General features: G+C 75.8%; 52 protein-coding genes, 1 tRNA gene and 1 pseudogene (1 of these 54 only partly in view). 24 read left to right on the top strand and 30 right to left on the bottom strand.

Annotated features, from left to right (window positions below; genetic code table 11):
* Nucleotides 1-224 carry the start of a DUF4349 domain-containing protein gene (locus tag AB0469_RS33880; RefSeq protein ID WP_366455320.1) on the bottom strand. It extends 778 nt beyond the left edge of the window, so the window shows 224 of its 1002 coding nt (coding positions 1-224); the start codon lies at nt 222-224; the stop codon falls past the left edge of the window.
* A gap of 140 nt (nt 225-364) precedes the next feature.
* Between AB0469_RS33880 and hemG the strand changes: the two genes are divergently transcribed.
* Nucleotides 365-1852, top strand: a complete 1488-nt coding sequence (hemG, locus tag AB0469_RS33875; protein WP_366455319.1) for a protoporphyrinogen oxidase — start codon at nt 365-367, stop codon at nt 1850-1852.
* A gap of 23 nt (nt 1853-1875) precedes the next feature.
* Nucleotides 1876-2589 (top strand): hydrogen peroxide-dependent heme synthase, encoded by a 714-nt coding sequence (gene hemQ, locus AB0469_RS33870; RefSeq protein ID WP_365158741.1) that lies wholly within the window; start codon nt 1876-1878, stop codon nt 2587-2589.
* A 116-nt stretch (nt 2590-2705) separates the two neighbouring features.
* Here the strand turns inward: hemQ and AB0469_RS33865 are convergent, their stop codons facing one another.
* The 5 genes from AB0469_RS33865 to AB0469_RS33845 all read right to left on the bottom strand — a co-directional run bounded on the left by AB0469_RS33865 (nt 2706) and on the right by AB0469_RS33845 (nt 8342).
* Nucleotides 2706-4463 (bottom strand): alpha/beta hydrolase, encoded by a 1758-nt coding sequence (locus AB0469_RS33865; protein ID WP_366455318.1) that lies wholly within the window; start codon nt 4461-4463, stop codon nt 2706-2708.
* 127 nt (nt 4464-4590) lie between these two features.
* The gene (locus AB0469_RS33860) at nt 4591-4800 is read right to left on the bottom strand and encodes a hypothetical protein (RefSeq protein WP_366455317.1); all 210 of its coding nucleotides are present in this window, start codon (nt 4798-4800) and stop codon (nt 4591-4593) included.
* A gap of 212 nt (nt 4801-5012) precedes the next feature.
* Entirely contained in the window at nt 5013-6092 is a 1080-nt protein-coding gene (locus AB0469_RS33855; RefSeq protein ID WP_366455316.1) for a TIGR04222 domain-containing membrane protein, read from the bottom strand.
* Entirely contained in the window at nt 6089-7381 is a 1293-nt protein-coding gene (locus AB0469_RS33850; protein WP_366455315.1) for a DUF692 domain-containing protein, read from the bottom strand. The genes AB0469_RS33855 and AB0469_RS33850 overlap by 4 nt, the downstream gene beginning before the upstream one ends.
* A 211-nt stretch (nt 7382-7592) precedes the next feature.
* Nucleotides 7593-8342: an aminoacyl-tRNA hydrolase gene (locus AB0469_RS33845; protein ID WP_366455314.1), complete on the bottom strand. Its 750-nt coding sequence runs from the start codon at nt 8340-8342 to the stop codon at nt 7593-7595.
* Nucleotides 8343-8413: 71 nt separating this feature from the next.
* Here AB0469_RS33845 and AB0469_RS33840 point away from each other — a divergent pair, with 71 nt between their 5' ends.
* From AB0469_RS33840 to AB0469_RS33825, 4 genes are read left to right on the top strand one after another with little or no spacing between them, the layout of a single operon-like run.
* Nucleotides 8414-9088: an AIM24 family protein gene (locus tag AB0469_RS33840; protein WP_366455313.1), complete on the top strand. Its 675-nt coding sequence runs from the start codon at nt 8414-8416 to the stop codon at nt 9086-9088.
* Entirely contained in the window at nt 9085-9945 is an 861-nt protein-coding gene (locus tag AB0469_RS33835; protein ID WP_366455336.1) for an ATP-binding cassette domain-containing protein, read from the top strand. Before AB0469_RS33840 ends, AB0469_RS33835 begins: the two co-directional genes overlap by 4 nt.
* On the top strand, nt 9942-10598 hold the full coding sequence (locus AB0469_RS33830) for an ABC transporter (RefSeq protein WP_366455312.1): 657 nt from the start codon (nt 9942-9944) through the stop codon (nt 10596-10598). Before AB0469_RS33835 ends, AB0469_RS33830 begins: the two co-directional genes overlap by 4 nt.
* A 14-nt stretch (nt 10599-10612) precedes the next feature.
* A complete protein-coding gene (locus AB0469_RS33825) occupies nt 10613-10810 on the top strand; it encodes a hypothetical protein (RefSeq protein WP_366455311.1) in 198 nt (65 codons plus the stop codon).
* Between the two features lie 45 nt (nt 10811-10855).
* On the opposite strand, the gene AB0469_RS33820 is transcribed toward AB0469_RS33825, so the two are convergent.
* The 5 genes from AB0469_RS33820 to zapE form a co-directional block, all read right to left on the bottom strand.
* A complete protein-coding gene (locus tag AB0469_RS33820; RefSeq protein ID WP_366455310.1) occupies nt 10856-11755 on the bottom strand; it encodes a polysaccharide deacetylase family protein in 900 nt (299 codons plus the stop codon).
* 17 nt (nt 11756-11772) lie between these two features.
* The gene (locus AB0469_RS33815; protein WP_366455334.1) at nt 11773-12615 is read right to left on the bottom strand and encodes a PPK2 family polyphosphate kinase; all 843 of its coding nucleotides are present in this window, start codon (nt 12613-12615) and stop codon (nt 11773-11775) included.
* 49 nt (nt 12616-12664) lie between these two features.
* Entirely contained in the window at nt 12665-12790 is a 126-nt protein-coding gene (locus AB0469_RS33810) for a hypothetical protein (RefSeq protein ID WP_366455309.1), read from the bottom strand.
* A gap of 191 nt (nt 12791-12981) precedes the next feature.
* Complete coding sequence (locus tag AB0469_RS33805; RefSeq protein WP_042812939.1) at nt 12982-13407, bottom strand: OsmC family protein; 426 nt, start codon at nt 13405-13407, stop codon at nt 12982-12984.
* A gap of 62 nt (nt 13408-13469) precedes the next feature.
* Entirely contained in the window at nt 13470-14576 is a 1107-nt protein-coding gene (gene zapE / locus AB0469_RS33800; protein WP_366455308.1) for a cell division protein ZapE, read from the bottom strand.
* A 36-nt stretch (nt 14577-14612) separates the two neighbouring features.
* On the opposite strand from zapE, the gene AB0469_RS33795 reads away from it, so the two are divergent.
* The 6 genes from AB0469_RS33795 to AB0469_RS33770 all read left to right on the top strand — a co-directional run bounded on the left by AB0469_RS33795 (nt 14613) and on the right by AB0469_RS33770 (nt 21728).
* Nucleotides 14613-15395, top strand: coding sequence for a pyrimidine reductase family protein (locus AB0469_RS33795; RefSeq protein WP_366455307.1), 783 nt, complete (start codon nt 14613-14615; stop codon nt 15393-15395).
* 148 nt (nt 15396-15543) lie between these two features.
* On the top strand, nt 15544-16011 hold the full coding sequence (locus AB0469_RS33790) for an indole-3-glycerol phosphate synthase (protein WP_366455306.1): 468 nt from the start codon (nt 15544-15546) through the stop codon (nt 16009-16011).
* A gap of 88 nt (nt 16012-16099) precedes the next feature.
* A complete protein-coding gene (gene murC / locus AB0469_RS33785; RefSeq protein WP_366455305.1) occupies nt 16100-17494 on the top strand; it encodes a UDP-N-acetylmuramate--L-alanine ligase in 1395 nt (464 codons plus the stop codon).
* 15 nt (nt 17495-17509) lie between these two features.
* Nucleotides 17510-17917, top strand: coding sequence for a peptide-methionine (R)-S-oxide reductase MsrB (msrB, locus tag AB0469_RS33780; RefSeq protein ID WP_366455304.1), 408 nt, complete (start codon nt 17510-17512; stop codon nt 17915-17917).
* 209 nt (nt 17918-18126) lie between these two features.
* Nucleotides 18127-20193: a hypothetical protein gene (locus tag AB0469_RS33775; RefSeq protein WP_366455303.1), complete on the top strand. Its 2067-nt coding sequence runs from the start codon at nt 18127-18129 to the stop codon at nt 20191-20193.
* On the top strand, nt 20190-21728 hold the full coding sequence (locus AB0469_RS33770; protein ID WP_366455302.1) for an ABC transporter substrate-binding protein: 1539 nt from the start codon (nt 20190-20192) through the stop codon (nt 21726-21728). Before AB0469_RS33775 ends, AB0469_RS33770 begins: the two co-directional genes overlap by 4 nt.
* Here AB0469_RS33770 and AB0469_RS33765 read toward each other — a convergent pair.
* The 7 genes from AB0469_RS33765 to AB0469_RS33735 all read right to left on the bottom strand — a co-directional run bounded on the left by AB0469_RS33765 (nt 21712) and on the right by AB0469_RS33735 (nt 29886).
* On the bottom strand, nt 21712-22635 hold the full coding sequence (locus AB0469_RS33765) for an NAD(P)-dependent oxidoreductase (protein ID WP_366455301.1): 924 nt from the start codon (nt 22633-22635) through the stop codon (nt 21712-21714). The genes AB0469_RS33770 and AB0469_RS33765 overlap by 17 nt on opposite strands.
* Nucleotides 22632-23762 (bottom strand): cytochrome P450, encoded by a 1131-nt coding sequence (locus AB0469_RS33760; protein WP_366455300.1) that lies wholly within the window; start codon nt 23760-23762, stop codon nt 22632-22634. Before AB0469_RS33760 ends, AB0469_RS33765 begins: the two co-directional genes overlap by 4 nt.
* Nucleotides 23759-24514, bottom strand: coding sequence for a glycosyltransferase family 2 protein (locus AB0469_RS33755; RefSeq protein WP_366455299.1), 756 nt, complete (start codon nt 24512-24514; stop codon nt 23759-23761). Before AB0469_RS33755 ends, AB0469_RS33760 begins: the two co-directional genes overlap by 4 nt.
* Nucleotides 24511-25995, bottom strand: coding sequence for a class I adenylate-forming enzyme family protein (locus AB0469_RS33750; RefSeq protein ID WP_366455298.1), 1485 nt, complete (start codon nt 25993-25995; stop codon nt 24511-24513). The genes AB0469_RS33755 and AB0469_RS33750 overlap by 4 nt, the downstream gene beginning before the upstream one ends.
* Nucleotides 25995-26744 carry a glycosyltransferase family 2 protein gene (locus AB0469_RS33745; protein ID WP_366455297.1) on the bottom strand — a complete coding sequence of 250 codons (750 nt, stop codon included), beginning with the start codon at nt 26742-26744 and terminating at the stop codon, nt 25995-25997. The genes AB0469_RS33750 and AB0469_RS33745 overlap by 1 nt, the downstream gene beginning before the upstream one ends.
* Complete coding sequence (locus tag AB0469_RS33740; protein WP_366455296.1) at nt 26741-27763, bottom strand: 3-oxoacyl-[acyl-carrier-protein] synthase III C-terminal domain-containing protein; 1023 nt, start codon at nt 27761-27763, stop codon at nt 26741-26743. The genes AB0469_RS33745 and AB0469_RS33740 overlap by 4 nt, the downstream gene beginning before the upstream one ends.
* A 137-nt stretch (nt 27764-27900) precedes the next feature.
* Nucleotides 27901-29886: a GTPase-associated protein 1-related protein gene (locus tag AB0469_RS33735; RefSeq protein ID WP_366455295.1), complete on the bottom strand. Its 1986-nt coding sequence runs from the start codon at nt 29884-29886 to the stop codon at nt 27901-27903.
* A gap of 355 nt (nt 29887-30241) precedes the next feature.
* Here AB0469_RS33735 and AB0469_RS33730 point away from each other — a divergent pair, with 355 nt between their 5' ends.
* Nucleotides 30242-32302: a phosphocholine-specific phospholipase C gene (locus AB0469_RS33730; protein WP_366455294.1), complete on the top strand. Its 2061-nt coding sequence runs from the start codon at nt 30242-30244 to the stop codon at nt 32300-32302.
* Here the strand turns inward: AB0469_RS33730 and AB0469_RS33725 are convergent.
* The gene (locus AB0469_RS33725) at nt 32289-33005 is read right to left on the bottom strand and encodes a hypothetical protein (protein WP_366455293.1); all 717 of its coding nucleotides are present in this window, start codon (nt 33003-33005) and stop codon (nt 32289-32291) included. The genes AB0469_RS33730 and AB0469_RS33725 overlap by 14 nt on opposite strands.
* A 73-nt stretch (nt 33006-33078) precedes the next feature.
* Between AB0469_RS33725 and AB0469_RS33720 the strand changes: the two genes are divergently transcribed.
* Nucleotides 33079-33834 (top strand): alpha/beta hydrolase, encoded by a 756-nt coding sequence (locus tag AB0469_RS33720; RefSeq protein WP_366455292.1) that lies wholly within the window; start codon nt 33079-33081, stop codon nt 33832-33834.
* Nucleotides 33835-33897: 63 nt separating this feature from the next.
* Here the strand turns inward: AB0469_RS33720 and AB0469_RS33715 are convergent.
* Nucleotides 33898-33970: transfer RNA gene (locus AB0469_RS33715), tRNA-His, on the bottom strand.
* A 74-nt stretch (nt 33971-34044) separates the two neighbouring features.
* Nucleotides 34045-34881: a hypothetical protein gene (locus tag AB0469_RS33710; RefSeq protein WP_366455291.1), complete on the bottom strand. Its 837-nt coding sequence runs from the start codon at nt 34879-34881 to the stop codon at nt 34045-34047.
* Between the two features lie 105 nt (nt 34882-34986).
* On the opposite strand from AB0469_RS33710, the gene AB0469_RS33705 reads away from it, so the two are divergent.
* The gene (locus AB0469_RS33705; protein WP_366455290.1) at nt 34987-35874 is read left to right on the top strand and encodes a LysR family transcriptional regulator; all 888 of its coding nucleotides are present in this window, start codon (nt 34987-34989) and stop codon (nt 35872-35874) included.
* Nucleotides 35852-37009 (top strand): aminopeptidase P family protein, encoded by a 1158-nt coding sequence (locus AB0469_RS33700; RefSeq protein ID WP_366455289.1) that lies wholly within the window; start codon nt 35852-35854, stop codon nt 37007-37009. Before AB0469_RS33705 ends, AB0469_RS33700 begins: the two co-directional genes overlap by 23 nt.
* Nucleotides 37010-37018: 9 nt before the next feature.
* Here the strand turns inward: AB0469_RS33700 and treZ are convergent, their stop codons facing one another.
* Nucleotides 37019-38728, bottom strand: coding sequence for a malto-oligosyltrehalose trehalohydrolase (treZ, locus tag AB0469_RS33695; RefSeq protein WP_366455333.1), 1710 nt, complete (start codon nt 38726-38728; stop codon nt 37019-37021).
* Between the two features lie 228 nt (nt 38729-38956).
* Between treZ and AB0469_RS33690 the strand changes: the two genes are divergently transcribed.
* Nucleotides 38957-39529, top strand: coding sequence for a DUF1707 and FHA domain-containing protein (locus AB0469_RS33690; protein WP_366455288.1), 573 nt, complete (start codon nt 38957-38959; stop codon nt 39527-39529).
* Nucleotides 39530-39585: 56 nt separating this feature from the next.
* Nucleotides 39586-40098, top strand: a complete 513-nt coding sequence (locus AB0469_RS33685; RefSeq protein ID WP_366455287.1) for a GNAT family N-acetyltransferase — start codon at nt 39586-39588, stop codon at nt 40096-40098.
* On the opposite strand, the gene AB0469_RS33680 is transcribed toward AB0469_RS33685, so the two are convergent.
* Nucleotides 40080-41309, bottom strand: coding sequence for a M14 family zinc carboxypeptidase (locus AB0469_RS33680; protein WP_366455286.1), 1230 nt, complete (start codon nt 41307-41309; stop codon nt 40080-40082). The genes AB0469_RS33685 and AB0469_RS33680 overlap by 19 nt on opposite strands.
* Before the next feature lie 121 nt (nt 41310-41430).
* Entirely contained in the window at nt 41431-43710 is a 2280-nt protein-coding gene (gene treY, locus AB0469_RS33675; RefSeq protein ID WP_366455285.1) for a malto-oligosyltrehalose synthase, read from the bottom strand.
* A gap of 82 nt (nt 43711-43792) precedes the next feature.
* Here treY and AB0469_RS33670 point away from each other — a divergent pair, with 82 nt between their 5' ends.
* Nucleotides 43793-45112: an MFS transporter gene (locus AB0469_RS33670; RefSeq protein WP_366455284.1), complete on the top strand. Its 1320-nt coding sequence runs from the start codon at nt 43793-43795 to the stop codon at nt 45110-45112.
* Here the strand turns inward: AB0469_RS33670 and glgX are convergent.
* Complete coding sequence (gene glgX / locus AB0469_RS33665) at nt 45097-47211, bottom strand: glycogen debranching protein GlgX (RefSeq protein ID WP_366455282.1); 2115 nt, start codon at nt 47209-47211, stop codon at nt 45097-45099. The two genes, AB0469_RS33670 and glgX, sit on opposite strands and share 16 nt — an antisense overlap.
* 296 nt (nt 47212-47507) lie before the next feature.
* On the opposite strand from glgX, the gene AB0469_RS33660 reads away from it, so the two are divergent.
* Complete coding sequence (locus AB0469_RS33660; RefSeq protein WP_366455281.1) at nt 47508-48770, top strand: SAV2148 family HEPN domain-containing protein; 1263 nt, start codon at nt 47508-47510, stop codon at nt 48768-48770.
* Nucleotides 48771-48859: 89 nt separating this feature from the next.
* Nucleotides 48860-49579: an exonuclease domain-containing protein gene (locus AB0469_RS33655; protein ID WP_366455280.1), complete on the top strand. Its 720-nt coding sequence runs from the start codon at nt 48860-48862 to the stop codon at nt 49577-49579.
* Nucleotides 49580-49619: 40 nt separating this feature from the next.
* Here the strand turns inward: AB0469_RS33655 and AB0469_RS33650 are convergent, their stop codons facing one another.
* Complete coding sequence (locus tag AB0469_RS33650) at nt 49620-50273, bottom strand: hypothetical protein (RefSeq protein ID WP_366455279.1); 654 nt, start codon at nt 50271-50273, stop codon at nt 49620-49622.
* The gene (locus AB0469_RS33645; protein WP_366455278.1) at nt 50273-51124 is read right to left on the bottom strand and encodes an aminoglycoside phosphotransferase family protein; all 852 of its coding nucleotides are present in this window, start codon (nt 51122-51124) and stop codon (nt 50273-50275) included. Before AB0469_RS33645 ends, AB0469_RS33650 begins: the two co-directional genes overlap by 1 nt.
* Nucleotides 51125-51309: 185 nt before the next feature.
* On the opposite strand from AB0469_RS33645, the gene mgt reads away from it, so the two are divergent.
* The 3 genes from mgt to AB0469_RS33630 all read left to right on the top strand — a co-directional run bounded on the left by mgt (nt 51310) and on the right by AB0469_RS33630 (nt 54190).
* Entirely contained in the window at nt 51310-52521 is a 1212-nt protein-coding gene (gene mgt, locus AB0469_RS33640; protein ID WP_366455277.1) for a macrolide-inactivating glycosyltransferase, read from the top strand.
* 9 nt (nt 52522-52530) lie between these two features.
* Nucleotides 52531-53103, top strand: coding sequence for a DUF1697 domain-containing protein (locus AB0469_RS33635; RefSeq protein ID WP_366455276.1), 573 nt, complete (start codon nt 52531-52533; stop codon nt 53101-53103).
* An 85-nt stretch (nt 53104-53188) separates the two neighbouring features.
* Entirely contained in the window at nt 53189-54190 is a 1002-nt protein-coding gene (locus tag AB0469_RS33630) for a 2-dehydropantoate 2-reductase N-terminal domain-containing protein (protein WP_366455275.1), read from the top strand.
* On the opposite strand, the gene AB0469_RS33625 is transcribed toward AB0469_RS33630, so the two are convergent.
* From AB0469_RS33625 to AB0469_RS33615, 3 genes and pseudogenes are all read right to left on the bottom strand, one after another.
* Nucleotides 54187-54951, bottom strand: a complete 765-nt coding sequence (locus tag AB0469_RS33625) for a sirohydrochlorin chelatase (protein ID WP_366455274.1) — start codon at nt 54949-54951, stop codon at nt 54187-54189. The genes AB0469_RS33630 and AB0469_RS33625 overlap by 4 nt on opposite strands.
* A gap of 14 nt (nt 54952-54965) precedes the next feature.
* The gene (locus AB0469_RS33620) at nt 54966-55859 is read right to left on the bottom strand and encodes an ABC transporter permease subunit (protein WP_366455273.1); all 894 of its coding nucleotides are present in this window, start codon (nt 55857-55859) and stop codon (nt 54966-54968) included.
* Nucleotides 55846-56004, bottom strand: a pseudogene (locus AB0469_RS33615) (ABC transporter ATP-binding protein); the annotation flags it as partial. The gene AB0469_RS33620 and the pseudogene AB0469_RS33615, both read right to left, overlap by 14 nt.

Genomic DNA, 56004 nt, shown 5'->3' with positions numbered 1-56004 from the left:
ACGGGAACCCGGGCCCGGCCCCCGGCGTCCGCCGCGGCCGGGGGAGCGGCCGCCCCGGCCCCCGGCTTGCCCGGCGCGGCCTCCCGGGGGGCGGCCGCGGCCGCCCGGTCGCCGGAGGAGGACGTCCCTCCTCCGGCGCTGCAGCCCGTGAGCACGAGGCCCCCGGCCAGGGAGAGGCCGGCCAGGGCCGCCGCCGCGCGCCGGTGTCCGCTGAGCGTGTGCATCGTCAAGTACCCCCCGGGGATCGCCAGATGTCCCCGTTTCGACGTACGGGCCGCCGCCGAGGGTTTCGCCTCCCGGATCCCGACCCGGTTCCGATGCGGTCACGTTCCGGCCTCGCCGGCCGGTCTGAGACCATGTGTCCATGCACGAAGCGGACACGCGTACGAACGGAGCGGGACGGCCGGGACCGTCCCGCCATGTCGTCGTCATCGGCGGCGGCATCGCGGGCCTCGCGGCCGCCCACCGGCTGCTCGCCGACGGCGTCCGCGTCACCCTCCTGGAGGCCGGCCCGCGCCTCGGCGGGAAGCTGCACGCCGGCGAGCTCGCCGGGGCCCCCGTCGACCTCGGCGCGGAGTCCCTCCTCGCCCGCCGCCCCGAGGCCCTGGACCTCGCCCGGGCGGTCGGCCTCGGCGACGCGCTCCAGCCCCCGGCGACCGCCACCGCCCGGCTGTGGACCCGGGGCGCGCTGCGCGACATGCCCCGCGGCCACGTGATGGGCGTCCCCGGCGACACCGCCGCGCTCGCCGCCTCCGGCGTGCTGTCCGCCGAGGGCCTCGCCCGGATCGCCGCCGACACCTCACTGCCGCCCACCGAGGTCGGCGAGGACGTCGCCGTCGGCGAGTACGTCGCCGCCCGGATGGGCCGCGAGGTCGTGGACCGGCTGGTCGAGCCGCTGCTCGGCGGGGTCTACGCCGGAGACGCCTACCGCATCTCGATGCGCGCCGCCGTCCCCGCCCTCTTCGAGGCCGTGCGCACCCACCCCACGCTGACCGAGGGCGTCCGCGCCCTCCAGAGCGGCGCGGCGGCCCGTGCGGCCGCCGAGCGGACCACCGTCACCGGCGCGGCCGCCACCGGGGCCTTCTTCGCCGGGATCTCCGGCGGCATCGGCCGCCTGCCGCTCGCCGTCGCCGACGCCTGCCGGGCCGCCGGGGCGCGGATCCTGACCGGCACCCCCGCGCGCGGGATCGCCCGTACGCCCGGGGGCTGGCGGATCACCACCGACGGCGGGGCGTTCGACGCCGACGCGGTGGTCCTCGCCACCCCGGCGGCCCCCGCCGCCCGGCTGCTCGACGCCCTCGCCCCCGCGGCCGCAGCCGGGCTGCGCGAGGCCGAGTACGCCTCCATGGCCCTGGTCACGATGGCCTTCCGCCGCTCCGACCTGCCCGCGGCCCTCGCCGACGGGTCCGCCAGCGGCTTCCTCGTACCGCCCGTGGACGGCCGCACGATCAAGGCGTCCACCTTCTCCAGCAACAAGTGGGCCTGGGCCGGCGCCGACCCCGGGCTCTTCCTGCTGCGCACCTCCGTCGGCCGCCACGGCGACGAGGGCGACCTGGAGCGCGAGGACCCCGAGCTCGTCGACGCCTCCCTCGCCGACCTCGGCGAGGCCGTCGGACTGGCCGCCCGGCCGGTCGCCTCCACCGTCACCCGCTGGGACGGCGGACTGCCCCAGTACCCCGTCGGCCACCTCGCCCGCGTCGACCGGATCCGGGCCGCCGTCGCGGCCCTGCCCGGCCTCGCGGTCTGCGGAGCCCTCTACGACGGCGTCGGGATCCCGGCCTGCATCGCGAGCGCCGGGAAGGCCGCGGACGCGGTCACCGCCTCGATGGCCACCCCTGGCACCGAGCACTGATCAGCACACGGGACAATGGACACATGACTGCACCAGAGAAGATTCCCAACGCGGGGAAGAAGGCGAAGGACCTCAACGAGGTCATCCGCTACACCCTGTGGTCCGTCTTCAAGCTGAAGGACGTCCTGCCGGAGGACCGCAGCGGCTACGCCGACGAGGTCCAGGAGCTGTTCGACCAGCTCGCCGCCAAGGACATCACCGTCCGCGGCACGTACGACGTCTCCGGCCTGCGCGCCGACGCGGACATCATGATCTGGTGGCACGCCGAGACCTCGGACGAGCTGCAGACCGCCTACAACCTGTTCCGCCGCACCAGGCTGGGCCGCGCGCTGGAGCCGGTGTGGTCGAACATGGCCCTGCACCGCCCCGCCGAGTTCAACAAGTCGCACATCCCGGCCTTCCTGGCCGACGAGGTCGCGCGCGACTACGTCAGCGTGTACCCGTTCGTGCGCTCGTACGACTGGTACCTGCTGCCCGACGAGGACCGCCGCCGCATGCTCGCCGACCACGGCAAGATGGCCCGCGGCTACCCCGACGTCCGCGCCAACACCGTCGCCTCCTTCTCCCTGGGCGACTACGAGTGGCTGCTGGCCTTCGAGGCCGACGAGCTCTACCGCATCGTCGACCTCATGCGTCACCTGCGTGCCTCCGAGGCCCGGATGCACGTCCGTGAAGAGGTGCCCTTCTACACCGGGCGCCGCAAGTCCGTCGCCGATCTGGTGGCAGGGCTCGCCTGATACCTCCCCTGGGGGGAAGGACCGGAGGACGACCGCGCTCTCGCTGAGGAGCGGCCTCCGGTGGATCGGGTGGCCATGCCCCCGAAACGACGCAGCCGGAGATCCCGCCCGGAAGTTCAGACGAGTGGTGGCAGCAGCGCCCTGGGAGCGCTCGCTGGCCCCTCGTCCAGTGTCACCGGTGCGGGCTCCGGATGCGGCGCACACGTCACGCGCCACCCCGGAGTGGTCCCCGTCAGCAGGTACCGCTCCACATGCCGGTCCACGCACGCGTTGCGTCCGCCGGCCACCCCGTGGCTGCCCGCCGTCCGCTCCGTGACGAGCGCGGCGCCGGCGCCGAGCCGCCGCTGCAGCTCCAGCGCGCCCGGGTAGGGCGTCGCCCCGTCCCGTTCCGCCGCCACGATCAGCGTCCGCGGCAGCCGCAGCCCCGCCGGCAGTGCCCCGACGTCCACCGGCCGCTGCCGCTCGCGCACCGGCCAGCCGGCGCAGGGCAGGTTCAGGAAGGCGTTGGCCCAGGTCTCGAAGGGGGCGCGGCGGGCCGCCCGGGTGTGGTCGCGGTCCCAGGTCCCCCAGTCGGCGGGCCAGGGGGCGTCGTTGCACAGCACCGCCGTGTAGACCGCCGTCGCGTTGGCGGCCTCCCGCGCCGTCGCCGGGTCGCGGGCCGCCTGCCGGACGAGGGGGGCCGGGTTCCCGCGCAGGTAGGCGGCGAGCGCCGCGGCCCGCTCCGGCCACACGTCGTCGTAGTACGCGGCCTGGAGGTACGCCGCCCGGAGCTCGCCCGTACCGACCACCCCGCCCGCCGGGGCGCGCGCCACGGCGGCGCGGACCTTCTCGTAACTGGCCCCCACCGCCTCCGCGCTGGTGCCCAGCCCGTACGTGGAGTGGTGCAGGGCCGTCCAGGCGCGGAAGTCGGCCCAGCGGCGCTCGAACCCCTCCGCCTGGGCGAGGTTGCCGAGGTACCAGACCTGCCGCGGGTCGGGGTCGACCGCCGAGTCGAACACCATGCGGCGCACCCGGTCCGGGTGGCGGGTGGCGTACACCGCGCCGAGGTAGGTGCCGTACGAGGCCCCGACGAAGCTCAGCCGGCGCTCGCCGAGGGCGGCGCGCAGCACGTCGAGGTCGCGGGCGTTGTCGAGGGTGGTGTAGTGGGCCAGCGCGGGCCCGGTGCGCCGGGCACAGCCCGCGGCGTACGCCCGGGCGGCCGCCAGCCGCTCCCGTTTGTACGCGGGGGAGGGCACGGTCGGGACCTGTGTGGGCCCCTGCGGCCACTCGCCGGGGTCCTGGCAGGTCAGCGGGGCGGATCCGCCGACTCCGCGCGGGGCGTAGCCGACGAGGTCGTAGGCGGCGGCCACCCGGCGCCAGGCGGCGCGGTCGGCGAGGAGGGGGAACCAGGTCCCGGAGGCCCCCGGCCCGCCGGGGTTGAACACCAGCGCGCCCTGGCGGACGGCGCCCCCGCGGCCGGAGGCGGGGAGCCGGCTGACGGTGAGGGGGATCTGCGGGCCGTCGGGGCGGGCGTAGTCGAGCGGGACCCGCAGCGTGGCGCACCGTACGGGCTCCGGCAGTTCCTCGGCGGCGGGGCACGGCAGGAACTCCAGCGGCCGCCCGGCCCCGGCGCCGCCGGGGCGGGGCACGGGGCGGGTCGCGGGGCGGGCGCCCTGGGTCGGCCGCGTGCCGTGCGCCGGGGCCCCGGCCGCACCGGCGACCGGTCGCAGGGCGGCAGCGGCGGCGGCCCGGCGGGCGACCAGCTCGGCCCCGGCGTCCTCGGCGGCGACCCGGCCGGGAACGGGCCCCGGCCCGCTCCCACGGGCCGCGGCGGCGGGGGCGCACAGGGCGAGGCAGAGGACCGCCGAGGCGGTTCCGAAACGCGCGAGCGTCATCCGCATGGCGACCCCTTCGTCTCATCGTCCTGTCCGATGAGATGTCAGGGCCCTGCCGCTGTACAGCCGCACCGCCGGACGCCGGGCCGGGCGGCCCCGGTCGGAGCACGGGGCCGCGCCGCGCGGATCAGGCCGGCCGGGCCGCGAGGGCCGCGCGCAGGCCCGGGCGGCGTACGGCGCCCAGCCCGCGGACCGCCACCGCCGTGAGGGGCCGCTGCCGCCGCGAGGGGTCCGCCGCCGCCCGTTCCCGGTCCAGCGCGACGAGCAGCCGCCGGCCGGCGGGGGAGGCCCGCGGCGGGCGCGCGCGGTCGGGGGCCCGGCGAACGCCAGGCGGCACAAGGCCGGCAGCATCGGCGGGGCGAACCAGTACGCCACCCCCGCCGCGGTCGCCGCGTCCGCCGTGACGGCCGGCGCGGCCGCGGCCCACACCCCGGCCCGGGCGGGCAGCAGGAACGAGATCCGGAGCACGGCCGGTTCCACCCGCCGCCGCCCGGTCCGGAGCCGCGCTGCGCGAGCGCGAGCGGCTCGTGACGCGGAGGTGACGGGTGGTCAGGTACTGCTGGAACAGCTGGAACCGGACGAACTGCTGCAACTCGAACCACTGGAACAGCTGGAGCCGCTCGAACAGCTCGACCCTCCCGAACAGCTCGACCCGCTCGAACAGCCGGAGGACCCCGAGCACCCGGACCCCCCGGAACCGCCGCAGCCCGAACCGCCGCCGCAGCCGCCGGACCCGGAGGACCCGCCGGTGTCGGCGGAGGCGCACCACAGCACCGGCACCAGGTCGGCGGACGAGGAGCCGGAGTCGGAGTCGGAGTCGGAGCCGGACGCGTGCGGGGACCGCCCGGCGGAGGTCCGCCCCCGCGCCTGGGCCGCGGCCAGCCGGGTCCCGCGCGCCGCGGGCACAAGCTGCGCCCGCAGCCCCGGATCCCGCAGCCCCCGCAGCCCGAACAGCGCGGTCCGCACCGCCGGGCCCGGGTCGGCGGCGTACCGTGCCCGGGCCCGCTCCAGCGCGGCCCGGCCCGCCGGGGTCACCCGCCGCCCGGCCCGCCGGGCACACAGCGAGCCCGCCACGATGCCGGCCACGAGCACCGGCAGCACCTTGAGGACGAACGGCACCCGGGACTCCTGCGTCAGCGCCATGGCGACGAACGTCACCGGCAGCGACACCGGGATCAGCACCGCGCACACCACCGCCTGGACCAGCCCCCAGCGCCGCAGGCCCCGCCCCGGCCGACCCGCCGCGATCATCCCGCGCGCGGCGAGGGCGTCCCCGGTCTCCTGCACGGCCGGGTCCAGCATCGCGGCGTACCGCACCTGGTACAGCCACCCGGACGGCGCCGCCCGCAGCGCCGACAGCACGGCCCGCTCGGCGGGGTCCGCCCCCCGCGCCGACCGCCCCTCCTGGACGATGCCCGGTCCGCCCGCCACCAGCCGGCCGTCGCCCAGCAGCGCGACGAGCGCGGCGTCGACGACCGTGCCGGGCCCGCCCACCAGGAACGCGGCCTCGGACAGGTCGTGGACCTCGGGGGTCCCGGACACCCGCGCCCGGCCCCGCCGCAGCCCCAGCACCAGGCCGAGGCTCGACACGGCGACGGCCACCCACACACCCACGGCCAGAACGTTCACCGTCCCCTCCCCGCCAGCGCACGCGCCCAGCGCACGATCCGCCGGGGCGGCCGCGCCCCGGCCCGCTCCCGCCACCAGGCCGTGAGCCGACGGCGCGCGGCCGGGTCCTGCGGCAGGTCCCGGACCAGCAGGTGCTCCGCGAAGTCCAGGGCGTCGCGCCGGTACCCGTCCCTCAGGGGACGCCGCGCCGCGTACTCCAGGAAGGCCGTGCGGAAGGCTTCCGGCCCGCCCAGGATCCCGGGCAGCTCGGGTGCGACCTTCGCCACCACGGAGGCCCGCTTGGCGGCCAGTGCCCGCGCCTGGACCCGCACCCGCCGCCGGTCGAACCCCTCGGGCACGGGCGTCCCGGCGACCAGCGCCGACAGCAGCGCGGCCTGCCCGAGCCCCACCCGGGTCCGCGCGGCCTCGCCGGCGGGCTCCGGGGCCCCGTCGCGCACGGCCAGCGGCTCCCGGGCCCGGACGGCACCCGCCCCGCCGCCCGTCACCACCGCGCGGATCCGCTCCAGTTCGCCGGCCAGCTCCCGCCCCTCCGGGAAGTCGTCGTCCCGCTCCAGCAGCACCCCCGGCGGGTCCACCCGCTCGCGCAGGCGGGCCAGCACGTCGAGCACCACCGGCGGCACCGGGTGCGCGTGCGTGTCGTGCCAGACGCCGTCGCGCTCCACACCCCCGGCCACGTGCACGTACGCCAGCGCCTCCAGGGGGATCGCGTCCAGCACGGCGGCCGGGTCCTCGCCCCGGTTCACCCGGTTGGTGTGCAGGTTCGCGACGTCGACGAGCAGCCGCACGCCGGTCCGCTCGACGAGCTCGGTCAGGAACTGCCCCTCGGTCAGCTCCTCGCCGGGCCAGGACACCAGCGCGGCGATGTTCTCCAGCGCCAGCGGAACCGGCAGCGCGTCCTGGGCGATCCGCACGTTCTCGCACAGCACGGCCAGGGCGTCCCGGGTCCGCGGCACGGGCAGCAGGTGCCCGGCCTCCAGCGCGGGCGAGGAGGTCCGCACGAAGGCGATGTGCTCGGTGACGACGGGCGCCCCCAGTGCCACCGCCCGCTCCCCGAGCGCGGCCAGCTTGCCCGCGTCGGGCCGGTCGGCGCCCCCGATCCCCAGCGACACCCCGTGCGGCACGACCCGTACGCCGCGTTCGCGCAGCCGCAGCAGGGACTGCGGCAGGTGGCCGGGGCATACGTTCTCGGCCACCACCTCGACCCAGTCCAGGCCCTCCAGCCGCTCGACCGCCTCCGCGATCTCCGGCCGCCAGCCGATGCCCACCCCCAGGCGTGCCATGGGCTTCATGTCCCCCTCGCCCCCTCTCAAGGACTCTGTGCGGATGTCATGGCCCGGACGGGATTGGGCCAACCACCGTGAGGGGACGTTCAGAGCAACATTTGAGGTTCCCGCCCGGGCCGCACCCGTACGGGGCCGCCGGCCGGCCCCCGGTGCCGGCCGCCGGCCGCGGGCCGGCGTCCGGGCAGGGGCCGGCGTCCGGGCAGGGGGGCACGCCGGCCTACGGCCGGGCGTGCAGGGCCGGGTGGTCCGAGACGACCGTGCAGCTGCCCGGGGCGATCTCCGTGAAGCCCGCGTCGCGGACCACCGGGAGGCCGCTGCCGCTGAGCCGGGCCCAGTCCTCGCGCGGGGCGGTGCGGACGGCCAGGCGGAAGCCCGAGGCCTGCCACAGGGCGCGCTCCGCCGCGGTCAGTTCCCACCAGGCCAGCTGCGCCGCGTGGCCCACCTGGGCCATCGCCTTGCCGGCCGACATGTCGAGGTCGGGGTTCAGCCACAGCACCGGCACCCCCGGCTCCGGCGCCCGCGCCGGAGCCGGGTCGTCCAGGTCGGTGCCCGACACCTGGAGCTTGGCCAGCTCCTTGGGCCAGCCGTCCAGCGGGACCGGCGGGAAGACCCGTACCTCGGATGCGGAGCCGTGGACCGTGACGCCCGGCAGGGTGCCGGCTTTGCGCCACTCCGCGCCGCGGGCCCGGCGGACCACCTTGCGGATCCGGGCGTCCTGCCAGTCGCGCACCGCCTGCGCCCACTCGCCCTCGCCCTGCGCGCGCTCGTCCGTGAGGAGGACCAGCACCGCCCGGGCCGCCGTCTCCAGCGCGTCCGTCCGGGCCGGCGGCCCGGTCTTCTCGATCCGGACGACCAGCGGCAGGACGAACTGCGGGGCCTCGTCGCGCAGTACGTGGTCCTTGCGGAAGGGGCTGTCCGACCCCACCGCGGGTACGTCCGGTGTCTGGTTCGTGTGCTGGCTGCTCATCCCGTCAAGGATGCCAGGCTCCGACTTGAGGAGGATGTCCCGGGTACCGGGCGCGGGTGAGGATCGAGCCCATGAAGAGCGACCTTTTCGCCGGTGAGAACCTGGCCCAGCCCGCCGCCGCCCCCGGGATGACCCTGCAGAACGCCAAATCCGTCAAGTACGCCGTCAACGGCGAGATGCTCGCCCGGCAGGGCTCCATGGTCGCCTTCCGCGGCGACCTCCAGTTCGAGCGCAAGGGCCAGGGCATCGGCGGAATGCTCAAGCGGGCCGTCACCGGCGAGGGCCTCGCGCTGATGTCCGTACGCGGGCGGGGCGAGGCCTGGTTCGCGCACCGGGCCGAGAACTGCTTCATCATCGACTTCGAGCCCGGGGACGCCTTCACCGTCAACGGGCGGAACGTGCTGTGCTTCGACCCGACGCTGTCGTACGAGATAAAGATGGTCAAGGGCGCCGGGATGACCGGCGGCGGACTCTTCAACAGCCTCTTCACCGGCACCGGCAAGCTCGCCGTCGTCTGCGACGGCCACCCGATCATCATCCCGGTCACCGCGCAGTCCCCGGTGTACGTGGACACGGACGCGGTCGTCGGCTGGAGCGCCCAGCTGGAGACCGGGCTGCACCGCTCCCAGTCCATCGGCTCGATGATCCGCGGCGGCTCGGGCGAGGCCGTCCAGCTGATGCTGCGCGGCGAGGGCTTCGTCATCGTCCGGCCCAGCGAGGTCACCGAGACGGCGGCGGCGCACTGAACCTGACCGGAGTGGGCCGCCGCTACGGCCGGCGGCGGCCCTGGGTGCTCCGGGGGGTCGGGGCGGAGCTGGCGCCCGGCGCCCTCGTGCGGATCGAGGGCGGCAACGGCGGCGGCAAGTCCACCCTGTTGCGGCTCCTCGCCGGCATCGACACCCCGACCGAGGGGCGGATCACCGGCCGGCCGCGCCGTACGGCGTACGTCCCCGAGCGCTTCCCCGCCGCCCTGCCCCTCACCGCCCTGGACTACCTGACCCACCTCGGGCGGATCCAGGGGCTCACCGGCGCCGGGGCCGCCCGGCGGGCGGCCGAACGGCTGGAGCGGTTCGGCGCCGCCGCGTACGCCCGCACCCCGATGGCCGAACTGTCCAAGGGCACCAGCCAGAAGGTGGCCGTCGCCCAGGCCCTGCTCGCCGAGCCCGGGCTGCTCGTCCTCGACGAGGCCTGGACCGGCCTGGACCCCTCCGCCCGCGCCGAGCTGGACCGCGCCGTCGGCGAACGCACCGCCGCCGGAGGGACGGTGGTCTTCGTCGACCACGACCCGGCGCGGCTCGCCGGCCTGCCCGACCGCCGCTACCGGCTGCTGGACGGGGCGTTGGAGAGCGTGGCCGCGGAGCCGCCGGCACGGGCCGGCGCGCCGGGTACGGGGGGCCCGGCGCCGCCGGTACGGACCGGGGCGGCGGCGGTGCGGATCCACGCGTCCGGCCCGCCCGGTAGCGCCCCGCCGCCGGGGGCCGTACCCGCCCCCGGCGGCGGGATCCTCCTGACCGTCGGCGCCGACCGCTCCGACGCCGTGCTGCGCGAGCTGCTCACCGCCCGGCGACCCTGGCACATCCGCGCCGTGGAGGAACTCCCGTGACCGCCCTGCTCCGCTACCGGGCCGCGCTGCTGCTGCGGTCCCAGCGCTGGCTCGCCCCCTTCGCGGTCTACGCCGTCTTCACCGGCATCGGCATCCAGCCGGGCGACCGCACCCTGGACTCCCTCGGCTACGCCGCGGCCGGGCTGGTCCCGCTGGCGGCCTGGCTGGTCCGGACCTGCGTCACCGCCGAGCCCCCGGCGGCCCGCGCCTGCGCCGCGGCCGCGGCCGGCCCGGCCCGGGTGCACGCGGCGGCCCTGCTGACCGGCCTGGGCGGGGCCCTGCTCACCGGGATGCTCGCCGCGGCCTACACCCTGCTGGTGGGGAACCTCGCCGGGCACGCCCCCGGTGCGGCCGCCCTCGCGGGGGCGGTGGCGGTGGCGGTGTGCGTGCTGACGGGGGCGGCCGTGGGCGCGGTGTGCGGCCCGCCGCTGGTGCCGGGGCGCGGCCCCGGCGTCCTCGGGGCGGCCCTGGGCTGCCTGCTGGCCTGGGTCCTGCCCCTGTCCCCGGCCCGCGGGGCGGTGTCCGTGCTGATCGGGTCCGCCCGGGCGGGCGCGGCCGAGCCGGCCTTCGCGGCGGGCGCGTCGGCGGGTGCGCTGCTGCTGGCCGCGGCGGCGGGGGCGGCGGCCTGTCTGGCGGGCACGCGCCGGGGCTGAGTAGGCTCGTCCGCATGGACCCGTTACAGGACGCCGCCCCCTCCTGTCCCGGCCCCGCCCCGGCCGCGTCCGCCGGGCGGGCGCCCGGGCCCCCGTACGCGGACTGCCTGGAGTGCGGCGGGCCCACCGAGTACGGGGCCGCCACCCCGGGCGTGGTGCGGTGCCCGGTGTGCGAGTGGCAGGAGGCGCAGCGCTCGGCCTGCTCCGGCTGATCCCCGGCCGGCGGCCGTGTTTCCGGCGGCGGCGGTGACGAAACGTTACTTCCCCATCAGCTCCGACACCTTGACGAAGCGGAACCCCCGCTTGCGCAGCTCCGGCACGATCTTCTCGATGGCCGTTTCGGTGACCGGCGCCGCGCTGTGGGTGCAGTGCATGACCACCACCGACCCGGGCTTCACCCCCGCCAGCACCTGCTCGGCCACCGCGTCGGGGTCCTTGGCGAAGGCGTCCCCGCTGACCACGTCCCACTGCACGGCGGTCACCTTGGCGGGGGCCAGGGCGCGCAGCGCCTGGTCGTCGTAGCAGCCGCCGGGGAAGCGGAAGTAGGGCACGGTGTTGACCGCCCCGGCCTTCCTGAAGGCGGCGAAGGCCCGGTCCACGTCGGCCCGGGCGGCGGGCGCGTCGAGCGCGGGCAGCCCGTAGCAGGGGGACTTGAAGGCGTGGTGGCTGTAGGAGTGGTTGGCGATCTCGAAGTTCGGGTCGGTGCCGATGGCCTTCGCCTGGTCCGGGTACTCCTCCGCCCAGCGGCCCGTCATGAAGACGGTGGACGGCACCTTCAGCCGGCGCAGGGTGGCGATCAGCTCGGGGTTGTCGAAACGTTCCCCCGAGGCGGCGCGCGGACCCTGGTCGGAGGTCATGTCGGCGTCGAAGGTCAGGGCCACGGTCTTCTCGGCCCGCTGCCGGGCCCGTTCGAAGACCGGCGTCAGGCCGCCCGGCCCGGGTGCCAGGGTCGGGACCTGGGCGGGCGCGCCGGCCTGTGGCGGGGCGGAGGGGGCGGCGGATGCGGAGGGGGTGGGCGCGCCGGCGGGGCCGGAGGCGGCGGGGGTGCCCATCCGGGCCTGGCCGGCGCCCTGGGGGGCACCCGCGCCGCCCGCGCATCCGGTGAGGGCGGCGCCGAGCACGGCCGCGGCGGCCACTGTGCGTACAGAAAGGGTCACCCACGCAAAATATATGACTATCCGGCCATCAGTCGGGCACGGCACGCCTCCACGTCGAACCCGGCCGGCGGGTACCGCGGGTCCATCTCCTCCAGGTGCTCCAGCAACAGCCTGCTGACCGCCCAGTTCCGGTACCACTTGCGGTCCGCGGGTACCACGTACCAGGGCGCGGCGTCCGTGGAGCAGCGCTCCAGGACCCGTTCGTACGCCTCCTGGTACGCGGGCCACATCCCGCGCTCCTCGATGTCGCCCGGATCGAACTTCCAGTGCTTGTCGGGCCGGTCGAGCCGCCGCAGCAGCCGCTCCCGCTGCTCCTCCCAGCCGATGTGGAGGAAGACCTTCACCACCGTCACGCCGTCCTCGGCGAGGGCCCGCTCGAAGGCGTTGATCTCCCCGTACCGGCGTTCCAGGACCTCGCGCGGCGCCAGCCCGCGGACGCGGGCGATCAGAACGTCCTCGTAGTGCGAGCGGTCGAAGATGCCGATCTCGCCCGGCCGGGGCAGGGCCTTCTCCACGCGCCAGAGGAAGGGGTGCTCCCGCTCCTCGGGGGTGGGCGCCTTGAAGGCGGTGATGCGGCAGCCCGAGGGGTTGAACAGCCCGATCACGTGCTTGACGGTGCCGCCCTTGCCGGAGGTGTCCATGCCCTGGAGCACCAGCAGCAGCCGGCGGCGGCCGCCCGCGGTGCTGGCGGCGTACAGGCGTTCCTGGAGCTCCGCGAGCGGCTCGGCCAGCGCGGCGGTGACGGCCCGCCCGGCGGCCCTGTCCGAGGGGCCGGCGGGGATCGCGGAGGGGGCGTACGCCGCGAGGTCGATCCGGCCGCCGCCCGCGGCGCCGCCGCGGACCCGCAGCAGCTCCCGCAGCGGGGTCCCGGCTCCGGCCCCGCCGCGGCCCTTCGCGCCCGTCACCGGGTCAGCGCCACGGGCCGGCGGCGGCGGACGCGGCACCGGGCGCGTACGCGTCGGCGCGGGCCGTCCGTCCGCCGGGGGAGGGGGCGGCCGTACCGGCCGCGAGCGGGCTGCGTCGGGTGACGGACATCGGCAACACCCCGGTGTGCGGAGGGAGACGTGACCGGCCCGTGGTACCACGCCGGACCCCCGCCGCCCCGGCGGCGCGTGCGCGCGCCCGGCACCGTCACCCCACCGGGGTGCGCGGGCCGGGCCCCGGAACGGCTCCGGGCCCCGGCGCGGCGTGCGCGCGGGGCCCGGAGGCGGCGGTGCGGGCGGGGATCAGACGAGCTCGGCGCTCAGGGTGATCGTCGTACCGGCCAGGGCCTGGCTGACCGGGCAGTTCTTCTTCGCGTCCTCGGCCGCGGCGGCGAAGCCCTCGGCGTCCAGGCCGGGGACCTCGGCGCGCACGGTCAGGTGGATGCCGGTGATGCCCTCACCCGGCTGGAACGTGACGTCGGCCTTGGTCTCCACCCGGGTGGGCGGGGTGCCCGCGCCGTCGAGGCCGTGCGAGAGCGCCATCGAGTAGCAGCTGGAGTGGGCGGCGGCGATCAGTTCCTCGGGGCTGGTCTTGCCGTTCGCGGCCTCGGCGCGCGAGGGCCAGGAGACCTCGAACGAGCCGCGGCCCGACGAGTCGAGGGTGACGGTGCCGGCGCCCTTGAGCAGGTTGCCTTCCCACTCGGTGTGCGCGGTACGCGTGGTGGCCATGGCGGGTCCCTTCATGGAAGTGGAAACGGCCGGGCCGCGAAAGCGTCCCGGCCGTGCCCAACCTACTGGGACACCAGGGGTTTTGCGTCGCGGGCGAGCGCGGTGAGCCGCGATATGGCTCGGAAGTACTTCTTCCGATAACCGCCGTTGAGCATTTCTTCACTGAACAGCCTGTCGAAGGGGACCCCGGAGGCCAGCACCGGGACCTCCCGGTCGTACAGCCGGTCGGCCAGCACCACCAGGCGCAGCGCCGTCGACTGGTCCGGCACGGGGACGACGTCGGTCAGGCAGACCGCGGCGAGCCCGTCCGTGAGCGCGCCGTAGCGGCTCGGGTGCACCTTGGCCAGGTGCTCCAGCAGGCCCGGGAAGTCGTCGAGGCTCGCGCCGGGGGTCGCGTACGCGGCCTTGGCGACCTGCTCGTCCGAGAAGGGCGCCGGGGCCTCGGGCAGGCCGCGGTGGCGGTAGTCATGGCCGTCGATGCGCAGCGGCCGGAAGTGCGCGGACAGTCCCTGGATCTCCCGCAGGAAGTCGGCGGCGGCGAAGCGGCCCTCGCCGAGCTTGCCGGGCAGCGTGTTGGAAGTGGCGGCCAGCGCCACGCCCTGCTCGACCAGGCGGCTGAGCAGGGAGGACACGAGCACGGTGTCGCCCGGGTCGTCCAGCTCGAACTCGTCGATGCACAGCAGCCGGTGCCCGCCCAGGGTCTGCACGGTCTGCTGGAAGCCGAGCGCGCCGACCAGGTTGGTCAGCTCGACGAAGGTGCCGAAGGCCTTGAGCGCGGGCTCGGCCGGGGTGGCGTGCCAGAGGGAGGCCAGCAGGTGGGTCTTGCCGACGCCGTAGCCGCCGTCGAGGTAGACACCGCGGGGGCCGGCGGCCGGGGCGGGCGCCTTCTTCTGGAACCACTTGCGCTTGCCGGCGCCGCTGGCGTGGGCCCCGCCGAGGCCGGCGGCGAAGCCGCTCAGCACGGCGACGGCCTCGGTCTGGCTCGGCTGGGCCGGGTCCGGGTCGTAGGTGTCGAAGCGCACCGAGTCGAAGCGCGGCGGCGGGACCATCTCGGCCACCAGCCGTTCGGCGGGCACGCGCGGCTCGCGGGCGCACAGGGCCAGCGGACCCGCGTCGGCTATCGGGGGCTGCCCGGAGGCAGGACCGGAGGTGGAGAGTGATGTTGACACAGCTCTTAACTCTACGGGGCGTGTCACACTGCACCGATGCGACGCCTGTTCCCTGTGACCGATCAGACATCCGGCCCCTCCGGGGCCACGGCCGACCGCGCGTGGTCGCTGGACGAGCTGGCGGAGGCCTACTCCTACCCCGCCCTGGCCCCCGGCGCGCACTGGCTGCGGGCGAACATGGTGTCGACCCTGGACGGGGCCGCCCAGCACGACGGGCGCTCGCAGCCCATCTCCGGCGAGACCGACATGCGGATCTTCGGCACCCTGCGGGCCCTGGCGGACGTGGTGATCGCCGGCGCGGAAACGGTTCGCCAGGAGGGCTACCGCCCGGCGCGGGCCCGCGAGGCCTTCGCGGCCCGCCGCGAGGCCGCCGGCCAGGGTCCCGCCCCGGCCATCGCGGTGGTCAGCGCGAGCCTGGACCTGGACTTCACCCTCCCCCTGTTCACCTCCCCGCTGGTGCCCACCCTGCTGCTGACCGGTGCGGGCGCCCCGTCCGACCGGGTCGCCGAGGCCGCCGCCGCCGGGGTCGAGGTCGTGGTCGCGGGCGAGGGCGCCGGGGTGGACCCGGCGCGGGCCGTGCGGGAGCTGGCCGCGCGCGGGCTGCGGCGCCAGCTGACCGAGGGCGGGCCCCGGCTGCTGGGCCAGTTCGTCGCCGCCGACGCGCTGGACGAGCTGTGCCTGACGATCTCCCCGACGCTCACCGCGGGCGGCGCCCAGCGGATCGCCGGCGGCCCCTCCGTCGCGGTTCCGCACCGGCTCGCACCGGCCTCCGTACTGGAAGAGGCCGGGTTCCTCTTCACGAGCTACCGTCGGATCTGACAAGGGAGCGGAATTTCGCGTTCCGCTTAGCTTCCGAAGGGTACGTAGCTGGGCACGTATACCTGCGCAGGCCCCGCGCCACAGCGGGGCAGGATGGTTTCCGCAGGGGCCGGCCGACCGGTCTCGGCGCATGAAGGAGAGGGCGTCCGTGTTCACGAGCGTATTGATGATCGAGCAGCCGCTGACCACGGTGGACGTGGACTTCGTCACCACCCTGCACGGAGACGAGCCGGTCTCCTTCGTCGTCCTCATGCAACCCAGGGGTGACCGGGACCGACTGCTCCGCGCCATCGACGACGTAGCGCTCGGCGAGCTCCCCGAAGCCCTCCACGAGGCCGACGAACCCGAGGGGGAGGCCGCCCGCGGCCCCGCCGCCCTCGCCCTCGCCCACTCGCTCGCCTCCCTGCGCAGGCACGGCGCCCGGGCCGTCGGCCAGATCGTCGAGGCACACCCCCTCGACAAGCTCAAGGACGTCGTGGACGAGGTGAACGCCGACGAGGTGATCGTCCTGACCGCGCCGCACTACGTCGAGGAGTTCTTCCACCGGGACTGGGCCTCCCGCGCGCGGCACAAGGTCGGGGTTCCGGTGCTCAAGCTCTTCGCCCACAACGAATAGGCTGGGGGCGACACACCCCGCGGACCCGTCCCGCGGACCCCGCGGACGACGCCTGCGGGCCCCCGCACTCGATCCTGGAGCGACCTGAATGAAGCCCGGCCTGCCGACCGCGATGGAACGGCCCCACTTCATCGGCATCGGCGGCGCCGGCATGTCCGGCATCGCGAAGATCCTCGCCCAGCGCGGCGCGCAGGTGGCCGGCAGCGACGCCCGTGACTCCGAGACCGCCGAGGCGCTGCGCGCCCACGGCGCCACGGTGCACATCGGGCACGCCGCCGACCACCTCGCCCCCGGGTCCACCTGCGTGGTCGTCTCCAGCGCCATCCGCGCCGACAACCCGGAGCTGACCCGCGCCGCCGAGCTCGGCATCCCCGTCGTGCACCGCTCCGACGCGCTTGCCGGCCTGATGGACGGCCTGCGCCCGATCGCCGTCGCCGGCACCCACGGCAAGACCACCACCACCTCGATGCTGGCGGTCTCCCTCTCGGCGCTCGGCCTCGACCCCTCGTACGCCATCGGCGGCGACCTGGACGCCCCCGGCTCCAACGCCCACCACGGCGAGGGCGACATCTTCGTGGCCGAGGCCGACGAGAGCGACCGCAGCTTCCACAAGTACGCCCCGCAGGTCGCGATCATCCTCAACGCGGAGCTCGACCACCACGCCAACTACGCGTCGATGGACGAGATCTACGAGTCCTTCGAGACCTTCGTCGGCAAGGTCGTCCCCGGCGGCACCCTCGTGGTCGCCCACGGCCAGGACGGCGCCGCCGAGATCGCCCGCCGCGTCGCCGGCCGCGACGGCCTGAGCGTCGTCACGTACGGCGAGGACGAGGACGCCGACGTCCGCATCACCAAGATCACCCCGCGCGGCCTGGCCAGCGAGGTCACCGTCCTCCTCGACGGCCGCCCGCTCACCTTCACCGTCTCCGTGCCCGGCCGCCACTACGCGCACAACGCCGTCGCGGCCCTCGCCGCGGGCGTCGCCCTCGGCATCCCCGCGCACAACCTGGCCTCCGCCCTCGGCAAGTACACCGGCGTCAAGCGCCGCCTCCAGCTCAAGGGCGAGGCGGCCGGGGTCCAGGTCATCGACTCCTACGCGCACCACCCCACCGAGATGACCGCCGACCTGGAGGCCATCCGCGGCGCCGCCGGCGACGCCCGCATCCTGGTCGTCTTCCAGCCCCACCTCTTCTCGCGCACCCAGGAGCTCGGCAAGGAGATGGGCCGGTCCCTCGCCCTCGCCGACGCCTCCGTGGTCCTCGACATCTACCCGGCCCGCGAGGACCCGGTCCCCGGTGTGACCAGCGAGATCATCATCGCCGCCGCCCGCGCCGCGGGCGCCGACGTCACCCCCGAGCACGACAAGGGCGCCGTCGCCGACGTGATCGCGGGAATGGCCAAGCCCGGCGATCTCGTTCTCACCATGGGCGCGGGCGACGTCACGGACCTGGGACCCCAGATCCTCGCCCGCCTGTCGAACTGAGGGAGCGGGAGCGTCATGGCGTACGAGGTCCAGAAGACGGACGAGCAGTGGCAGGCGGAGCTGACCCCGTCCGAGTACCAGGTGCTCCGCCTCGCGGGCACCGAGCCGGCCTTCCGCGGTGAGTACACGGACACCAAGACGGAGGGCGTCTACTCCTGCCGCGGCTGCGGCGCGGAACTGTTCCGTTCCACGGAGAAGTTCGAGTCCCACTGCGGCTGGCCGTCCTTCTACGACCCGAAGGACAGCGAGGCGGTGGAACTGAAGGCGGACACCTCCCACGGCATGGTCCGCACCGAGGTCCTCTGCGCGGCGTGCGGCTCCCACCTCGGCCACGTGTTCGAGGGCGAGGGCTACCCGACCCCCACGGACCAGCGCTACTGCATCAACAGCATCTCCCTGCGCCTCACCCCGACCGAGGGCTGACAGCGGACCGACCCGGGGCGGCGGCCGCGCCGTCCCGGTGTCGCCCAGCGTCACGAATCCGTAACCGGGGCATGGTCCATCTCCATATGCCACCGGTGGGCCGACGAACTCCCCTAGTCTCCTTCCATCGCGGCGCTGCGCGCGCCGCGGAGCCGGAGAACTGGGGGGTCGCGGTGACGCTGTACGGACGCTCTGCGGTACTGAAAACCGTGGTTCCGTCCCTGGTCGGACTGGAGTCGGAAGGGCCGAAGCGATTACGCATCCCGGACGGGACGCCGCTCCTGCTCGTGTGCGGCGGCGGCCGGGGATCGGGGAAGAGCGCCCTCCTCGAAGCACTGTCCGGCCAGTACGCGCACCGCGTCCCGCAGGCGTACGCGGACCTCGGCGCGGACCGGTTCGGCCAGCCGGGACTTGCCGCACCAGCCGACGGAGAAGCGCCCAGGAACGCCTCGCACACCTCGGACCTGCTCTTCTACCTGATGGACGGGCTGAGCCAGAAACCGAGCGAATTCGGGGGGAAGCTGTCCTTCCCCCGGCTGCTCCAGGGACTGCTCGCGATCACCAGCTGGGAGCCGGTGCGCCCGTCCGAGATACCGGCGGCGCGCCAGCGCCTCGGGGAGCTCCAACGGGGGAGCCAGCCGGACCAGCAGGCGCGCAACCAGCGGGTCCTGGGCTGGATCGACGAGGTGGCCGGAGCACTGCCCGCGGTCGGCGGCATGCCCCCGGGCGTCGAGGAACTGGTCCGGCCCCTGCTGCGCATCGTCGCCACGGAACTGCTCGGGCCCCGCGCCAACAAGGACGGCCTCAAGTGGTGGGGGAGCCGACGGGTGGGCCGCCAGGGCGACGGGCTGGCCCAGCTGACCGAGCTGGCCATGACCTTCCGGGGCGAGACGGAAGACCGCGAACACGCCGAGCGCCACCTGCTGGCAGCCCTCCTCGCGGACATCGCCGACCACTACGGCCGACGTCACACGATGAACCGGGTGCCGCGCCCGTTGCTGCTCCTCGACAACGCCCACACCCCCACGGGCTCGGCGTTCCTCGACGAGCTGACGCAGGTCTGGCACGAGGAGGCCGAGGGCAAGCGGGCCCTGCGCCCGGCCGTCGTCGCCACCGTGCTGAGCCAGGACCGGCCGGTTCCGGACCTGGAGGACACCGCGCCCTCGACCCGCAACGCCCCCGGCGCCTTCTGGCGGACCGGCATTCCGGCGGCACCGGCCGGATGGCGGGCGCACCTGCCCCTCGCCCCGCTGACCCTCGACGAGGTCAAGGAGATGTTCGGGGAGGACAGACCGGCGCCCGGGACCGCCCAGGTGATCCACCGGCTCAGCGCCGGGCGGGCCGGAGCCGCCCACACCCTCGTCCAGGCCGCCCGGCTGCGCATGCGCCTCCACGACGGGGCCGCCGCCCTCGACCCGCTCGACCTGCTCGACCTGTGGACCGGCCCCGAGCCCGGTACGACCGTCAACGAGCGGATCCTCGCGACCCTGCTCCCCGGAGAAGTCGCCCGGCGGCGCCTGACGTACTACTCCCCCGCCCTCGACGGCGAGGCGGTGCACCTCCTCGCCGCCAACTACCCCCCGGGCGATCCCGGCGGCGTACCCGTCCTGGAAGCCGCGGCCGAGCTGCGGGACGGGCGCTGGGGACGCCGGCCCTGGCCCGGTACCGGCGGCCCGTTCGTCGGCGACCCCGCGTTGCGCGCGCTGCTCCTCCACCAGCTCACCACCCTCACCCAGCGGACGCCCTTCGGCGAGCAGTGGAGACACGTCCACCTGCGGCTGCGGTCCTTCTACGACCCCGACGGCCACGGCATCGCGGCCGAGCGGCCCGACACGCGGTTCCTGCACCACTCCCTCGCCCTCGGAGAGGAGGAGCCCGTCGTCCACGCCCTGCACCGCCGGTTCGCGGAGCAGGACGCACCCGACTGGCTCACCGCCCTCAACCTGGTCTGCGCCGCGCCCCGTCCCCCGCGGGTGCTTCCACCGCCACCCGCGGTCACCGCGGTCTGCCGGGCCTGCACGGCCGAGGACGACCCGGTCCACCGGGCCGTCCGGCTCCTCGTGTCCGCCCTGTGGGCGCAGTCCCCGCCCCTCATGGCACCCCGGCAGGACCTGATCGGCACCGTCAGGCTCCAGCTGCTCGCCCTGGCCATGGCCCAGAGCGGCGCCCCCACCGCGCAGAAGGTCCTCTACCGGGCCCACGAGGAGTGGCCGACGCTTCTGGCCAACTGGCGCCAGGCGCCCCACCTGCCCACCTACGGAGGGTCCGCACCATGAAGCTGTTACCCGACGGTCCGCTCTACCGGGCTCTCGTGATCTCCGTCCTCGCCCTCGCCCTGGTGGCCGGCGGCTACTACCTCTACGCCGGGGTCATCAGGGAGGACCCGTCCTGCGCCACCGGAGTCGAGCGGCGCGGACCCCGCCACGAATGCACCGGCGTCACCGACGGCCGCTACTCCTACGCCAAACCCCTCGGTCCGGTCTTCGCCCGCATCAAGGCGGAGAACGACAGCGTCGAGGGCAAGCACCCGGCCACCATCGCGCTGATGATCCCGATGACCTCCGACAACGCCGCCGAGCAGCGGGAGTTCGTCGAGCAGGTCCAGGGCGCCTACCTCGCGCAGTACCGCGCCAACCACCGGGCCAACGGCAAACAGCCGCCCATCCGGCTGCTGCTCGCCAACCCCGGCCGGAACTACGCGTACTGGCGGCCCGTCGCCGACGCCCTCGTCAAGGCCGCCGCCTCGGAGAAGGAGAACCTGAGGGCCGTCGCGGGCATCAACATCAGCCTCAGGGAAACCGCGGAGACCGTCCGCTACCTCACCCATGACAAGGGCATCCCGGTCGTCGCCGGCCCCATGACCGCAGACGACATCAAGAACGGCGCCGACAACGCCTACCCCGGCCTCGCCCGCATCGCCCCCAGCAACACCGACCAGGCGAAAGCACTCGGCTCCTACGGGGCGGACATCAAACCCGCCGAGACCATGGTCGTCGAGGACATCCGCGACGGCGACAACTACCTGTCCACCCTGCGCGAGACCTTCCAGAGACTCGCCGCGGGAGCCCCCAACGCCCCGGAGACCTTCCGCTCCCCGCCGGACTTCACCCAAGAGGGCAACCTCGCCAACGACTTCCACCAGATGGTCCCGGACATCTGCTCGTCCAACGCCACGACCATCTACTTCGCCGGCCGGCCCGTACAGCTGCGCCAGTTCCTGATCGAGCTGGGCGGCCGCAAGTGCGACAGGCACTACACGGTCGTCACCGGCTCGCACGCCTCCACCCTGACCGTCGACGAGAAGTTCGCGGACCAGTGGGACGCCCTCAAGGCGGGAGCGGGCATCACCGTCCGCTACGCGGCGCTCGCCCACCCCGACGCCTGGGGCGAGGGGAGCACCGAGGCGACCGGCGGCTCCAAGGACGCCCTCCGGGAACTCGCCTCCCTCCTCCGCGAAGCCCAGCCCGCGTCCGGTCCCTCGATCGGCCCCGGAACGCTGTCCGACGGCCGCATCATCATCACGTACGACGCGGTCACCACCGCCGTCGCGGGCATCCGCAACAACACGGTCGGCGCGGTGAAGATGCCCGGCCTCGCCGACGTCCGCGACAGCTGGCTGCGTCTGCACGGCACCAACCGGGTCGACGGCGCCAGCGGCTGGATCTGCCTCGACCAGTACGGCAACCCGCACGACAAGGCCGTGCCCATCGTCCATCTCGACCCCACCACCAAGACCGCGGTGTTCGACCGGATCGCCTGGCCGGCCGGGCACGCCCCCGACGCCAACTGCAGCATCAGCAGCGGCGGTTGACCCGGTCCTGGGCGCAGGAACCGAGGTACTGCCCCAGGGTCCGGTCCGGGGTCCAGCCCCGGGCCCGGGCCCTGGACAGGTCCAGCACCACCGGACGCGACAGCTGGTCCAGCGCGTAGCGGCTCAGGGCCGGCTCGCCGCCCGTCAGGCGGGCCGCCGCCTCCGCCGCCCGGGCCGCCGCCGCGGCCAGGGGCAGCGGGAGGTGCCGGATCCGGGCGGGGACGCCGTGGGCGCGCAGGACCGCCGCGACCGCCGCGTCCCGTCCGTACGGGGCCGCGTCCGCGATGTTGTACGCGCCCGGGGCCCAGGCCGGGGCCGCCAGGCAGGCGTCCGCCAGGTTCTCCACCGCCGTCAGGCTGAGGCGGACGTCCGGGCCCGGCAGCAGGAGCGTGCCGGCGCGGACCCGGGACAGCAGGCGCGGCACGAGCTGCGTGTCCCCCGGGCCGTAGACCGCCCTCGGCCGCAGGACCACCGCGCCCGCCGCCAGCGCCAGGGCCTCGCCCTGCGCCTTCGTGCGGCCGTAGGCGTTGAGGTGGTTCCGGCGCGGATGGTCCTCCGTCACGCGGGAGCGGTCGCGCAGCGGGTCGTAGACGCTCGCGCTGCCCACCCACACGACCGGCCGGCCCGCCGCCGCCCGCAGCAGCCGCGCCGTGCCGTCCACGTTGACGGCGCGCATCACCGCCTCCGCGCGCGAGCCCGGCGCCGGATCGCCCACCGCCGCCGCGCAGTGCACCACCACGTCCACCCCCGACAGGTCCGGCTCGGCCGACGCCGCGTCCCAGAACCGCTGCTCGCCCAGCGGCCCCGGCCTGCGCCCGAGGCAGACCACCGACGAGCCCGCCGCGGCGGCCGCCCGGGCGACATGGCCACCGCAGAAACCGCTCGCCCCCGTCACCGCGACCCTCATGCGCCCGCCCCCGCCGTCGACCCGGGGCGGACGGGGCGGCCGGCGCCCGCCCGCACCGTCAGCTCGCGCCAGCCCGGCAGGGCCGCCCCCCGGTCCACCCGGGCACGCGTCACCACCGGCCGGTACGGGGCCAGGGCCTCCAGGACGTCGGCCAGCTGCACGGTCGCCAGCCGGGCCCCCGGGCAGGCGTGCGGGCCCGCGCCGAACACCAGCCGTGCCACCGGCGGCCCGGCCGGAGCCCGGCCGTCCGGGTCACGCCGGTGCGCCCCCGCCGCGTGCCGGGCCACCAGCAGCAGCCGGTCCCCGCCGCGCACCGGGCAGCCCCCGACCACCCCGTCCGCCGCCGCCACCCGGGGCAGCACCGGCGAGGCCGCCGTCACCCGCAGCAGCTCCTCCGCCAGCCGCGGCCGCAGCTCCGCGTCCGCGGCCTGCTCCCACAGCCCGGCGTCCGCGCACCACGCCACCGCCCGCGGCAGCGCCGCCACCGTGGTGTTCACCGCCGCCACCGCGAGCATCGCGGACAGCGGGTCCCCGTCCCCCAGCAGCCCCTGGAGGCGCTCCGCCGCCCGGGCCGCCTCCGCCGCCGCGCCCGGCCTCGGCGGGCCCGGAAGGTGGTCCCGTACCGAGGCCGCCGCGGCCGCGGCGGCCGCCCGCGCCAGCTCCCGCGGGTCGGCCGCGCAGTCCAGCAGGGCGCACACCACCGCCCCGGCCAGCTCCCGCGCCAGCGCCACCACATCCACCTCCCCGCCCCGCTCCAGCGCCGCCGGCCCCCGTACCAGCAGCGGCCGCCACACCTCCCGCAGCCGCTCCACCCCGGCCGCTCCCAGCCCCTCGGCCACACCGCGCCGGCCGGTCCGGTGCCCGCCGCCCTCCTGGTCGAACAGCACGCCCCCGGCGCCGCGCAGCGCCTCCCGGGCGGCCCCGCCCGTCGTCCCCGCCGCCGTGCGGTCCAGCGGCAGCCGGGTGAGCGCCTGCCGGTACGCCTCCGCGTCGTGCACCAGCAGCGTCCCGCCGAGCCGCCGCACACCGCGCCCGCGCGTCGCGGCCAGCAGCCCGAAGAGGAGGGGGTGGCTGCGCAGGTACACACGGCGGTCCCGCCTGCGGGCCCGGGTGTGGGCAGTGGTCATCGGACGTGGACCTCCTTCGTGTCGAGGGGCCGGTAGCGCCGGTCCCAGTACCAGAGCAGGGTGCGCCGCGCACCCCAGGAGCGCAGCCGCCGCAGGCTGTTCTCCACCACCAGCCGCTCGCAGCGCACGATCCGCGCGCTGTGCTCCCGCGCCCGGTTGAGCAGGGTGACGTCCTCCGAGCCCTCCTCCAGCCGCTCGCGCGGCGCACCGCCGCAACGCAGGTACAGCTCCGCCGTGATGCCGAGGTTGTGGCCGTGGCACAGCACGTACGGGGCCCGGAAGCGCGGGTCGCGGTGCGCGGCCCGCCACCGCCCGTACAGCGCGGTCAGCCGCACCAGCGCCGGCAGCAGCCGGGCCTCGGCGAACGTCGGCCGCTCGTCGCGGCGCGGCACGCTCCGCCCGCACAGCATCTGCGCCCCCCGCCCGAACTCCGCCCGGGCGACGGCCGTCCAGTCCCGGGCGGGCAGGCAGTCCGCGTCGGTGCGCAGCAACAGGCGCGCCCCGCCGCGCACCGCGTGCCGGAACCCGGTGTCGGCCGCCGTCCCCGCCCCCGGCTCCGGCTCGTGGACCAGATCGACGGGGAACGGCGCCGAGCGCGCGAACTCCCGGACGATCCGGGCCGTGCCGTCCGTCGAGGCGTTGTCGACGACCACCAGCCGGAAGCCGGTGTCCTCCTGCGCGGCCAGCGCCGCCAGGGTCGCCCCGATCGACCCCGCCTCGTCGTACGCCGGGACCACCACCCACAGGCTCATCCCGCGCCCCTTCCCAGCCGGGCCGCCGCCAGCGCAGACACCGCCGCCCGGTCCGGTTTGCGCGAGCGCCCCGAGAGCGGGATGTCCGCGAACAGCAGGGCGTCCGGCCGGGCCGTGCCCATCGCCCGCAGCGGCTCCGACAGGGCCGCGCGCAGGGCCGGTTCGGGCACCCCGCGCTGCGGCTGCACCACCGCGACGAGCCGCTCGTCGCCGTCGCCCGCCGGCACCCCGACGAGCACGCCCAGCTCCACGCCCGGCACGTGCAGGCCCGGCTCGTACAGCCCCGGGTAGATGTTCTCGGCCCGCCGCAGCACCATGTCCTTGCAGCGGCCCTCCAGCACGATCCGCCCCGCCGCGTCCCGCCGCGCCCGGTCTCCCGTCCGCACCCACGGGTCGGGCTCCTCGCCCAGGTAGCGGTCCCTGGCCGCGGGCCCGGCCAGCAGCAGCTGCCCCCGCGCGTCCACGGCCGTGCGCACCCCGGGCAGCGGGGCGCCCACCAGGTCCCCGGCGCCGTCGAAGGCGGCCTTCTCCCGGGACTCCACCGCGGCGGCCGGGAACAGCTCGGTCAGCGCGTACACCCCCCACGCCTGCTCCGCCCCCGCCTCCCGCACCCGCCCCAGCAGGGCCGCGCTCGCCGGAGCCGAACCCGTCCACACCCGGCCCCCGAACCGGGCCCCCGCGCCGAGCGCGTCCCGCAGCTGCGGCGGCGTCAGGTACGTGTCCCGGGGCCGCAGCCGCCCCAGCTGCCGGGCCAGCGCGGCGGGGGAGCGGGCCGGCAGCGCGACCGGCGCCCCGTGCGCCAGCGAGGGCACCAGGACGAAGAAGGTCCCGCCCAGCACCGGCTCCCCCGGGGAGCCCCCGGCCTCGAACAGCCCGGACACCGTCTCCATCCCGGCGGCCAGCCCGGCCCGGCTGTGCACCACCGCGCGCGGCCGGGACGTGGTCCCGGAGGTGAACACCACCACCGCGTCCCCGTCGCCCCCGTACCCGGCCGGCACCCCGGCCCGGGGCGCCCCGAGGTCCAGTGCGGGCGCGCATCCCGGCAGCCGGGGCCCCACCGTGGCCACCGGCCCCAGCGCGGCCAGCTCCGGCAGCTCCAGCCGGGCCCGCCGGGCCAGCGGCGCCGCCCACCCCGCCACCGCCTGCGCGGCCGCGTCCGCCAGCACCAGCGCCGGCCGGGCCAGCGCCAGCCGGGCCCGCAGCACCTGCGCCCCGGCCCCGGGGTCCAGCACCGCCCCGCGCAGGCCCAGCCGCCACAGCGCCAGCAGCACCGCCAGCGCGCGCGGCCCCGGCCGTACGGCGACGCCGACGGTGTCCCCGGCCCGCAGCCCGCGCGCGTGCAGCGCGGCGGCGATTGCGTCGGCCAGCTCGGCGAGTTCACCCCGGGTGGCCCGCACCCGGGTGGCGCCGCTCCGGGCGGCGGTGAGCACGGCGGGCCGCTCGGGCCGGGCGCGCAGCGCGTGATCCAGTCGGTCCAGCATCAGCGGGGGTCGTCCGTTCCGTACGTGCCGCTGCCCTGGTCCAGGTACCAGCGGGCGGTCCCGGCGAGCCCGTAGGCGCGCAGCCGGCGGGTGGAGTTCTCCACGACCATGCCCCGGCAGCGGGAGATCCGGTCGGTGTGGCGGCGGACCGCGTTCAGGAACAGCCGGTCCGTGGGCGAGGGGCGCCGCGGCATCCCGCCCACCGCCAGGTACAGCTCCGCGGTGATCGCCATGTTGTTCCCCGCGTGCATCCGGTACGGGGCCCGGTAGCCGTGCCGCCGCGCGTGCTGCGGCCGCAGCCGCCCGAACAGCGCGGCCAGCCCCACCAGTCCGGCGAAAGCGGCCCGGCCCAGCGGCCCGTGCTCGTCGCGCCGCGCCGTGATCCGCCCGCACACCAGCCCCGGCCGCTCCAGCAGGGCGGCCCGCGCCGCACCCGTCCAGCCGGGCCCGGGCAGACAGTCGGCGTCCGTCCGGGCCAGGAGGGTCGCGCCCCGCGCGATCGCGTACCGGAATCCGGTGTCCACCGCCGACCCGACCCCCTTCTCCGGCTCCTCGACCACCTCCACCGGGAACGGCGCTCCCGCCGCGAACACCCGTGCGACGGCGCCCGTCCCGTCCGCCGAGGCGTTGTCGACGACCAGCAGGGTGAAGTCCCGGTCCCGCTGCGCGGCCAGCGCCCGCAGCGTCCCCCCGATCCGCGCCGCCTCCTCGTGCGCGGGCACCACCACCCACATCCGCGCGCCGCTCACGACTTCTCCCAGACCATCGTCATGATGCTGATCCCGCCGCCCAGCCCGACGAACAGCACCCGCTCACCGGGCTCCAGCCCGCCGAACACCCGGTCCAGCTGTACCCCGATGCTCGCGCTCGCCACGTTGCCCAGCTCGGGCACCGTGACCACCAGCTTGTCCGCCGGCACCCCGGTCAGCTCCGCGAACCGCTCCAGGTACGGCACCGTCACCTGGTGCACCAGCACCTTCGCGAACCCGTCCCAGCCCGTGCCCGCACGGTGCAGCGTCCGGTCGACGACCGCCGTGCCCACCTTCTCGAAGACCCCGCGCAGTTCGTGCCCGTCGCCCTGGAAGTAGGTGTACGCGTCCCCGCGCGGGTGCCGCGACCCGCCGCCCGGGATGCCGCCGACCTCCCAGTGCTCCGAATGCGTCTCGCTGTCCACGTCCAGGATCCCGCCGCGCTCCACCGCCTCGACGACCACGGCCGCCCCGGCGTCGCCGAAGGTGTAGCCGGCGAAGCCGCGGCGGAACTCCGCGAAGTCGGCCGGGTCCTTGCGCACCGCCCGGCTCGGGGTCTCCCCGGTGACCACGAGCGCCCGCCGGGCCCGGCCGGCGAGGACCATGCTCCGGGCGAGGTCGATGCCGTTGACGAAGCTGTTGCAGGCGTTGGTGACGTCGACGGCGTGCGCCCGCGAACCGAGTTCCGCCTGCACGATGTGCGCGGTGGCGGGCTCCACCACGTCCCGCGAGGCGGAGGCGAACACCAGCAGGTCGATGTCGAGCGGGTCCAGCCCGGCGGCGTCCAGCGCCCGGCGGGCCGCGCCCGCCGCCAGCGTCGAGGCGTACACCCCCTCGGCCGCGACCCGCCGCGAGACGATCCCGGTGGCCTGCGCCAGGATCCGGGCGGGCAGCGCGATGCCGCTGCGCCGGGTGACCTCCCGCTGGAGGTCGTCGGAGGACAGCGCGTCCTCGGGCAACAGGCTGCCGACGGCGGTAATGCCGACGCGCGGCCGCGGATCACAAGGCTGTATGGGCATGCGTCCACGATGGCAACGCGGTGGGCGGCCGGGCCTGAGTACGGGTGCTCAGATCCCCTGCGGGCGTGCTGAGTAGGGGATCGGTACGACGGCTCAGGTACGGGGCGCCCGTCCGGCCCCGGCGGGGCGGCGCCGGGTCAGTCCGCCGCCGCGGGCGGCTCCCCGCGGCGCCCGGGGCCGGTGAGGCGCCCGCGCAGGCGGGCGAGGCGTCCGGGGCGCGGCCGGTCGTGGGGGGCCTGCGGCGGCGGCCCGTCCCCGGGGCCGGTGCCGCAGGCCCCCGGAAGCGGCCCGGGGGTCCGGTCGGGGTCGTGCGGAGGCCACCCGGTCCGGTCGGAGTCCTGCGGCGGCGGTCCGGTCCGGTCGGGGCCGGTGTCGTCGGCCTCCGGCGACCGCCGTGCGGGGAGCTCCTGCCGTGCCTCCGCCGCGGGCGCGTCCGCGCGCTCCAGGAGACGCTCCCGGAGCTCCGCCGGCAGCTCCTCCCCGAAGTGGCGCAGGACCTCCGCCGCCAGTTCCGGGGCCTCCGGGTCCGCGGCCGGGGCCTCGACGGCCGTGCGGGCCAGGAGCTCCCAGGTGCCCGCCCGGCGGTGGACCGGGGCGCCCGTCGTGGCCAGGAGCAGGCGGGCCTCCACCGGGGTCGGGGCGCCCTCGTCCCACACCAGCCGCATCCCCGTCCGCAGGACCAGCGGCTCCGCGTACGGGGAGACCCCGGCCTCCCGCAGGAGGGCGTCCAGCGCCACCACCCGGTCGCCAGCGGGCCGCCCCGGGGCGCACATCCGCAGGTGCGGCAGCGCCTCCGCCGCCCCCAGCCGCAGCGCGGTCCGCGCGAACAGCCGCGCACCGGCGGGCGGATCGCCCGCCGCGAGGGAGTCCAGTCGGTCGAGTACGAGGGCCCGCAGCGCCGGCAGCTCGGCCAGCGCCGCCCGCACCTCCTCCCCGTACGCCCCCTCAGGATCCGTGAACAGGGCCCACGCCAGCTTCCGCGCCGCCTGGGGGAGCAGCCCGGCGGTGTCCGCGCCGAGGGCGGTGGCGGACACCAGCAGCAGCGCCGGCACCGCCGGATCGCCCTCGGGGTCGGCCAGGACCGCCCGCAGCTCCGGTTCCAGCTCCGCCGCGAGCGCGCCCCGCGCCCCCGTGTCCAGCGCGGCCAGGAGCCGCTCCGACGCCGCCGCCTCCGCGGCCCCGCGCGGCTCCCCGCCCGGCCGGAGCAGCACCCCGGCGAGCGCGCGCAGCCGTACGCCGTCCCACGCGTCCCCGTGCCCGGCGGCCCACTCGGCCGCCGCCGCCCGGGCGGCCGAACCCAGCGGGACCCCGGCGGCCAGCGCGAGCGCGGCCAGCGGGCCCGCCCCGTACGGCTCCCCGGGAAGCCGGCGCACCTGCGCGAACAGCTCCGCCCGCCCGGCCGACCACACCGCGGCGGCCGTCCGCGCCCACAGCGCGGCCGGGCCCCGGGGTGCCTCCGGGGCCGGCCCGCGCCCGGCCTCGTACACCCGGTGGCGCCGGCCCCCGCCGGCCACCGCGCCGGCGTCCTGCGGCAGGGCGCCGACCAGCTGCTGCGGGGCCTCCAGCGGGTGCCGCGCGCAGGTGGTGAAGCTCAGCCGCCGGCCGCGCGCGTGCGGCAGCACCCCGCACGCCAGCATGACCCACCGGGCCACGTCCGCGCCGTCCGCCTCCACCAGGACGATCCGCGGCGCGCCGGGCTCCTCGGCGGTCCGCCGCACGTCGTCGAAGAACGCGGCGAGCCACGGCCCCCGGGCGGCCACGAACTCCGCCATCGCGGCCCCGTCGTAGGGCCCCGGCGCGGGTATCCGGTCGAGCGCCGGCGGCGGACCGTCCTGCGGGGTCCGCTCCTGCCACTGCGCCGAACCCCAGGCGGTGATCGGCAGGGCGCCCCCGGCCTCCTCGGGCAGGTGGACGGCGTGCGCGTGGAACCCGGACCCGGTGCGCACCGAACGGGCCAGCAGCCGGCCGCCGTCCGGGAGCAGGCTCAGGCTCAGCACCCCGGAGCCCGGCGGCGGCCCGTCGGCGAGGAGCGGCTCCGCCGCACGCAGCAGCGCCCCGGACACCCCGGGCGTCACCGCGGCGAAGCCGGGCCCGCCGTCGTAGTGGAACTGCGGAAGGCTCACGCGTCCCCCTCCGCCCCGGCCGCCCCCGTCACTGACGTACCGTCAGGGTCTGTTGCGAGGCGTCCTCTTGCCCGTACCGTCGTTCCCCGCACCGTGTTCCGCACCGCTTCCCGACCCGCTCCGCCGCCCGGGCGCACGGCATGCCCGGCCCCGTTCCCCGCCATGCCCCGTTCCCCCCGTGCCGTGTGTGGGAGGTCATTCCACCAGATGTGCGAGCAGTTCGGGAGTTCCGCCCCCGGCGGCTTCCGTTCGCCCGCTGTACGGCCCCGCGTCAGACGGGGATCTCCGTCCGGTACCCCGGGCCCGCTGTCCTTGGGGCGCCCGTCTCCCCCCTCACCCCCAGAGGTCGTCCACCATGGCTGAACTGAACCGACGCAGGTTCCTGCAGATCGCGGGCGGCACCGCCGCCGCCGCGATGCTGAACGAGAGCATCGCCCGCGCCGCCTCCATACCGGCGCAGGGCAGCACCGGAACCATCCGGGACATCGAGCACATCGTCGTCCTCATGCAGGAGAACCGGTCCTTCGACCAGTACTTCGGCTCCATGAAGGGCGTCCGCGGGTTCGGGGACCCGCGGCCGGTGCTCCAGGACAACGGGAAGTCGGTCTTCTACCAGTCCAACGGCACGAAGGACGTCCTGCCCTTCCACCCGCAGGTCAACGACCTCGGCATGCAGTTCGTCGAGGGCCTCAACCACGACTGGGCCGGCGGCCACCAGGCGTACAACAACGGCAAGTACGACAAGTGGGTGCCCGCCAAGACGACCACGACGATGGCGTACATGACGCGGAACGACATCCCGTTCCACTACGCCCTCGCCGACGCCTTCACCGTGTGCGACGCCTACCACTGCTCCTTCATCGGCGCCACCGACCCCAACCGCTACTACATGTGGACGGGCCACACCGGCAACGACGGCACCGGCGGCGGCCCCGTCCTCGGCAACCAGGAGGCCGGCTACGGCTGGAAGACCTATCCCGAGCGCCTGGAGGCCGCGGGCGTCTCCTGGAAGATCTACCAGGACATCGGCGACGGACTGAACGCCGCCGGCGGCTGGGGCTGGATCGGCGACGCCTTCCGCGGCAACTACGGCGACAACTCCCTGCTGTACTTCAACAACTACCGCAACGCCCAGCCCGGCGACGCCCTGTACGAGAAGGCGCGCACCGGGACCAACGCCAAGGCGGGCGAGGGCTACTTCGACAAGCTGCGCGCGGACGTCGTGAACGGCACCCTGCCGCAGGTCTCCTGGATCGCCGCCCCCGAGGCCTTCAGCGAGCACCCGAACTGGCCGGTCAACTTCGGCGCCTGGTACATCTCTCAGGTCCTGGACGCGCTGACCGCGAACCCGGCGGTGTGGGCGAAGACGGCGTTCTTCATCACCTACGACGAGAACGACGGCTTCTTCGACCACGTCGTGCCCCCGTACCCGCCGGCCTCCTCCGCCTGGGGCCTGTCCACGGCCGACGTCACCCGCGACCTGTACGCCGGTGGCGGCGGCTACGCGGCCGGCCCGTACGGCCTCGGCCCGCGCGTCCCGATGATCGTGGTCTCCCCGTGGAGCAAGGGCGGCTACGTCTGCTCCGAGACCTTCGACCACACCTCGGTGATCCGTTTCATGGAGAAGCGCTTCGGCGTGCAGGAGCCCAACATCTCGCCCTGGCGCCGGGCCGTCTGCGGCGACCTGACCTCGGCGTTCGACTTCACCCAGGCCGACGCGACCCCCGCGTCCCTGCCCTCCACCAGCGCCTACGTCCCGGCGGACCACAACGCGCACCCCTCCTACCACCCGGTCCCGCCGGCGACCGGCACCCTGCCCAGGCAGGAGGCCGGCTCCAAGCCCACCCGCGCCCTGGGCTACAGCCCGTACGTGGACGGCGCGCGCACCACCTCCACCGGCAAGTTCACGCTCACCTTCTCCTCCGGACCGAAGCTCGGCGCCCACTTCCACAGCACCTCCGGCAACCGGACGGACGGCCCCTGGCCCTACACGGTCGAGGCCGGCAAGACCCTCTCGGACACCTGGAGCACCAGCAGCTCCACCGGCAATACGATCGACCTCACGGTCTGGGGCCCCAACGGCTTCCTGCGCACCTGGAAGGGCCCGGCGAAGAAGGCCGGCCCCGAGGTCACGGCCCGCCACGTGGACGCCACCGGCAACCTGGCCCTGACCCTGACCAACGGCGGCTCGGCCGCGGTGAACCTCACGGTCACCCACGCCTACGGCGGCGCCGCCCAGACCTTCAAGGTCAACCCGGGCGCCACGGTCCCCTGCACCGTCGACCTGCGCGCCTCGGGCCGCTGGTACGACCTGACGGTGGTCTCGGACGCGGACGGCACCTTCCTGCGCCGCTTCGCCGGCCACGTGGAGACGGGCGCCCCCGGCGTCTCGGACCCGGCGATCAAGACCGTCTGATCCGGTCGTCCGGCGTGCGCAGCAGCCGCCGCTCCAGGACCGGCAGGTCCGCGGGGCGGTGGCTGCGGGCGTGCCGCAGCAGCAGGTCGCGGGCGGTGTCGGGGACGCGGCGGCGCTTGGGGTGGCGGGTGGTGAACTCCTCGCTCGCGAAGAAGCGCACCGCCCCCTCCAGCCCGGCCCGGTCCGTCCCCCGTACCGCCCAGGCCAGTTCCTCCGTGGACACCCCGGCCAGCAGCCGCCGGGGGCCCCGCTCGGCGAGCAGCCGTGCCGCGTCGCGGGGCTCCGCGCGCGCGGCGCCGAGCCAGCCGAACAGCACCGCGTACGGCACCCCGCGCGGCGGTCCCGGCTCCTCCTCGCCCCCGGCCAGCGCCCGGGCGTACGCCCGCAGCGCCTGCGGCGCCGCCGCGGCCCACCGCTCCCGGTGCCGGGCCGGGATCCCGTCGGGGGACAGCGGGTCGAGCAGCCGGTTCGACTCGGGGGTGGGGTGCGCGGTCCCGTCGTCGTCCCCGCAGGCGCAGAAGACGACGCCCTCGGCGGCCGCGGCGGCCGCCCTCCGGCGCCCGATCCGGCGGACGGCCCGGACCTCGCGGATCTCGGCGGGGTCGGCGATCTCGTAGCGCGCGGGGTGGTGGGGGTGCCGGGCCCCGTCGGGCCGCGAGAACTCCCCCATGACCAGCGGCTTGCGGGGCGGTGTGGGCTGCACGGTGTGATCGTAGGCGCGGTGGGCAGAACGAACGGCGTCGGATTCCCCGTCCCCGCTCACCGAGGGAGAACGCATGGCCATCGCCCACCGCAGGATCGGCACCGGACCCGTCCGCGTCATCGTGCTGCACGACTGGTTCGGGACCTCCGCCAACTGGGGCTCCGTACTGGACTACATGGACCCCGAGGGCTTCTCGTACGCCTTCCTCGACTACCGCGGCTACGGCGAGCGGCGCGACGTCCCCGGCCGCCACACCCTCCCGGAGATCGCGGACGACGTGCTCGAACTCGCCGACCAGCTCGGCTGGGACACCTTCTCCCTGCTCGGCCACTCCATGGGAGGCAAGGCCGTCCAGCAGGTCCTGGTCCGGGCGCCCGAGCGGGTCGAGAAGCTGATCGGCCTCTGTCCCGTGCCGGCCGCGCCCTACGCGATGGACGACGCCACCCACGCCCTCTTCCACGGCGCCGCCGAGGACCCCGCCAAGCGCCGCACCATCCTCGACCTCGTCACCGGCCACCGTGCGAGCCGCCACTGGCTGGACCGGATGGTCGGCCACTCCCTGGCCGTCTCCCGCCCGGAGGCCTTCGCCGGCTACCTCGCCGACTGGCAGCCCCGCGACCTGTCCTCCGCGGTCAAGGGCAACACCGTCCCGGTGCTGGTCCTGGTGGGGGAGTACGACCTCGCCCTGACGGCCGAGGTGATGCGGGCCACCTGGCAGGCCTGGTACCCGGACTGCACGGTCGTCACGGTCCCCGGCGCCGGCCACTACCCGCCGCACGAGACCCCCGTGGCCTTCGTCACGGCGGTGGAGGACTTCCTCCGCGGGTGAGCTCCCGGGACAACGCCCGTAGGGGGCACGAGGCGGACCTCGTGCCCCCTACGGGACGGAAAGGGTGAGTGACGGGACTCGAACCCGCGGCCACCTGGACCACAACCAGGTGCTCTACCAACTGAGCTACACCCACCACGAAGGGCGGCGGACCACCCGTTCGTTGTGCAAGCACAGCATAGCCGATCAGACGGGTGGTTCCGCGCCGGGTCATCCGCCGGCCCGGCTGCCGGCCAGGCTCTGCGCCAGCCGGGCGACGAGGCCGTCCGCACGCCGCGCGGCGTGCGCGACGGCCGCCGCGGCCAGGGCCCGGACCACCGGGTGCGGCCGCGTCCCGTCGCCGGCGAGCTCCGGCTGGAAGAGGGTGGCCAGGAAGAAGGGGTGCCCGGGCAGCTCCGCCATCCGCACCTGCCCCTCCTCGTCGTGGCCCGACAGCCGCAGCCCGTGCGCGGTGAGCTCCGGCAGGTGCCGCGGGGCCGGCCCGTAGCTGCAGTGGTAGCGCTCCATCGACCGCTCCGCCCCGAGCACCGACTCCGCGAGCGAGCCCGGCTGCGCCCGCACGACACCCTCGTGCCCCACGAGCGAGCAGGCGAGCGGCGCGATCAGCAGGTCCTGCGCCCCGGGGTCGTTCTCCGCGTGCGCGACCCCCGTCAGACCGCACACGGTGCGGGCGTACTCCAGCAGGGCGTGCTGGAACCCGCCGCAGGTGCCGAGGAAGGGGATGCCCTCCTCCCGCGCCACCCGGATCGCGGCCAGCGCCCCCGCCTCGCTGGCGTACGGGCTGCCCGGCAGCACCCACACCGCGTCGAAGCGGGCCAGCGTCCCGGCGGCGGCCTCCGCCGCGGCGTCCCCGGTCGGGATCCAGTAGGCGTCGAGGACCAGCCCCTCGCGCGCGGCCAGCGCGTCGAGGAGCAGCGGGACCCGGGTGTGGGACCTCACGTGCGGGGAACGGTCGCCGACCAGGGCGATCCGGGCCGGGGGCGAGGCCGGCGGGAAGGAGGGCGGGGTGGTGGGAGCGGCCGGTGCGGCGGCCTGTGCGGTGGTCATGCGGATCATCCTGCGGGCCGGCCCCACTTCAGCGCCAACGATTGTTCCTGCACACTCGATAAGCAGAGCTGATGATCCAGTGCTTCCGCTTGCGATCATGGAGCCATGGACCCGCACCTCCTGCGCACCTTCGTCGCCGTCGCCCGCCTCGCCTCCTTCTCCGCCGCCGCCCGCGAACTCGGCTACACCCAGTCCGCCGTCTCCCAGCACATCGCCGCCCTCGAAGCCGACCTCCGCACCGAACTCCTCACCCGCCGCCCCGTCGCCCCCACCCCCGCCGGGTCCCGGCTCCTCGAACACGCCGGACCCCTCCTGCTGAGGCTCGACGCCGCCCGCGCCGACGTCCTGCGCCTGGCCGCAGCCCCGCCCGGCCGGGTCGCCCTCGCCGCCTCCCCCCTCGCCGTCGGCCCGCGCCTGCTCGCCGCCCTCCCCGCCACCGGCGTCACCCTGCGCGTCCTGCCCCCGGACCGGGTGCCCGCCGCCGTCGCCGCCGGGGACTGCGACCTCGGCCTCGTGGACGGCCTCGCCGCACCCAGCGACCCCCTCCGGCTGCCCGACGTGGCCCCGCTGAAGACCACCGGCGTCGGGGAGGAGGCACTGGCCCTCCTCCTCCCGGCCGGACACCCCTTCGCCCGGCGGGCCGCCGTCCGGCTCGACGACCTCGCCGACGCCCGCTGGCTCGACGCCCCCGACGCCGGGCTCCCGCTCACCCCCGCCCACGGCTCCGCGCGCACCGCCCTGCGCTACGACGGCACCGACCTGCACGCCCTGTGCGCCCTCGCCACCGCCGGGCACGGCCTCGTCCTCCTGCCCCGCGGCGTCGCCGAAGCCGCCGCCACGGCCTCCGGCACGGGCGTCGCCGTACCGCTCGACGCCCCGCGCCTGGTGCACCGCACGGAGCTCCTCGCCCCCGCGACGACGTCCGGCGCGGCCGCTGCGCTCGCCGCACGCCTCGCGGCAGGATCCCCGTATGACCACCGCACCCAGCCCTGAGCCCGAGTCCGCCCACCCCGGCCCGGCCCCCTTCACCACCGCCGACCACGCCGCCCGCATGGCCGCCGCGGCCCGGACCGCCGCCGACGCCGGACTGGCCGGCCTGCTCATCGCACCCGGCCCCGACCTCGCCCACCTCACCGGATACCGCCCCACCGCCGAGACCGAGCGGCTCACCGTGCTCGTCCTCGCCGCCGGCCGGGAGCCCGTCCTGGTCGTCCCCGCCCTGGAGGCCCCCGACGCCGCCAAGGCCCCCGGCGCCGGCGCCCTCACCCTGCGCGACTGGACCGACGGCACGGACCCGTACCGGACCACCGCCCCGCTCCTCGACGCCGGCGGCCGCTTCGGCGTCAGCGACAACACCTGGGCGCTCCACCTCCTCGGCCTGCAGAAGGAGTTGCCCGCGGCCTCCTACGCGCCGCTCACCGAGGTGCTCCCCATGCTCCGCGCCGTCAAGGACGACCGCGAACTCGCCCGGCTCGCGGCCGCCGGAGCCGCCGCCGACGCCGCCTACGAGCAGATCCTCCACGTCCCCTTCGCCGGCCGCCGCGAGAGCGACGTCGCCGCCGACCTCGCCGCACTGCTGCGCGCCCACGGCCACTCCCAGGTGGACTTCACCGTCGTCGGATCCGGCCCCAACGGCGCCAACCCGCACCACGAGGCCGGCGACCGGGTCATCCGGCACGGCGACATGGTCGTCCTCGACTTCGGCGGCCTCAAGCACGGCTACGGCTCCGACATCTCCCGCACCGTCCACGTCGGCGAACCCACCGCCGAGGAGCAGCGCGTCCACGACGTCGTCCGCGAGGCCCAGCAGGCCGGCTTCGCGGCCGTCCGCCCCGGCGCCGCCTGCCAGGACGTCGACCGCGCCGCCCGCGCCGTGATCACCGAGTTCGGCTACGGCGACCGCTTCATCCACCGCACCGGCCACGGCATCGGCGTGACCACCCACGAGCCGCCGTACATGGTCGAGGGCGAGGAACAGCCCCTCGTGCCCGGCATGTGCTTCTCCGTCGAACCCGGCGTCTACCTGCCCGGCCGCTTCGGCGTCCGCATCGAGGACATCGTCACGGTCACCGAGGACGGCGGCCGCCGGCTCAACGAGGCCCCCCGCACGATGGCGATCGTGGAGTAGCCCGCCGCACTACGGACCCAGCACCACCGCCGACTCGCCCGGCACGCGGATGCGCCCGTCGGGGCCCGGGTGCTCCACCGGCTCCCACGAGGCCAGCACCCGCACCCCGTTGCGGCCCAGCGCGACCGTCACCGACTCCGTCCCCAGGTTGACGACCACCCGCACGTCGCCCCGGCGGAACGTCAGCCACCGCCGCTCCTCGTCGAAGGCGACCCGGACCGCCGCCAGGTCCGGGTCGCGCAGGTCCGGCTGCGAACGGCGCAGCCGCACCAGCGTCCGGTACCACTCCAGCAGCCAGGCCTGCGACTCCCGCTCCGGCTCGGCCCAGTCCAGACAGGACCGCTCCCGCGTCGCCGGGTCCTGCGGGTCCGGGACCTGCTCCGCCGTCCAGCCGTGCGCCGCGAACTCCCGGCGCCGGCCGCTGCGGACGGCCTCCGCCAGCTCCGGATCGGGATGGTCGGTGAAGTACTGCCAGGGCGTCCCCGCACCCCACTCCTCGCCCATGAACAGCATCGGCACGAACGGCCCCGTCAGCACCAGCGTCGCCGCGCAGGCCAGCAGCCCGGGGGAGAGCGACGCCGACAGCCGGTCGCCCAGCGCCCGGTTGCCGACCTGGTCGTGGGTCTGCGCGTAGCCCAGGAAGCGGTGCGCGGAGGTGCGGCGGCGGTCCACCGGCCGGCCGTGGGAGCGCCCCCGGAAGGAGGACCAGGTCCCGTCGTGGAAGAACGCCCGGGTCAGGGTCTTGGCCAGGGCGCCCAGCGGAGCTGCGGCGAAGTCGGCGTAGTAGCCCTGGGATTCACCGGTCAGCGCCGTGTGCAGGGCGTGGTGGAAGTCGTCGTTCCACTGCGCGTGCAGGCCGAGGCCGCCGACCGTGCGGGGCGTGGTGAGGCGCGGGTCGCACGCGTCGGACTCGGCGATCAGGAACAGCGGGCGCGCCGACTCCGCGGCGAGCGCGTCCACGGCCGCCGAGAGCTCCTCCAGGAAGGACAGCGCCCGCCCGTCGGCCAGCGCGTGCACGGCGTCCAGCCGCAGCCCGTCGACCCGGTAGTCCCGCAGCCAGGCCAGGGCGCTCCCGATCAGGTACGCCCGCACCTCGTCGGAACCCGGCGCGTCCAGGTTCACCGCCGCGCCCCACGGCGTGTGGTGGGAGTCGGTGAAGTACGGGCCGAAGGCGGGGAGGTGGTTGCCCGAGGGGCCCAGGTGGTTGTGGACCACGTCCAGGACGACCCCCAGGCCCGCCGTGTGCGCCGCCTCCACGAACCGGGCCAGCCCCGCCGGACCCCCGTACGGTTCGTGCACCGCCCAGGGCGCCACCCCGTCGTAGCCCCAGCCGTGCCGGCCCGGGAAGGGGCAGACCGGCATCAGCTCCACGTGCGTCACGCCCAGCGAGGCCAGGTGCCCGAGGCGGGCCGCCGCGGCGTCGAAGGTGCCCTCCGGGGTGAAGGTGCCGATGTGCAGCTCGTACAGCACCGCGTCCTGGAGCGGGACGTGCGGGGGCGCGGTGCGGGGGGTGAGCGGTTCGAAGTCGACCACGGCGGAGAGGCCCTCCGTGCCGTCCGGCAGCCGCCGGCCGCGCGGATCCGGGCGGACCGCCGGATCGTCGCCGAGCCGGAACCCGTACCGGTCGCCGTCGGCGGCCGGGGCCTCGGCCGTCCACCAGCCCGAGCGGTCGGGGGCCGGATCGGGCGTCATCTCGTGGTCGGTGTCGCCCAGTCGCATGGCGACCCGGCCTGTCAGCGGTGCCCACACCTCGAACTGCACGGACGGTCCCCTCGGTCTCGGTCGTCGTCTTCGGCCGTGTTCCGGTCGTCCCGGCCCGGAGCCCGCCGGGCCCGGTCCTCCCGGTCGCAGCGGGCGGCGTCCTCCGGCATGCGTATCGTGCCCATCATTCCGGGACGGCCGGAGGAGTTCTGGACACTCCGCACCCGACGGGCCGACAATCACCCTGTGACGTCGAGTTTCGAGTTCCCCGCCTTCCCCGTCCCGCGCGTGTCCGACGCGGAACGGGACCGGGCGCTGGGCCAGCTCAGGGAGGGCGCGGCCCTCGGGAGGCTGTCGCACGACACCTTCCTGCGCCGCATGGAACTCGCACTGGTCGCCCGCCGCTCCGAGGACCTGGCGGTGCTGCTGGCCGACCTCCAGACCCGCGAGGGGCCCCTCGGCGCCGAAACCCCGTGGACCAGCCGTCTGTTCGGCTGGGTGGGACGGGCGTCGGCCGTCTCGGCGGGGGTCCGGCGGGCCTGGCAGGCCGAACGCCTGCCGAAGCTGCTGCTCCCGCATCCGGCCGCCGGCCCGCTGCGGATCGGCCGCGACCCGGGCAACGGGCTGCGGCTCAGCCACGACACGGTCTCGCGGGCGCACGCGGAGCTGAGCCTGCGGGACGGGGTGTGGCTGCTCAAGGACCTCGGCTCCACCAACGGCACCACCGTCAACGGGCGTCGGGTCACGGGGGTGGCCGTGGTGCGGGCGGGGGACCAGGTGGGGTTCGGGCGGATGTCCTTCCGCCTGTCGGCCGACTGACGGACCGGGCGCCCGGCCCGCGCGGGACGCGGCGGCCGGCGGCAGGATGTCCTCCCATGGACCACCTCCACGACCACCTCCGCGACCGCGACCACCTCTACGACCGCGACCGCGACCGCGACGCGCGCATCCGCCCTGCACGGCCCGAGGACCTCCCCCGCCTCACCGAGCTGATCCACGAGCACGTCGCCTACGAGAAGTCCGCGCCCAGGCCCGCGGGCCTGGCCGACCGGCTCGGGCCGCTGCTGTTCGCCGAGGGCTCCCGGCTGCGGGTGCTCCTCGCCGAGACCCCCGACGGCGCGGTGGCGGGGTACGCGGCCTGCTCGGAGGAGTTCGCCTTCTGGGACGCCGCGCCCCACCTCCACATGGACTGCCTCTACCTGGCGCAGGAGGCCCGCGGCCACGGACTGGGCGCCGCCCTGATGGCGGGCGTGGCCGGCCTCGCCCGCGAGCTCGGCCTCGGCCACGTCGAATGGCAGACCCCCGACTGGAACGAGGGCGCGATCCGCTTCTACGACCGGCTGGGCGCCACCGGCCGGGCCAAGCGCCGCTACGCCTGGCCCGTCTGAAGACACCGGTGGACGGCGAGGACCGTCCGGCACTGGTGCTCCACCTGCGTGGCCACCGCCACCGGCCGGGCCCGGAAGCGGGCCGAGAACTCCTCGCACCACCCCGTCACCATCCGGTCGAGGCCCGGCCCGGCCGGATGCCCCTGGGCCCGGACCGCCCGCAGCAGCATCGCGGCGGCGCGCAGCGACAGGCGCCGCCCGAAGGCGTCGAGACTGGCCAGGGCGGCGGTGGTCGTCCCGGCGGCCGCCCCGGACCCCGTCCAGGCGGCGGTGACCTGCGGGATGAGCCGGAGCGTCCAGTCCACCGCCCGCAGCAGCGCGGCGGAGTCCGGGTCCGCGGCCCCGACCCCCTCGCGCAGCTCGGCCACCCGCGCCGCCTCCCCGGCCAGCCGCCCGGCCAGCGCCCGCAGCGCGCCCCGCGGGTCCGGGTGCCGGGCGGGATCGGCCACCAGGTCGGAGGCCCACATGGGCACCTCGACGATCGCGGTGGTGGTCCCGCGGTGGCACCAGGTGCTCAGCCGGGTGTCCTCGGAGTGGGACCCCATCACGCCCCCGCCGGGCATCACGAAGACGCCGGGGCCGGGGGACGCCCAGCCGGCGGCGTCGGAGGCCCCGGTCTCCACCGGGATCCGCAGCTCGGCGGCCGACTTCCCGAAGGGCTCGGCGAGCCCGGGCAGGTCCCGGGTGAGCTGCACCCACGAGCCGCCCAGGTCCGTGCCGTGCAGGGAGACCTGGAGGACCGGACGCAGCTCGTCGATGAGCCCGGTCAGGGCGAGGGTCTCGGGCGGGAGCCGGTCCGGGGGCAGCAGCGCCGGCGCCCACTCGGGCTGTTCGGGGCCCGGCGGACGGTAGAAGTGCCGGTGGTAGTCCAGCAGCGAATCCGGGCGGGGGGTGCGGTGCAGCTCGGCGCCGTCGGGGTCGGCGCAGAGCAGGAAGTGCCACCCCGGCCCGTTCCCCGCGGCCCCGGCCACCCGCCGCGCGAGCTCCAGCGCGGTCGCCCCGCCGACGGGCTCGTTGGCGTGCGCCCCGGCCACGACCAGCACCTCGCCCCCGCCCCGCCCGGCGACGGACAGCACCCACAGCGGCCGCCCGCCCCGCGACCGCCCGACCTGGCGCAGCCGCACCCGCGCGGGGTGCTCCCCCGCCAGCGCACGGGCGGCCAGGGCGAGTTCGTGCGGGGCGGGGTAGCACATGTCACGGAGGAGGCTCACCCCCATGCCATGCCCGCCACACCCCCGCCCTACTGCATCCGAATCTCTGTGCCGGTGCCGCACGGGGCCCACGGCGCGGCGCCGGGGCGGGGTGCGGCCGGGGTGCGCCCGGGGCGGCCCCCTACCCCGCCCGGACCAGGGCCGCCACCGGGCCCGTCGCCAGGAGCCGCGTCAGCCGGACCTCCCCCTCGTACGGGGCCGACGGGGCCGGGCCGTGGGCCGGGAGCCACGGGCCTGGCGGGAGCGGGAGGGCGGTGTCGCGCCAGCCGCCGGCTTCCGCCAGGCGGTGGGAGAGGCGGGTGGCCACCGCCACCAGGCCGCCCGGACGGGTGAAGGCCAGGCAGTGCTCGGAGGCCGGGCCGTGCGCCGCCAGGGGGGCGTAGCCCCTGAACACGGCCGGGCGGGCGCGCCGCAGGCGCAGCAGGGCGGTCGTCAGGGCGAGCTTCTCCTCCGCGAGGGTCCGCGCGGCGGTGCCCGCGTCCAGGGCGGCCAGGGCCTCCCGGGGGAAGGCGGCCGGGCGGCGGTTGTCCGGGTCCACCAGGGCGCGGAACTCGTACTCGGAGCCCTGGTAGACCTCCGGCACCCCCGGCATCGCCAGGTGCAGCAGGGTCATGCCCAGTACGTTGGCCCGGGCCGCCTCCGAGAGGGACGGCGGCAGCTCCACCGGATCCGGGGGGACGAGAGCGGCGATGCCGGCCTCGTACGCCTCGTCGGGGTCGGTCCAGGAGGTGCGCAGCCCCGCCTCCCGGGCGGCCTTGAGCAGGGCCGCCGCCAGCCGGGGGCCCCGCTCGGGGACGTCGCCCAGCCCGAGCGCGCTCTGCCGGGCCACCCAGGCCAGCTGCGGGTCGGCCCCGCCGGCCCCGCCGCCTTCGGCCCCGTCCATCGCCGCCGGTGCCTGCGTCAGTGCCGCGATCCGGGCCCGGACGTCCGCGCTGCGCTTGGTGTCGTGGGTGGACAGGACCGTGCCCGAGGCGGGCCAGTCGCGCTCGCGCTCCGCGCAGTACGCGTGGAACTCCGCCGCCGACACCGCCGGGGCCCCCGGTTCGCCGCCGACCTCCGTCGCCGACAGCAGCGGGGCCCAGCGGTAGAAGGCGCGGTCCTCCAGGGACTTGGCGCGCAGGGCCGCCGAGGTCTGGGCGAAGCGGGCGGCGAAGGCCGGGTCCCGCAGCAGCAGGTCCCGTACGCCGTCCACCGCGGCCGTCCCGGCCCGCGCGGCGGCGCGCTCCAGGGTCCGCGCGTCCGGTCCCGGCCCGCCGGGGTAGTCCCGGTACACCGGAGAGGCGATCAGCAACTCCCGCACGCCCGGTGCCAGGTCCCGCCCCGCCCGGCGCTCCAGCGTGCCGAGCTCGGCGGCCAGGTCGCCGGTCAGCACCTCCCGGGCGGCCGACGAGGCCGTCTCCTCCCAGGGGGGCGTACCCGTCGACTCCGCGTACGCGCGGGCCAGCCGGGACGCTCCGGCGGTGTCCGTGAACACCCCGTCCACCCGGTGCAGCGCGTCGTAGCCCGTGGTGCCCGCCACCGGCCAGGCCGGCGGCAGCCGTTCGCCGCGGGCCAGGATCTTCTCGACGACCACCCAGCAGCCGGCCCCCGCGGCCGTCCGCAGGCGCCGCAGGTACTCCTCGGGGTCGGCCAGTCCGTCGACGTGGTCGATCCGCAGTCCCGCCGCCACCCCGTCCCGGACCAGCTCCAGCACCTTGGCGTGGGTGGCCGCGAAGACGTCGGGGTCCTCGACCCGTACCCCGATCAGATCCGAAATGGTGAAGAAACGGCGGTAGTTGAGCGAGGTACGCGCCTCGCGCCACCACGCCGGCCGGTACCACTGGGCGGCCAGCAGTTCGGGCAGCGGCAGCCCGGAGGTCCCGGCGCGCAGCGGGAACTCCCGTTCCCCGCAGCGCAGTACGCCCGCCGCGGCGTCCACCTCGAACGGCTCGTCCGGTTCCGCGAGCACCGGCAGCAGGACCTGGCCGCCCCCCGCCTCCCAGTCGATGTCGAACCACCGCGCGTACGGAGACCCGGGCCCCTCCCGCAGGACCTCCCACAGCGGCCGGTTCAGCCGCAGCGGCGACGGCACCGCCATGTGGTTCGGCACGATGTCGAGCACCAGGGCGAGCCCGCGCTCCCGGGCCGCGGCCGCCAGCGCGCGCAGGCCCCGCTCCCCGCCGAGCTCCTCCCGCACTCGCCCGTGGTCGGTGACGTCGTACCCGTGGGCCGAGCCCGGTACCGCCTCCAGTACGGGGGACAGGTGGAGGTGTGACACGCCGAGGGAGGCGAGGTACGGTACGGCCGCCTCGGCCGCCGCGAAGGGGAACGCGGGCGTCAGCTGGAGGCGGTACGTCGACGCGGGAACGACGGGAGTCTGAACGTCGGATTCCGATTGGCTGATTGAATACCGCAGGCTCATGAGAACGTACGTACCCAGCCCGCGCCATTCCGTGCCATTACCCAATGCATCCGGGTGACTGCACCGCGTTAGTGTCGATCAAGTGGTCTCAGCCCTCAGCACCTACCGAAACGTCATCGCCCTGACCGGGCCCCTCCTCCCGCTCGTCTCGTTCCTCGCCCGCCTGCCCGTCGCGATGTCCCAGTTCGGGAGCGTCCTGCTGGTGTCCGCGACCAGCGGCTCCCTCGCCACCGCAGGCATCGTCGGCGGCACCCTCTCCGCGGGCCAGGTGGTCTGCGGACCCGTCCTGGGGCGGCTCGCCGACCGCCACGGACAGCGGCCCGTCGTCCTCGTCGCGGCGGCGGTCAACGCCGCGGCCACCGCCGCCCTCGTCGCCGGGGCCCTCGCCGGCCTGCCGACCGCCGCGCTCGCGGCCGTCGGCGCCGTCGCCGGGGCCTCCGTCCCGCTGATCGGGCCGCTCGCCCGGACCCGCTCCGTCGCGCTCGCGCACCGGGCGAAGGCCCCGGAGGGCGTGGTGGGGGCCGTGCACTCGCTCGAAGGCACCCTCGACGAGGTCTCGTTCGTCCTCGGGCCGGCCCTCGTCGGCCTGGCCGCCCTCGCCCTGCACCCGGCCGTCGCCCTCGGCGGCGCGGCCGCCCTCGTCGCCGTCTTCGGCACCGCCTTCGCCCTGCACCCGACCACCGCCGTCACGGCCGGGAGCCCCCGGCGGCCGGGCACCGCGAGGGCACGGGCGCGCGCGCCGCGCGTGGTCCACGCCGTACGCGGCTCCCTCGCCCTCCAGGGCGCCATGTTCGGCGCCTGCCAGGCCGGGATCGCCTCCCTCACCGCCCGGCTGGGCGTACCGGGCCAGGCTGGGATCGTGTACGCCGCCATGGGGGTCGTCAGCGCCGCCGTGGGGCTGGCCCTCGGGGCGCTGCCCGCCCGCTTCGGGCTGCGGCTGCGCTGGCGGGTGGCGACGGGCGCCGCGCTGGTGCTCTCGGTGCCGCTGCTGTTCACCGGGACACTGGGGCCGCTGTACGCGGTCGTGACCGTCCTCGGGGCCGCCTACGCCCCGCACCTGATCACCGCGTTCGCGCTCACGGAGCGGGTCGTGGAGCCCTCGCGGCTCGCCGAGTCGATGGCCTTCGCGGCCAGTTCGCTGGTGGCCGGGCAGGCCGTCGCGCTGGCCGTCTCCGGACGGCTCGCCGAGTCGTACGGGCCCGCCGGGGCCTTCGCCGTGGCCGTGGCGGCGGCCGCGCTGTGCCTGGCCGTCGCGCTGGTCACCCGCGTACCGGCGGCCCGGCCCCGGGCCGCGGCCGCCCACGCCGCGGAACCCGTGAAGGCGTTCATCCCGGCCCAGCGCACCGGATCCCCCGAGGGCTCGGGAGCGCCCGGCGGCACCACGGGCTACGCCGGCCGCTGAAGCACCGCCAGGCACCGGCCCGTCAGCGGCACCCGGTCCCCGGCCGCGTACTGCGGCCCGGTGCCGGGTGGCAGCACCTCCGGCCGCGCGGTGTCCACGATGAGCCGCCACCGCGCGCCGTGCCCGGCGGGGATGGTGAAATCCTGCGGATCGGGGCCCGCGTTGAACATCAGCAGGAACGAGTCGTCGGTGATCCGCTCCCCGCGCGAGCCCGGCTCCGAGATCGCCTCGCCGTTGAGGAACACCGTCAGGGCACGCGCGTGCTGCGCCTGCCAGTCCCGGGCCCGCATCTCCTCGCCGTGCGGGGTGAACCAGGCGATGTCGGAGAGCTCGTCGTGGGTGCCCTCCACCGGCCGGCCGTGGAAGAACCTGCGGCGGCGGAACACCGGGTGGTCGCGCCGCAGCCACACCATCCGCCGGGTGAACTCCAGCAGCGAGGGCGGGGGTTTGCCCGGCTCGGGCCAGGTCACCCAGGACAGCTCGTTGTCCTGGCAGTAGGCGTTGTTGTTGCCGCCCTGCGAGCGGGCGAACTCGTCCCCGTGGCTGAGCATCGGCACGCCCTGCGACAGCATCAGCGTGGCCGTGAAGTTGCGCATCTGGCGCTCGCGCAGCTCCTGGACCTCCGGGTCCTCGGTCGGGCCCTCGACCCCGCAGTTCCAGGACCGGTTGTGGGTCTCGCCGTCCCGGTTGCCCTCCCGGTTGGCCTCGTTGTGCTTCTCGTCGTACGAGACCAGGTCGTGCAGGGTGAAACCGTCGTGGCAGGTGGTGAAGTTGATGGAGGCCAACGGGCGGCGCCCGTCGTCCTGGTAGAGGTCCGAGGAGCCCGTCAGGCGCCCCGCGAACTCCGCGAGCGTCCGCGGCTGCCCGCGCCACAGGTCCCGTACGGTGTCGCGGTACTTGCCGTTCCACTCGGTCCACAGCGGAGGGAAGTTGCCCACCTGGTAACCGCCCTCGCCCAGGTCCCAGGGCTCCGCGATCAGCTTCACCTGGCTGACCACCGGGTCCTGCTGCACCAGGTCGAAGAAGGACGACAGCCGGTCGACCTCGTGGAACTGCCGGGCCAGGGTGGCCGCGAGGTCGAAGCGGAAGCCGTCCACGTGCATCTCGGTCACCCAGTACCGCAGCGAGTCCATGATCAGCTGGAGCACGTGCGGTGACCGCATCAGCAGCGAGTTCCCGGTCCCGGTGGTGTCCGTGTAGTGCCGGGGGTCCTCCGCGAGCCGGTAGTACGAGGCGTTGTCCAGCCCCCGGAACGACAGGGTCGGGCCCAGGTGGTTGCCCTCGGCGGTGTGGTTGTAGACCACGTCGAGGATCACCTCGATCCCGGCCTCGTGCAGCGCGCGCACCGCCGACTTGAACTCCAGCACCTGCTGGCCCCGGTCGCCGGAGGCGTAGCCGTTGTGCGGGGCGAAGAAGCCGATGGTGTTGTAGCCCCAGTAGTTGCTGAGCCCGTCGTTGGCGAGCCGGTGGTCGTTGACGTACTGGTGCACGGGCATCAGCTCCAGCGCCGTCACCCCGAGCTTCACCAGGTGGTTGATGACCGCCGGGTGCGCGAGCGCCCCGTAGGTGCCGCGCAGCTCCTCCGGGAGGTCCGGGTGGCGCATGGTCAGTCCCTTGACGTGGGCCTCGTAGAGCACCGTGTGGTGGTACTCGTGGCGCGGCGGGCGGTCGTTGGCCCAGTCGAAGTACGGGTTCACCACGACGGAACTCATGGTGTGCGGGGCCGAGTCCAGGTCGTTGCGGGAGTCGGGCCGGCCGAAGTGGTAGCCGTAGACCTCCTCGCCCCAGTCGACCCGCCCGCTGACGGCCCGCGCGTACGGGTCCAGGAGCAGCTTCGCCGCGTTGCAGCGCAGGCCCCGCTCGGGCTCGTACGGGCCGTGCACCCGGAACCCGTACCGCTGGCCGGGCATCACCCCGGGGAGGTAGGCGTGCCGCACGAAGGCGTCCGTCTCGCGCAGCTCGACGGCGGTCTCGGAACCGTCGTCGTGCAGCAGGCACAGCTCGATGCGGCGCGCGGCCTCGGAGTAGACGGCGAAGTTGGTGCCGGCTCCGTCGTAGGTGGCACCCAGCGGATACGCCTGTCCCGGCCAGACCTGCATAGACAACGTCTCTTTCCATCCTGGTCCGGGTCGATCCGGCGCGGATCGCGCCTCTGCCGCATCTTCCCCGAAAGAGGCTCCGCACGCGTGGACTTGGGATGCTCCTGCCGGGTGAACCGGAGAGCTGATATGCGGATCGACGGACCGTCCGGGCATCACATAATGGTCCGACGGACAGCCGGACCGGGGTGCGCAGCGTCACCCCGGACGGCTTCGGGCTGCATCGGGCCGCGCGCGCGGAGTACCCTTCCGTGATCACTGGAGACGGGCGTCCGGACGCAGAAGGCGGTGCACGAGTGAGCTCGGGAGGTCTGGAGCTGCCCCCTGGTGACAGCGGCCACGAGGGTGGTCCGGCGGACGCCCCAGGAGGTGTGCCGGGGGCGGTGGCGGCCGGGGCGGCCGTGTCGCTGGCCCCGCCGGCGGCCGGGGAGGTGCGCGCCGGGGCGGAGCTGGACTGGAGCGCGGACGCGTGGAGCGAGGTCCGTACGCGGGCCCAGCGCGCGGGCCGTGCGTACATCTGGCTGAACCTCATCGAGCAGCGGCTGCGGTCGGTGGTCGGCGCGGTGCTGCGGCCGGTCTACGAGCCCGTGCACGGCGGGGACGACTGGGTGGTGGCGGCCGCGGGCCCCGCCGGGCAGGAGTGGGTGCAGCGGGCGGTGGCGGTCCGCGAGGTCAGCCGGCGCAAGGGCTACCTCCTCGACCCGGCCGACGACAACGTGCTGAGCTTCCTGACGCTCCCGCAGCTGCGGGAGCTGATGGTCCAGCACTGGCCCTGTTTCGAGCCGTACTTCGACGACCGCCGCGAGATCGAGCTGGCGCTCGACGAGCTGGAGGTCACGCGGAACGTGGTCTCCCGCAACCGGGCGCTGTCGCGGGCGGTGCTGGAGCAGGCGGAGCGCGCGTCGGCGCGGCTGCTGGAGGTGCTGGGCGCGGGGTCGGGCAGCCCGTCGGCGGACCGGCTGCCGATCGACGCGGTCGAGGACCTCGTCGGGGACCGGTACGCGGACGTGATCTCGGTCCACCCGGACCGGGTGCGGCTCCAGAGGCAGCTGCCGGCGGAGGACCTGTTCGGGGGCGCGCGGCGGCTCGACGCGATCGGCATAGGCCTCAACCTGCTGGTGCAGAACTTCTCGGGGCGCCGGCTGGTGCGGCTGTCGGAGGCGGGCTGCCGGGTGCGGCTGCTGTTCCTGAACCCGGCGAGCAGCGCGGTCAAGCGGCGCGAGCGGGAGCTGGGGCTGCGCAAGGGCGAGCTGAGCCGGTCGGTGGAGATGAACATCCTGCACGTGCGCCGGGTGCGGGCGGGGCTCACGGACCCCTCGCGCTTCGACATCCACGTCTTCGACGAGACCCCGCGCTTCACCGCCTACCTGGTGGAGGGGCAGTCCCCGGGCATCGCGGTGGTCCAGTCGTACCTGCGCCGGGCCCGCGGCATGGAGGCGCCGGTGCTCGTGCTGCGCGGGGGCGGCCGGGGGGTGCCGAAGGACGCGGACCACGGACTGTTCCAGACCTACCGCGAGGAGTTCGAGTCGGTGTGGGAGGACTCGCGCCCGGTGTCCTGACCCCCGGGCCCCGGGGGTGGCCGCGTCCGGTGTCAGTGCCCCGTGGCAGGCTGAAACGCGTTGACCGGAAAACGGGGGAGGGGCGCGTCATGGAGGCGTGGCACGGGGGAGTGCTGGTCGGGTTCGACCTGGAGACGACGGGCACGGAGCCGGCGGAGTCCCGGATCGTGACGGCCGCGGTGGTCGAGGTGCGGGCCGGGGAGGTGCGCGGGCGGCGGGGCTGGCTCGCGGATCCGGGGACGCCGATCCCGCTGGAGGCCGCGGCGATCCACGGGATCAGCACGGAGCGGGCCGTCGCGGAGGGCCGCCCGGCGCGGGAGGTGGCGGACGAGGTCGCGACGGCGCTGGTCGCGCACTGGCGCGAGGGCGCGGTGGTGGTCGCGTACAACGCGGCCTTCGACCTGACCCTGCTGACGGCGGAGCTCGCCCGGTACGGCCTGCCCTCGCTCGCCGACCGGCTGGGCGGGGCCGAGACGGGGCCGGTGGTGGACCCGCTGACGATAGACCGGGCCGTGGACCGCTACCGGCGCGGCAAGCGGACGCTGGAGGCGGTCTGCGGGGTGTACGGGATCACCCTCGACGCGGCGCACGACGCGGGGGCCGACGCGCTGGCGGCGGTCCAGGTGGCCCGGGCGATAGCCGTCCGGCACCCGCGCGTGGCCGCGCTCAGCCCGGCCGAGCTGCACGACCGCCAGGGCGGCTGGCACGCCCGGTGGGCCCGCGACTTCCAGTCGTACCTGCGGGGGCAGGGCAGCCCGGACGCGGTGATCGACACGGCGTGGCCGCTGCGGGAGCTGGTCACGGCCTGACCCGGACGCGGCCCGGGGAGTACGGCCCGGGGCGCGGGCGTCAGGCGCGGGCGGGATCCTCCTCGGGGGCCGGCGGCTCGCGGTATTCGACGTGGATGTCGCGGAACCGGGCGTCGCAGGGCACGTTGCGGCAGTAGTGCCGGTGCCGGTAGGCGAGGTCCGGGTACGCGACGGTGTGCCCCGGGCCGTTGCGGGCCACGTCGAGGAAGACGGCGGCGCCCTGCCGGAAGGTCCTGGCGCTGCCCGTCATGAACAGCGTCTCGGCGTGGACGCTCTGGTGGAACCGGTCGCGGTTCTCCGCGTGGTGCAGCGATGCGTGGTCCTCCTCGGCGGGCTCGGCGAGCCTCAGGTCGACGGTCCGCGGACGGCCCGGGGAGAGCCGCCCCCGCAGCCCCTTCCAGTGGGAGGGGGCCACGTGCAGGGAGTGGTGCAGCAGGACGAGGTCCAGCCGGCCGGAGCCCGCGGGCGGGGTGGGTCCGCGCAGGGGCAGGTGGACCAGCGAGCGCGGCGAGCCGGCCGCCAGGGTCCACAGCCCGGCCATGAGCAGGGCCGCGTCCCGGTCGACGTACGCGTTCAGCCACCAGGGGTCGTCGAAGAGCTCGGCGTGCGCCGGCGTCCGGGCCGGGCGGACGACCCGGAAGGACTCCCTGCCGCTCCGCGCCTCGTGGACGGTGAGGTGCAGCTTCAGGTCCACTAGAACGGGTACCAGCGCACTTCGGGATCGCCGTCGCGCAGGGAGGCCACACGGCGGCGGAACTCGGCCAGGGCCCCGGGGTTGGCCGGGGCGTGCTGGGCGACCCAGGCGCAGCTGGCCGTCTCGCGGGCGCCGCGCAGCAGGGCGCAGCCCTCCCACGCGCGCACGTCCCAGCCGTATGCGGCGGCGAAGGCCTCGTAGCCGGCGGCGGGAAGTCCGTAGCGGTCGCGGGAGAGGGCCATCACCACCAGGTCGTGCTCGCGCAGGTCGGCCGAGACGGTCTCCAGGTCGACCAGGACCGGCCCGTCCGGGCCCACGTGGACGTTGCGGGGCAGGGCGTCGCCGTGGATCGGGCCCGGGGACAGGTGCGGGGTGAGGGCGGCCACCTCGCCGGCGTAGGCGTCGCGGCGGGCCCGCAGGTAGGCCGCGTCCTGCGGGTCGACGGCCTCCCCGGCCAGCCGCAGCCAGCGCTCGACCCCGCCGAGGAGGTCCCGGGCGGGCAGGGCGAAGGGCGGGGCGGGCAGCGCGTGCAGCGGTCGCAGGAGCGCCGCGAGGTCCTCCGGGCCGGCCGGGCGGACCGCTGCGGGGAGCCGGTGCCACAGGGTCACCGGGTGCCCGGCCACCAGCCGCGGTCCGGGTTCGGCCGCGCGGACCGCGGGGATCCCGGCGGCGGCGAGCCATCCGGAGACCGCCAGCTCCCGTTCGGCCCGCTCCAGCAGACCCGCCTCCCGGCCGACCTTGACGACCAGGTCCCCGAGGGCGAAGACGGCGTTCTCGCCGAAGGCGAGCAGCTCGGCCGGTCCCGTGAGACCCGCCTGCGTCAGTACGTCCCTGGCCCGTGCCTCGTCCATGTGTTCGTCTCGTCCTTCGCCGGGGTGTTCGTGGTGGTCGTGCCGGTGATCGCGGATCCGCCCAGTCTCGCATCCGCCGGCGGGGAAACGCCTGGTGGGAGCGGAAGGGAGGTTTTCGGCGCAGGGTGGCCGCGAAGGGCGTATTCGTTTTGTACGAGACGTCTCGTCTCGTTAAGGTCGCTGCCATGACCTCAGCCAAGCCCGCCCACATCGCCATGTTCTCCATCGCCGCCCCCGGGCACGTGAACCCGAGCATCGAGGTGATCCGGGAGCTCGTCGCCCGGGGGCACCGCGTCAGCTACGCGATCCCCGCCTCCTTCGCCGGGAAGGTCGCCGAGACCGGCGCCACGCCCGTGGTCTGGACGTCCGTCCTGCCCACCGAGGACGAGCCGGAGGCCTGGGGCACCGAGCTCATCGACAACATCGAGCCCTTCCTGAACGACGCCGTCCAGGCGCTCCCGCAGCTCGCGTCCGCCTTCGAGGGCGACGAACCCGACCTCGTCCTCCACGACATCACCTCCTACCCGGCCGGCGTCCTCGCCCGCCGCTGGGGGGTCCCCGCCATCTCCCTCTCCCCGAACCTGGTGGCCTGGGAGGGCTACGAGGAGGAGGTGGCCGCCCCGATGACCGCCGAACTCCGCGCGAGCGAGCGCGGCAGGGCGTACTACGCCCGCTTCCGCGCCTGGCTCGACGAGAACGGCATCGACGAGGACGCGGACCGCTTCGTCGGCAGGCCGCGCCGCAGCATCGTGCTGATCCCGCGCGCCCTCCAGCCGTACGCCGACCGCGTCGACGAGTCCGTCTACACCTTCGTCGGGGCCTGCCAGGGCGACCGCAGCGCCACCCAGGGCACCTGGGAGCGGCCGGCGTCCGCCGAGGGCCGGAAGGTCCTGCTGGTCTCGCTCGGATCCACCTTCACCAAGCAGCCCGCCTTCTACCGCGCCTGCATCGAGGCCTTCGGGGGCCTGCCCGACTGGCACGTCGTCCTGCAGATCGGCAAGTTCACCGACGAGGCCGACCTCGGGGAGGTCCCCGCCAACGTCGAGGTCCACCGCTGGGTTCCGCAGCTGGACATCCTCCGCCAGGCCGACGCCTTCATCACCCACGCCGGCGCGGGCGGCAGCCAGGAGGGCCTGGCCACCGGGACCCCGATGGTCGCGGTCCCCCAGGCCGTCGACCAGTTCGGCAACGCCGACATGCTGGCCTCGCTCGGGGTGGCCCGGCACGTCCCGATGGGAGAGGCCGACGCCGCCACCCTGCGGGAGGCCGTCCTCGGACTGCTCGCCGACCCCGGGGTCGCCGTGCGCGCCGAGGAGATCCGCACGCAGATGGCCGGCGAGGGCGGCACCCGCCGGGCCGCCGACCTCATCGAGGCCGCCCTCCCGCAGGGGGGCTAGGGTGCGGCCATGACGAAGCGACCGGCCCCCGGGAAGAAGTACGCGGCCCTGCTGCGCGGCATCAACGTCGGCGGGAAGAAGAAGGTTCCGATGGCGGAACTCCGCTCCGTCCTGGAGGAGCTCGGCCACGGCGACGTGCAGACGTACCTGCAGAGCGGCAACGCCGTCTTCAGCAGCGCGAGCCAGGACCCCGCCGCCCTCGCCCGGGAACTGGAGGCGGCCCTCGAAGCCCGCTTCGGCTTCCCCGTGACGTGCCTGGTGGTCGACGGCGCCTACCTGCGCGCCGTCGCCGAGGCCTGCCCCTTCCCCGCCGCCGAGCTGGAGGGCAGGCAGCTGCACGCCACCTTCCTCTCGCAGCAGCCCGGCCCGGAGCGCTTCGCGGCGCTCGACCCGGCCGCCTACCACCCCGAGGACTACCGCCTGGGCGACCGCGTCCTCTACCTCTACGCCCCGGGCGGCCTGGGCACCTCGGAACTGGGCGCCGCCCTCCACCGCCCGGCCCTCCTCAAGGGCATCGACGCGACCACCCGCAACTGGAACACGGTCGCCAGACTGGTCGAGCTCACGGCGGACGAGCCGTAGGCCGGGACGCCCCAGCCCCGGGGCAACTCGCCCTTCGCCACGGGCCGGTGGGCCCGCGGCGCGCACCGTGTGCCAGGCTCTGGGCATGCGTTACATCATCATCGGCGCCGGAGCGATCGGCGCGACCATCGGGGGACGGCTCGCGGAGACCGGCCGGGAGGTCGTCCTCGTCGCGCGCGGCGCCCACGCCGAGGCGCTGCGGACGAACGGCCTGCGGCTCACCACCGCCGACGGCGAGCGCGTCCACCACCTCCCCGTCGCCGTGGAACCGGCCGACCTCGGCGCACTGCGCCCCGACGACGTCCTGCTGCTGACCGTGAAGACCCAGGACGCCGTCGCCGCCCTCGACACCTGGGGCGCGGCCGAGGTCGCCGGAGGCGGCACGGCCGCCCAGCGGCTGCCGCTGCTGTGCGCGCAGAACGGCGTGGAGAGCGAGCGCCTGGCCCTGCGCCGCTTCTCGCGCGTCTACGGGGTCTGCGTCTGGCTCCCCGCCACCTTCCTGGAACCGGGCGTGGTCTCGGCGCTCTGCACCCCGCTGACCGGCATCCTCCACCTCGGCCGCGCCGCCGGCGGGGCCGACGAGCGGATCCGGGCGATCGCCGCCGACCTGGACGGGGCCGGCTTCGAGGCGCCCGTCGTCGAGGACGTGATGCGCTGGAAGTACGCCAAGCTCCTCGGCAACCTGGGCAACGCCATCCAGGCGACCACCGGCCCCGAACCCGACCCGGCCAAGGCGGCCCTGCTGCTGCGCGCCGTCCGCGAGGCCAAGGCCGCCTTCGACGCGGCGGGCATCGCCTACGCCTCGGACGCCGAGCAGGCGGCGGCCCGCGACGGCAAGGTCGACCAGCCGGCGGGCGTCCGCGGCGGCTCCTCCTGGCAGAGCCTGGCCCGCGGCACGGGCTCCGTCGAGGCCGACTACCTGAACGGCGAGATCACCCTCCTGGGCCGCCTCCACGCGGTGCCCACCCCGGTCAACGACGTCCTGCGCCACGCGGCGAACATCTTCGCCCGCGAGTCGCTGCCCCCGGGCGCCATGTCCATCACGGACCTGACCGCCCTCGCAGACGAGGCCGAACGGCGCACCTAGGCCGTCAGGGCCGGGCGGGCGGGGTGGGCCGCGGCGGATCCGTCGTAGCGGTGGAGGAGGAGGCGGGCCAGTTCCGGGGTCGCGCCCAGGACGGCCGCCACCGCGTCCGCCCCCGCCGAGCGGGCGCCCGCCGCGATGCGGTCCGGGAGGAAGCCCGGGGCGATGACGTACGGGGCCACCGCCACGCGGCGGACGCCCTCCGCACGCAGGGCGCGTACGGTGTCCTCCGTGCGGGGAAGGGCGGCGGAGGCGAACGCAGGCCGCACGGCGCACCAACCGGTGTGCCGCCACTCCCGCGCGATTTCAGCGATCACTGCGATCGCCTCCGGGTCCGAGGAGCCGGCGGAGGCGAGGACGACACCGGTCCTCGCGCGGTCCGCCGGGGTGAGGCCGACGCCGGCCTCGGCGAGGCGGCGCTCCAGGGAGGCCACCAGGAGGGGGTGCGGGCCCAGGACGTCCGCGACCCTGACCGAGAGGTCGGGCAGGCGGGTCGCCGATTCCGCGAGCACGGCCGGGATGTCGGCCTTGGCGTGGAAGGCCCGGGTGAGGAGCAGCGGCAGGGCCACGGCCTCACGGACGCCCGACAGGTACAGGGAGGCCAGCGCCTGGGGGACGCCCGGGCCGTTGAAGTCGAGGAAGGCCGTCTCCACCCGGAGGCCCGGCCGCAGCGACCGGACGCGCCCGACGAGGGCGTGCACGGTCGCCGCGTGCCGCGGATCGCGGCTGCCGTGGGCTATGACCAGGAGTGCGGGGGAGGACATGGGGCTTCCGGATCTCAGTTCTTGACCAGCAGGCCGCGGCTGCGCAGCACCCAGCGCTCGACCGGGCTGAAGATCAGCAGGTCGATGGCGATGCCGACGACCAGGATCAGGACGATCGCCAGGAAAACACCCGGCAGGTCGATGTTGTTCCGGCCGTTCTCCAGGAGCTGGCCCAGGCCCAGGCCGAGGTCGGGGGAGCTGGCGATGATCTCGGCGGCCATCAGGGAGCGCCAGGAGAAGGCCCAGCCCTGCTTGAGCCCGGCGACGTAGCCCGGCAGGGCCGCCGGCATGACCACGTGCCAGGCGCCGCGCAGGCCGGTGGCGCCCAGGGTGCGGCCGGCCCGCAGGAACAGCGGCGGGACCTGGTCGATGCCGGACACGAGGCCGTTGGCGATGGACGGGACGGCGCCCAGCAGGATCACCGTGTACATCATGGCGTCGTTGAGGCCGAACCAGAGCACCGCCGGCGGCACCCAGGCGACCGAGGGCAGGGACTGCAGGCCCTGGAGGATCGGGCCGATCGCCGCGCGGACGAACTTCACCCGCGCCACGAGCAGGCCGAGCGGGGTGCCGATGGCCAGGGCGAGGAGGAAGCCGAGCAGGCCGCGGGAGACCGAGGTCCAGATGACGTCGAGCAGCGTGCCCTTCAGCCACATCTCGGACAGGCTGTTCCACACGGCGGACAGCGCGGGGAGCTTGGTCTCGTCGGTGACCTTCGCCGAGACGAGCACCTGCCAGACCACCAGCACCAGGCCGACGGCCAGGAGCGGGGGCAGGACCTTCTTGGTGAGGACCTCGCGCACCGGGGTGCGGTGGGTCTGGACCGCGTCGAGCGCGTCGAGGCCGGCCTCCAGGCCGGCCAGGTCCTCGCCCTTCGCCGCCTTGGGGGTGGTGTCAGTGCTGGCCATGGCGGCGGATCTCCCCACGCAGGTGTTCGGTGATCTCCAGGGACAGCTCCGCGACGTCGGCGTCCTCGATGCGGCGGGGCTGCGGGATGTCGACGGTCCATTCCTTGGCGACCCGGCCGGGCCGGGAGGAGAGGAGGACGACGCG

Source organism: Streptomyces sp. NPDC093801 (assembly GCF_040701585.1).
Classification (GTDB): domain Bacteria; phylum Actinomycetota; class Actinomycetes; order Streptomycetales; family Streptomycetaceae; genus Streptomyces.
The sequence above is the reverse complement of the archived record's forward strand: the minus strand, read 5'-3'. Positions and strand labels throughout refer to the sequence as shown.

Coding starts and splice junctions, on each gene's coding strand:
- AB0469_RS33620 (WP_366455273.1), bottom strand. CDS start 55,859: ATGGCCAGCACTGACACCACCCCCAAGGCGGCGAAGGGCGAGGACCTG.
- AB0469_RS33765 (WP_366455301.1), bottom strand. CDS start 22,635: ATGAGGGTCGCGGTGACGGGGGCGAGCGGTTTCTGCGGTGGCCATGTC.
- AB0469_RS33730 (WP_366455294.1), top strand. CDS start 30,242: ATGGCTGAACTGAACCGACGCAGGTTCCTGCAGATCGCGGGCGGCACC.
- AB0469_RS33740 (WP_366455296.1), bottom strand. CDS start 27,763: ATGCCCATACAGCCTTGTGATCCGCGGCCGCGCGTCGGCATTACCGCC.
- AB0469_RS33755 (WP_366455299.1), bottom strand. CDS start 24,514: ATGAGCCTGTGGGTGGTGGTCCCGGCGTACGACGAGGCGGGGTCGATC.
- msrB (WP_366455304.1), top strand. CDS start 17,510: ATGGCGTACGAGGTCCAGAAGACGGACGAGCAGTGGCAGGCGGAGCTG.
- AB0469_RS33865 (WP_366455318.1), bottom strand. CDS start 4,463: ATGACGCTCGCGCGTTTCGGAACCGCCTCGGCGGTCCTCTGCCTCGCC.
- AB0469_RS33840 (WP_366455313.1), top strand. CDS start 8,414: ATGAAGAGCGACCTTTTCGCCGGTGAGAACCTGGCCCAGCCCGCCGCC.
- AB0469_RS33710 (WP_366455291.1), bottom strand. CDS start 34,881: ATGACCACCGCACAGGCCGCCGCACCGGCCGCTCCCACCACCCCGCCC.
- AB0469_RS33795 (WP_366455307.1), top strand. CDS start 14,613: ATGCGACGCCTGTTCCCTGTGACCGATCAGACATCCGGCCCCTCCGGG.
- AB0469_RS33770 (WP_366455302.1), top strand. CDS start 20,190: ATGAAGCTGTTACCCGACGGTCCGCTCTACCGGGCTCTCGTGATCTCC.
- AB0469_RS33805 (WP_042812939.1), bottom strand. CDS start 13,407: ATGGCCACCACGCGTACCGCGCACACCGAGTGGGAAGGCAACCTGCTC.
- murC (WP_366455305.1), top strand. CDS start 16,100: ATGAAGCCCGGCCTGCCGACCGCGATGGAACGGCCCCACTTCATCGGC.
- AB0469_RS33850 (WP_366455315.1), bottom strand. CDS start 7,381: ATGAAGCCCATGGCACGCCTGGGGGTGGGCATCGGCTGGCGGCCGGAG.
- treY (WP_366455285.1), bottom strand. CDS start 43,710: ATGAGCCTGCGGTATTCAATCAGCCAATCGGAATCCGACGTTCAGACT.
- AB0469_RS33700 (WP_366455289.1), top strand. CDS start 35,852: ATGACCACCGCACCCAGCCCTGAGCCCGAGTCCGCCCACCCCGGCCCG.
- AB0469_RS33630 (WP_366455275.1), top strand. CDS start 53,189: ATGCGTTACATCATCATCGGCGCCGGAGCGATCGGCGCGACCATCGGG.
- treZ (WP_366455333.1), bottom strand. CDS start 38,728: ATGCGACTGGGCGACACCGACCACGAGATGACGCCCGATCCGGCCCCC.
- AB0469_RS33750 (WP_366455298.1), bottom strand. CDS start 25,995: ATGCTGGACCGACTGGATCACGCGCTGCGCGCCCGGCCCGAGCGGCCC.
- AB0469_RS33655 (WP_366455280.1), top strand. CDS start 48,860: ATGGAGGCGTGGCACGGGGGAGTGCTGGTCGGGTTCGACCTGGAGACG.
- hemG (WP_366455319.1), top strand. CDS start 365: ATGCACGAAGCGGACACGCGTACGAACGGAGCGGGACGGCCGGGACCG.
- AB0469_RS33720 (WP_366455292.1), top strand. CDS start 33,079: ATGGCCATCGCCCACCGCAGGATCGGCACCGGACCCGTCCGCGTCATC.
- AB0469_RS33635 (WP_366455276.1), top strand. CDS start 52,531: ATGACGAAGCGACCGGCCCCCGGGAAGAAGTACGCGGCCCTGCTGCGC.
- AB0469_RS33625 (WP_366455274.1), bottom strand. CDS start 54,951: ATGTCCTCCCCCGCACTCCTGGTCATAGCCCACGGCAGCCGCGATCCG.
- AB0469_RS33845 (WP_366455314.1), bottom strand. CDS start 8,342: ATGAGCAGCCAGCACACGAACCAGACACCGGACGTACCCGCGGTGGGG.
- AB0469_RS33645 (WP_366455278.1), bottom strand. CDS start 51,124: ATGGACGAGGCACGGGCCAGGGACGTACTGACGCAGGCGGGTCTCACG.
- AB0469_RS33825 (WP_366455311.1), top strand. CDS start 10,613: ATGGACCCGTTACAGGACGCCGCCCCCTCCTGTCCCGGCCCCGCCCCG.
- glgX (WP_366455282.1), bottom strand. CDS start 47,211: ATGCAGGTCTGGCCGGGACAGGCGTATCCGCTGGGTGCCACCTACGAC.
- mgt (WP_366455277.1), top strand. CDS start 51,310: ATGACCTCAGCCAAGCCCGCCCACATCGCCATGTTCTCCATCGCCGCC.
- AB0469_RS33705 (WP_366455290.1), top strand. CDS start 34,987: ATGGACCCGCACCTCCTGCGCACCTTCGTCGCCGTCGCCCGCCTCGCC.
- hemQ (WP_365158741.1), top strand. CDS start 1,876: ATGACTGCACCAGAGAAGATTCCCAACGCGGGGAAGAAGGCGAAGGAC.
- AB0469_RS33685 (WP_366455287.1), top strand. CDS start 39,586: ATGGACCACCTCCACGACCACCTCCGCGACCGCGACCACCTCTACGAC.
- AB0469_RS33810 (WP_366455309.1), bottom strand. CDS start 12,790: ATGTCCGTCACCCGACGCAGCCCGCTCGCGGCCGGTACGGCCGCCCCC.
- AB0469_RS33760 (WP_366455300.1), bottom strand. CDS start 23,762: ATGACCACTGCCCACACCCGGGCCCGCAGGCGGGACCGCCGTGTGTAC.